Origin of the sequence: Vasconcelosia minhoensis LEGE 07310 (genome assembly GCF_015207255.1) — a bacterium.
GTDB classification, from domain to species: domain Bacteria; phylum Cyanobacteriota; class Cyanobacteriia; order Phormidesmidales; family Phormidesmidaceae; genus Vasconcelosia; species Vasconcelosia minhoensis.
Genome location: NZ_JADEXG010000016.1, coordinates 1 through 57,671 on the forward strand (window position 1 = coordinate 1; position 57,671 = coordinate 57,671).

48 protein-coding genes and 2 pseudogenes (1 of these 50 running past the window's edge) are annotated in these 57,671 nt (G+C 57.1%); 30 read left to right on the forward strand and 20 right to left on the reverse strand.

Features of this window, described 5'->3' with window-relative positions; translation table 11 throughout:
• Positions 1-473: pseudogene (locus tag IQ241_RS08620) on the reverse strand (hypothetical protein); the annotation flags it as partial.
• Positions 474-799: 326 nt separating this feature from the next.
• Between IQ241_RS08620 and IQ241_RS08625 the strand changes: the two are divergent.
• The gene (locus IQ241_RS08625) at positions 800-982 is read left to right on the forward strand and encodes a hypothetical protein (RefSeq protein WP_193906047.1); all 183 of its coding nucleotides are present in this window, start codon (positions 800-802) and stop codon (positions 980-982) included.
• Between the two features lie 276 nt (positions 983-1,258).
• Here the strand turns inward: IQ241_RS08625 and IQ241_RS08630 are convergent, their stop codons facing one another.
• Complete coding sequence (locus IQ241_RS08630; protein WP_322743609.1) at positions 1,259-2,590, reverse strand: IS4 family transposase; 1,332 nt, start codon at positions 2,588-2,590, stop codon at positions 1,259-1,261.
• Positions 2,591-2,825: 235 nt separating this feature from the next.
• Complete coding sequence (locus IQ241_RS08635; RefSeq protein ID WP_193906052.1) at positions 2,826-4,445, reverse strand: 2-isopropylmalate synthase; 1,620 nt, start codon at positions 4,443-4,445, stop codon at positions 2,826-2,828.
• 221 nt (positions 4,446-4,666) lie between these two features.
• On the opposite strand from IQ241_RS08635, the gene IQ241_RS08640 reads away from it, so the two are divergent.
• A complete protein-coding gene (locus tag IQ241_RS08640) occupies positions 4,667-7,393 on the forward strand; it encodes an EAL domain-containing protein (RefSeq protein WP_193906054.1) in 2,727 nt (908 codons plus the stop codon).
• 138 nt (positions 7,394-7,531) lie between these two features.
• Positions 7,532-8,944, forward strand: a complete 1,413-nt coding sequence (gene hydA, locus IQ241_RS08645; RefSeq protein ID WP_193906056.1) for a dihydropyrimidinase — start codon at positions 7,532-7,534, stop codon at positions 8,942-8,944.
• Positions 8,945-9,066: 122 nt separating this feature from the next.
• Here the strand turns inward: hydA and IQ241_RS08650 are convergent, their stop codons facing one another.
• The 3 genes from IQ241_RS08650 to IQ241_RS08660 all read right to left on the reverse strand — a co-directional run bounded on the left by IQ241_RS08650 (position 9,067) and on the right by IQ241_RS08660 (position 10,294).
• Positions 9,067-9,426: a low temperature-induced protein gene (locus IQ241_RS08650; RefSeq protein WP_193906058.1), complete on the reverse strand. Its 360-nt coding sequence runs from the start codon at positions 9,424-9,426 to the stop codon at positions 9,067-9,069.
• Positions 9,427-9,493: 67 nt separating this feature from the next.
• Complete coding sequence (locus tag IQ241_RS08655) at positions 9,494-9,781, reverse strand: sll1863 family stress response protein (RefSeq protein WP_193906060.1); 288 nt, start codon at positions 9,779-9,781, stop codon at positions 9,494-9,496.
• 84 nt (positions 9,782-9,865) lie between these two features.
• Entirely contained in the window at positions 9,866-10,294 is a 429-nt protein-coding gene (locus IQ241_RS08660) for a CsbD family protein (RefSeq protein WP_193906062.1), read from the reverse strand.
• Positions 10,295-10,700: 406 nt separating this feature from the next.
• Between IQ241_RS08660 and IQ241_RS08665 the strand changes: the two genes are divergently transcribed.
• The 5 genes from IQ241_RS08665 (at position 10,701) to IQ241_RS08685 (ending at position 14,627) form a co-directional block, all read left to right on the forward strand.
• Positions 10,701-11,174: a DUF2294 domain-containing protein gene (locus IQ241_RS08665; RefSeq protein WP_228021515.1), complete on the forward strand. Its 474-nt coding sequence runs from the start codon at positions 10,701-10,703 to the stop codon at positions 11,172-11,174.
• 255 nt (positions 11,175-11,429) lie between these two features.
• Positions 11,430-12,218, forward strand: a complete 789-nt coding sequence (locus IQ241_RS08670; RefSeq protein WP_193906064.1) for a DUF2267 domain-containing protein — start codon at positions 11,430-11,432, stop codon at positions 12,216-12,218.
• A gap of 83 nt (positions 12,219-12,301) precedes the next feature.
• Positions 12,302-12,610 (forward strand): hypothetical protein, encoded by a 309-nt coding sequence (locus tag IQ241_RS08675; RefSeq protein WP_193906066.1) that lies wholly within the window; start codon positions 12,302-12,304, stop codon positions 12,608-12,610.
• Positions 12,611-12,695: 85 nt separating this feature from the next.
• On the forward strand, positions 12,696-13,586 hold the full coding sequence (locus IQ241_RS08680) for a mechanosensitive ion channel family protein (protein ID WP_193906067.1): 891 nt from the start codon (positions 12,696-12,698) through the stop codon (positions 13,584-13,586).
• A gap of 51 nt (positions 13,587-13,637) precedes the next feature.
• On the forward strand, positions 13,638-14,627 hold the full coding sequence (locus tag IQ241_RS08685; RefSeq protein WP_193906069.1) for a YegS/Rv2252/BmrU family lipid kinase: 990 nt from the start codon (positions 13,638-13,640) through the stop codon (positions 14,625-14,627).
• Between the two features lie 32 nt (positions 14,628-14,659).
• Here the strand turns inward: IQ241_RS08685 and IQ241_RS08695 are convergent.
• The 5 genes and pseudogenes from IQ241_RS08695 to IQ241_RS08715 all read right to left on the reverse strand — a co-directional run bounded on the left by IQ241_RS08695 (position 14,660) and on the right by IQ241_RS08715 (position 19,557).
• Positions 14,660-15,333: pseudogene (locus tag IQ241_RS08695) on the reverse strand (GGDEF domain-containing protein).
• Between the two features lie 312 nt (positions 15,334-15,645).
• A complete protein-coding gene (locus IQ241_RS08700; protein ID WP_193906075.1) occupies positions 15,646-16,311 on the reverse strand; it encodes a CHASE3 domain-containing protein in 666 nt (221 codons plus the stop codon).
• A 69-nt stretch (positions 16,312-16,380) separates the two neighbouring features.
• On the reverse strand, positions 16,381-17,571 hold the full coding sequence (locus tag IQ241_RS08705; RefSeq protein WP_193906077.1) for a SpoIID/LytB domain-containing protein: 1,191 nt from the start codon (positions 17,569-17,571) through the stop codon (positions 16,381-16,383).
• A gap of 120 nt (positions 17,572-17,691) precedes the next feature.
• Positions 17,692-19,056 (reverse strand): hormogonium tapered terminus morphoprotein TftA, encoded by a 1,365-nt coding sequence (gene tftA, locus IQ241_RS08710; RefSeq protein WP_193906079.1) that lies wholly within the window; start codon positions 19,054-19,056, stop codon positions 17,692-17,694.
• 168 nt (positions 19,057-19,224) lie between these two features.
• Positions 19,225-19,557, reverse strand: a complete 333-nt coding sequence (locus tag IQ241_RS08715; protein WP_193906081.1) for a DUF3082 domain-containing protein — start codon at positions 19,555-19,557, stop codon at positions 19,225-19,227.
• 55 nt (positions 19,558-19,612) lie between these two features.
• Here IQ241_RS08715 and IQ241_RS08720 point away from each other — a divergent pair, with 55 nt between their 5' ends.
• The 3 genes from IQ241_RS08720 to IQ241_RS08730 all read left to right on the forward strand — a co-directional run bounded on the left by IQ241_RS08720 (position 19,613) and on the right by IQ241_RS08730 (position 21,462).
• Complete coding sequence (locus IQ241_RS08720) at positions 19,613-20,299, forward strand: queuosine precursor transporter (RefSeq protein ID WP_193906083.1); 687 nt, start codon at positions 19,613-19,615, stop codon at positions 20,297-20,299.
• A 19-nt stretch (positions 20,300-20,318) separates the two neighbouring features.
• On the forward strand, positions 20,319-21,149 hold the full coding sequence (gene rsmA, locus IQ241_RS08725; RefSeq protein WP_193906085.1) for a 16S rRNA (adenine(1518)-N(6)/adenine(1519)-N(6))-dimethyltransferase RsmA: 831 nt from the start codon (positions 20,319-20,321) through the stop codon (positions 21,147-21,149).
• An 82-nt stretch (positions 21,150-21,231) separates the two neighbouring features.
• Entirely contained in the window at positions 21,232-21,462 is a 231-nt protein-coding gene (locus IQ241_RS08730) for a hypothetical protein (RefSeq protein WP_193906086.1), read from the forward strand.
• 59 nt (positions 21,463-21,521) lie between these two features.
• Here IQ241_RS08730 and IQ241_RS08735 read toward each other — a convergent pair whose 3' ends face one another.
• Both IQ241_RS08735 and IQ241_RS08740 read right to left on the reverse strand, forming a co-directional pair.
• Positions 21,522-22,241: a hypothetical protein gene (locus tag IQ241_RS08735; protein ID WP_193906087.1), complete on the reverse strand. Its 720-nt coding sequence runs from the start codon at positions 22,239-22,241 to the stop codon at positions 21,522-21,524.
• Between the two features lie 226 nt (positions 22,242-22,467).
• Positions 22,468-23,427 (reverse strand): metal ABC transporter solute-binding protein, Zn/Mn family, encoded by a 960-nt coding sequence (locus IQ241_RS08740; protein WP_193906088.1) that lies wholly within the window; start codon positions 23,425-23,427, stop codon positions 22,468-22,470.
• A gap of 105 nt (positions 23,428-23,532) precedes the next feature.
• Here IQ241_RS08740 and IQ241_RS08745 point away from each other — a divergent pair, with 105 nt between their 5' ends.
• From IQ241_RS08745 to IQ241_RS08755, 3 genes are all read left to right on the forward strand, one after another.
• Positions 23,533-24,330 (forward strand): metal ABC transporter ATP-binding protein, encoded by a 798-nt coding sequence (locus tag IQ241_RS08745; protein ID WP_193906089.1) that lies wholly within the window; start codon positions 23,533-23,535, stop codon positions 24,328-24,330.
• A complete protein-coding gene (locus IQ241_RS08750; RefSeq protein WP_228021516.1) occupies positions 24,320-25,180 on the forward strand; it encodes a metal ABC transporter permease in 861 nt (286 codons plus the stop codon). The genes IQ241_RS08745 and IQ241_RS08750 overlap by 11 nt, the downstream gene beginning before the upstream one ends.
• A gap of 153 nt (positions 25,181-25,333) precedes the next feature.
• Positions 25,334-28,933, forward strand: a complete 3,600-nt coding sequence (locus IQ241_RS08755; protein WP_193906090.1) for an NB-ARC domain-containing protein — start codon at positions 25,334-25,336, stop codon at positions 28,931-28,933.
• 38 nt (positions 28,934-28,971) lie between these two features.
• Here IQ241_RS08755 and IQ241_RS08760 read toward each other — a convergent pair whose 3' ends face one another.
• A complete protein-coding gene (locus IQ241_RS08760) occupies positions 28,972-31,485 on the reverse strand; it encodes a spondin domain-containing protein (RefSeq protein WP_193906091.1) in 2,514 nt (837 codons plus the stop codon).
• A gap of 499 nt (positions 31,486-31,984) precedes the next feature.
• Here IQ241_RS08760 and IQ241_RS08765 point away from each other — a divergent pair, with 499 nt between their 5' ends.
• Together IQ241_RS08765 and prfC are read left to right on the forward strand one after the other, a co-directional pair.
• Positions 31,985-32,224 (forward strand): hypothetical protein, encoded by a 240-nt coding sequence (locus tag IQ241_RS08765; protein ID WP_193906092.1) that lies wholly within the window; start codon positions 31,985-31,987, stop codon positions 32,222-32,224.
• A gap of 154 nt (positions 32,225-32,378) precedes the next feature.
• The gene (gene prfC, locus IQ241_RS08770; protein WP_193906095.1) at positions 32,379-34,010 is read left to right on the forward strand and encodes a peptide chain release factor 3; all 1,632 of its coding nucleotides are present in this window, start codon (positions 32,379-32,381) and stop codon (positions 34,008-34,010) included.
• 61 nt (positions 34,011-34,071) lie between these two features.
• On the opposite strand, the gene IQ241_RS08775 is transcribed toward prfC, so the two are convergent.
• The 4 genes from IQ241_RS08775 to IQ241_RS08790 form a co-directional block, all read right to left on the reverse strand.
• Complete coding sequence (locus IQ241_RS08775) at positions 34,072-35,607, reverse strand: HlyD family efflux transporter periplasmic adaptor subunit (RefSeq protein ID WP_193906097.1); 1,536 nt, start codon at positions 35,605-35,607, stop codon at positions 34,072-34,074.
• A gap of 6 nt (positions 35,608-35,613) precedes the next feature.
• Positions 35,614-38,655, reverse strand: coding sequence for a type I secretion system permease/ATPase (locus tag IQ241_RS08780; protein WP_193906099.1), 3,042 nt, complete (start codon positions 38,653-38,655; stop codon positions 35,614-35,616).
• An 8-nt stretch (positions 38,656-38,663) separates the two neighbouring features.
• Positions 38,664-39,416 carry a peptidylprolyl isomerase gene (locus tag IQ241_RS08785; protein WP_193906101.1) on the reverse strand — a complete coding sequence of 251 codons (753 nt, stop codon included), beginning with the start codon at positions 39,414-39,416 and terminating at the stop codon, positions 38,664-38,666.
• Positions 39,417-39,687: 271 nt separating this feature from the next.
• On the reverse strand, positions 39,688-40,995 hold the full coding sequence (locus IQ241_RS08790) for an ABC transporter substrate-binding protein (RefSeq protein WP_193906103.1): 1,308 nt from the start codon (positions 40,993-40,995) through the stop codon (positions 39,688-39,690).
• A gap of 826 nt (positions 40,996-41,821) precedes the next feature.
• On the opposite strand from IQ241_RS08790, the gene pilM reads away from it, so the two are divergent.
• From pilM to IQ241_RS08825, 7 genes are all read left to right on the forward strand, one after another.
• Complete coding sequence (pilM, locus tag IQ241_RS08795; RefSeq protein WP_193906105.1) at positions 41,822-42,904, forward strand: type IV pilus assembly protein PilM; 1,083 nt, start codon at positions 41,822-41,824, stop codon at positions 42,902-42,904.
• 3 nt (positions 42,905-42,907) lie between these two features.
• A complete protein-coding gene (locus IQ241_RS08800; protein WP_193906107.1) occupies positions 42,908-43,717 on the forward strand; it encodes a PilN domain-containing protein in 810 nt (269 codons plus the stop codon).
• Positions 43,714-44,541, forward strand: a complete 828-nt coding sequence (locus IQ241_RS08805; protein WP_193906108.1) for a hypothetical protein — start codon at positions 43,714-43,716, stop codon at positions 44,539-44,541. Before IQ241_RS08800 ends, IQ241_RS08805 begins: the two co-directional genes overlap by 4 nt.
• Positions 44,542-44,679: 138 nt before the next feature.
• A complete protein-coding gene (locus tag IQ241_RS08810; protein WP_193906202.1) occupies positions 44,680-46,788 on the forward strand; it encodes a type IV pilus secretin family protein in 2,109 nt (702 codons plus the stop codon).
• Between the two features lie 356 nt (positions 46,789-47,144).
• Complete coding sequence (locus tag IQ241_RS08815; RefSeq protein WP_193906109.1) at positions 47,145-47,420, forward strand: HU family DNA-binding protein; 276 nt, start codon at positions 47,145-47,147, stop codon at positions 47,418-47,420.
• 6 nt (positions 47,421-47,426) lie between these two features.
• On the forward strand, positions 47,427-48,539 hold the full coding sequence (gene cobD, locus IQ241_RS08820; protein ID WP_193906111.1) for a threonine-phosphate decarboxylase CobD: 1,113 nt from the start codon (positions 47,427-47,429) through the stop codon (positions 48,537-48,539).
• Positions 48,540-48,572: 33 nt separating this feature from the next.
• Positions 48,573-49,982, forward strand: coding sequence for an FAD-dependent oxidoreductase (locus IQ241_RS08825; RefSeq protein WP_193906113.1), 1,410 nt, complete (start codon positions 48,573-48,575; stop codon positions 49,980-49,982).
• 6 nt (positions 49,983-49,988) lie between these two features.
• Here IQ241_RS08825 and dcd read toward each other — a convergent pair whose 3' ends face one another.
• Together dcd and IQ241_RS08835 are read right to left on the reverse strand one after the other, a co-directional pair.
• On the reverse strand, positions 49,989-50,588 hold the full coding sequence (gene dcd / locus IQ241_RS08830) for a dCTP deaminase (protein ID WP_193906115.1): 600 nt from the start codon (positions 50,586-50,588) through the stop codon (positions 49,989-49,991).
• Positions 50,589-50,647: 59 nt separating this feature from the next.
• Positions 50,648-51,205, reverse strand: coding sequence for a P-loop NTPase family protein (locus IQ241_RS08835; RefSeq protein WP_193906117.1), 558 nt, complete (start codon positions 51,203-51,205; stop codon positions 50,648-50,650).
• 190 nt (positions 51,206-51,395) lie between these two features.
• On the opposite strand from IQ241_RS08835, the gene rph reads away from it, so the two are divergent.
• The 7 genes from rph to IQ241_RS08870 form a co-directional block, all read left to right on the forward strand.
• Positions 51,396-52,124 (forward strand): ribonuclease PH, encoded by a 729-nt coding sequence (gene rph / locus IQ241_RS08840; RefSeq protein ID WP_193906119.1) that lies wholly within the window; start codon positions 51,396-51,398, stop codon positions 52,122-52,124.
• 129 nt (positions 52,125-52,253) lie between these two features.
• A complete protein-coding gene (locus tag IQ241_RS08845; RefSeq protein WP_193906121.1) occupies positions 52,254-52,820 on the forward strand; it encodes a type 1 glutamine amidotransferase domain-containing protein in 567 nt (188 codons plus the stop codon).
• Positions 52,821-52,996: 176 nt separating this feature from the next.
• Complete coding sequence (locus IQ241_RS08850; RefSeq protein ID WP_193906123.1) at positions 52,997-53,698, forward strand: Uma2 family endonuclease; 702 nt, start codon at positions 52,997-52,999, stop codon at positions 53,696-53,698.
• Between the two features lie 193 nt (positions 53,699-53,891).
• A complete protein-coding gene (bchB, locus tag IQ241_RS08855; RefSeq protein WP_193906125.1) occupies positions 53,892-55,418 on the forward strand; it encodes a ferredoxin:protochlorophyllide reductase (ATP-dependent) subunit B in 1,527 nt (508 codons plus the stop codon).
• Positions 55,419-55,530: 112 nt separating this feature from the next.
• On the forward strand, positions 55,531-56,439 hold the full coding sequence (locus tag IQ241_RS08860; RefSeq protein WP_193906127.1) for a UbiA family prenyltransferase: 909 nt from the start codon (positions 55,531-55,533) through the stop codon (positions 56,437-56,439).
• Positions 56,439-57,173 (forward strand): TIGR04283 family arsenosugar biosynthesis glycosyltransferase, encoded by a 735-nt coding sequence (locus tag IQ241_RS08865; protein WP_193906129.1) that lies wholly within the window; start codon positions 56,439-56,441, stop codon positions 57,171-57,173. Before IQ241_RS08860 ends, IQ241_RS08865 begins: the two co-directional genes overlap by 1 nt.
• 221 nt (positions 57,174-57,394) lie before the next feature.
• Positions 57,395-57,671, forward strand: the start of a protein-coding gene (locus IQ241_RS08870) for a phycobilisome rod-core linker polypeptide (RefSeq protein ID WP_193906131.1). 464 nt of this gene lie beyond the right edge of the window; 277 of the gene's 741 nt are visible here — the first part of the coding sequence; it begins with the start codon at positions 57,395-57,397; its stop codon lies beyond the right edge, outside the window.

Here is a 57,671-nt window from a genome sequence, read left to right on the forward strand (position 1 = left end):
GGAGCGGGCCGGCCAACCGGGGGGCTGACAGGGAGGTTGGACGCCGGTTGGGGGCGGGCCGGCAAGTCCGACTTGGGCGGACGCGGCGGAATCACCAGCCGCTGCGGCTGAGCAGGCACAAACGCTTCTGGAGCGGCGGCTTCAAAATCTTCGTCAAAGTCATCAAGGCTATCTCTGAAGTCGGGATTTAGGGCCTGTTCGACGTCTGAGGCGGGCTCTGGATCTGAGCACCAGGGTGAAGGCAGCGGTTCAAACGGCGGTGCCGATCGGCCTGAGCTAGCCTGGTCTGAAGCCGCCGAGTCGGGGCCGCGGTCGCTAACCCAGCGCTTTTGATGGAGCATCCGTAGGTCTAGCTCTCTGCTGGGTTTGGGTGGAATCAATAATGTCTTTTTGAGCTTCTGTTTATCAAAAGACGTATCGGCAAAAGCAGCGAAGAACTGATCGAGGTCGACTTTTTCACTTTTTTCCTGCATGAGAGATATACCTCAATAGCAAAACCGGAGACCGTTGAGCAATCTGTTATGATGCCCAATTTCGCCTGAGATTCAGCTGAGGTCAATAAGGGAGAAAGCCTCTATTGAACAGGTGTTCGGCCCGCTCAATCGGGTCGCTCGCCCGCCGATCGGGGGTGACGTCCCTGATCGGCGGGGTGACGTCCCTGATCGGCGGAGGGCTAAATTATTTCCCTGAATTTAACCCATGGATCGGGTTTGTCAAGGGGTTATTTTTCCGGACGGGGCCAATTTTGACTGTAAAGAGGAATAGCCCTCATAAGTACCTAAATTTAGACACCACACCCATGCCACAGCCATCCCCCAGCGCATCCAAAACCGTACTGAATTTTCCCAAGCGGCGGAGTTCTCCCCAGCCCGTAGAAGACTTCTGCAAGGTCCAGCCGCAGCTGCTCAGGATTTTGCATTCGCTCAGTCAGCTTGAGCAAAGCCGGTGCGGTGCGCTCCGAGGTCGGGCTTCAGGGCGGTAGCGCCAGTTTATCAGGCCCAGTTGTCAAATCCGGTTGTCAAATCCGGTCCTTAGGCTCAGCGGCCAGACCAGCGACCCGGCTAAGCTGACCCGGCCTCGGGCCGGTTAGGGACGTGCATGTTAATAACGTACCAGCCATCCGCGCCGGAGCCCACTCTTCGAGAAGAGCAAGCTCTACATCCCCAGCCCTTCTCCCGAGGGGAGAAGGGAGCCGGGTTCAAAGTCCCTCTCCCCCCGGGCTATCCATTACGCAAAAGTCGCTGTGATGGGGACAGGACTAGCGTTTGGCGGCGAGTTGCGCGCCTTCGAGCAGATGATGGAGCACCCCCAAGCCGCGCCAAAGCGTCTTCAAGCCCGGTTCCCCATCTCCCTTGCGAGCTAAGAAGCCACCGAGTTGGGCAATCCAGCGCACCGCCTGACGGATAGTAGGCGGCTTTTTGGAACGGTTTTTGGGCTCGAACCGACGCCTGAGCAATCGCCATTCGGCGGTTTGCAGGATGGCGTCACAAGCGTCATCTGGGGCAACTCTGGCGTGGTAAGTCAGCCACATCAGACGCCAAGCCACAATCGAGTAAGTCGCCAAGGCATTGCACAACCGCTCCGCTGTTTCGAGCTGGAGCTGCTCAATCCGGCAGCCGCTTTTGAGCGTAAAGTGAAAGCGCTCAATTAGCCAGCGCCGACTGTACCAGCGCACACACTGACAGGCTTGCTCAAAGGTCTCAACCGGCAGGGTGGTCAGCAACATCCAGCGAATCGGTTGGCTGCCATCGGCGGGGGGCTGAGTTTCTTCTGCGAGCACCGCATTGAGCTGAACGGGCTGGGCGGCTGGGGCTTGCTTGCCATTGCGAGGCACCGCAATGGTCAGCGTCATCGCCCGCAGGGTCAAGGTGGCCTGACGAGCCGGGCGCTGCGGATTCCTGGCGACTTCAACGCTCAGCTGTCCCTGGATGGGCGCTTGCGCCAGGGTGGGGATAAGATAACCCAGTTCACCCTCGACTTTCCGATTGTGGGCTGCCCGAATCAGCAGTTCGCTGTGCGCGCGCCGGGGTTGGACAAACAGGTCATAGATATCGGCCTCTCGGTCTCCCACATGCACCAGACAAACGCTATCGTCAACCCCCGGCTCGGCTGCCGTCAGCGTATCTAGCCAGCGCTGACTCTCTTTCTCACCGGTCGGCCTTTGTCGCCGAGACTGCCGTTTACCCGCCCGTTCCGCTCGGCTCCAAGTGTGCTGATGCAGCACGCCTAACGGCTCACCGTCTCCACTGACCGCAAAGCAGCTATGCACTTTGATGCCCTGCTGCTGGGTCTGGCAGATGAACCCTAAGCCGCTGGTCTGCTGCAAACTGCTAAAGTCTAAGTCTGTCGTATCTTGAATCGCCAGCACAACGCGCTCGGCATTGACTCGGGCGACGACGCTGGGACGATGACTGGCCAAAATTTGTCTGGCTTGGATGCGCGGGTTGGACCAAAAGCGATAGATGCTCTGGCTTTTGGAAGCCTGCTGCGTCGCTTGCGGCACGCTATCGTTGGGATGTTCGCTCAATGCCCGCAAGGTCTCTCGCAGCCGCTTGGCGTGGCGAAAGTCCTCGAAGGAAAAACGATGGATTTCTTAGCTGACCCAATCGCGCATCTCAATTACCCTCGATAAAAACGGGAACGCTTTCTGCTAAACTCGCACAATCGCTGCCTCAAGTCTATGCCCTGCAACTCTTCTACATACTTCTGCGTAATGGATAGCCCCCCGGGAGAGGGATTTAGGGTGAGGGCGAACCGGTACGCTATTTAATTGCCAGTCCCTTAGCCTAATCGGCCCGCCAAAGGCCGGCCGTCAGACCTATCCATCAAAGGCTGCTACCGACGGTCGCTTGCGCCCGCTGAGGGTGCAGAGACTGGCCTTGCTGAAGAGCGCTGTAGAGTCGGTTGAGGGCATTCACATAGGCATCGGCAGAGGCGACGACGATATCGGTGTTGGCGGCATGGCCCGCATAAATGCGGTCTTTGTGGCGCAGCCGGATAGTGACCTCACCCATGGCATCAATGCCGGCGGTGACTGACTGAACGGAGAACTCAATCAGGTCGTTGGGAATATCGACGACGCGGTTGATCGCTTTGTAGACCGCATCGACGGGGCCGGTACCGATGGCCGCATCCATCAGTTCTTCGCCGTCTGGAGTGCGCAGCGTGACGGTGGCGGTAGGACTGGCACTGCTGCCGCAGGAGACCTGCACCAGGGCTAGCTTAAAGTGCTCGGCGACTTGGAGGGTCTCGTCGTTGACGATCGCTTCCAGATCGCGATCGCTGATCTCCTTCTTCTTGTCGGCAATCTCCTTGAACCGCAGAAAGGCCCGATTCAGCTCTTGCTCGCTTAGCTCAAAGCCTAGCTCCTTCAGTCGCGAGCGAAAGGCATTGCGGCCCGAGAGCTTGCCCAAGACGATCTGATTTTGGTTCAGGCCGATCAGCTGCGCATCCATAATTTCATAGGTCAGCCGATTTTTCAGCACCCCGTCCTGGTGGATGCCCGACTCGTGGGCAAAGGCATTGGCGCCGACGATGGCCTTGTTGGGCTGCACCAACATTCCCGTTAGGTTAGAGACCAGTCGGGAAGACTTATAGATTTCCTGCGTATTGATCTGGGTCAGCGGCGCTTCCGACTCGGCGGGGCGGCCGAGGAAGGGATTGTAGTATTGCCGCCGCACGTGCAGCGCCATCACCAGCTCCTCCAGGGCAGCGTTACCGGCTCGCTCGCCGATGCCGTTGACGGTACATTCCAGCTGCCGAGCGCCGTTTTCCACCGCGGCTAGAAAATTGGCGACCGCCAGGCCCAGGTCATTGTGGCCATGGACGGAGATCACCGCCTGGTCAATATTCGGCACGTTTTCGCGGATGCCGTGAATTAAATGGCCAAATTCGCGCGGGGTGAGGTAGCCAACCGTATCGGGAATATTCACCGTGGTCGCACCGGCCGCGATCGCGGCCTCCAGCACCTGGTAGAGGAATTCGGGCTGCGACCGGCCCGCATCCTCAGGGGAAAACTCAACGTCCTCTACGAAGCTTTTGGCCAGGGCGACCATTTCCTGGGTAATGGCCAGTACCTCATCCCGCGACTTTTTGAGCTTGTAGCGCAGGTGAATATCGGAGGTGGCAATGAAGGTATGGATGCGCCCTTTGGCGGCTGGGGCGAGCGATCGGGCCGCCGCTTCGATATCTGGTCGGGTGGCCCGGGCCAGGCCGCAGATGACCGGCCCCTCCGGCGTGCCCACCTCTGCTGCAATCCGCTGCACTGCCTCAAAGTCGCCTGGGCTGGCAAAGGGGAACCCCGCCTCGATGATATCCACCCGCAGCCGGGCCAGCTGCCGGGCCACTGCCAGCTTTTCATCAACGTTCATGGTCGCCCCGGGCGACTGTTCGCCGTCCCGCAGCGTAGTGTCAAAAATTAAGACCCGATCTGGCTGTGTGCTCATGGTGTTCTCGGTATGTAATCGCTACCTTCTATTTTAAGGCCGTCTTTGATCAACCTTGATTATCCTTAGCATCAGGGGCTATCCGTAGAATTGCGATGGGGCTGATACGATTTTCAGCGCCGCTGGGCACCCTTATATATGTATAGGGGCAAAAATAGCGATGTAGCTTCTACGACTGAGCCGTCTGTCCCTATATCAGTCGCCCACACACCTAAAAGCCTATGAGCGCCTGGTCTCGAATCGCTAACTTTCTACCCCGCACGGCGGCAGGTCAGCAGCGCGGGCAACAAGCTAACCCCACCGCTGACCCAGCCATGTCCTCGCTCGACTGGGCTTCGTGCCGATCGCAGGCGGCCCAGTTCCAGCTGCTGAGGACGTTGGTCTTGAGAATTGGTGCAGCAGCCGACTTAGGAACGGCTTTGGGCAATGTGATTGAGGCGGTGTCTCAGGCTCAGGGCTGGCAGTATGGGGAAGCCTGGATGCCCGTTCAAAACCAGGGTATTCTCACTTTGATGACGGCTTTGTCCAACCTGACCGGTCCGGCTTCAGCTCACTTTGACTCGGCTCAGTTTGGCGAGCGCAGCCAGCAGTTGACCCTTCCGCTAAATGTCGGGATTCCAGGTCGGGTTTGGGCTAGCCAGCAGCCCGAATGGCAGGAAGATGTTTCCGCGGTTTCAGAGAGTCTTTCCCGCCGACGCCAGCTGGCAATTGACTGCGGCGTCAGAGCTGCGTTGGGGGTACCGCTGGTAGACGGCGATCGCACCCTAGCCGTGCTCGTTTTCTTTAGCACAGCGGCCATGCCCGAAGATCGCCAAGCGATCGAGACCATTACCGCCATTTCGCCCCAGCTGGGCCAGCTGATTCAGCAAAAGCAGGCACAGGTTTCCCTGCGCCAGAGCGAAGAGCGGTTCGAAGCGTTTATGAACAACAGCCCGACAATCGCCTTTATGAAGGATGAAGCCGGGCGCTATGTCTACGCTAACCAGACCTGGAAGTCTCAGTTTCTACTTGAGCCCAAAGAGCTGCTGCACAAGACTGACTTTGAGCTTCTACCGCTCGAGATTGCTCAGCAGATTTATGAAAACGACCGCACCGTTCTCGCCCAAGACCACCCCCAGCAGCTGATTGAGTCTGTCCCCATGCCAGACAGCACGATGCACGACTGGCTGACCGTCAAGTTTCCTTTCACCGATCAGCAGGGCCAGCGGTTTATTGGTGGCGTCACCTTTGATATTACCCAGCGCAAGCAGCTTGAGCAGGCTCTGATGAGAGAAAAGGAGCTGGCCCAGGTGACGCTCCGCTGCATTGGCGAAGCGGTAATCACAACCGATGCCCAGGGGCATATTCAATATCTCAACCCGGTCGCCGAGAAGCTGACCGGCTGGTCTCAGGTTGCGGCTCAGAAGCGGCGGATTACCGATGTCTTGCACATTTTGCATGAAACCAGCCGAGCGCCGGTGGCTAATCCAGTGCTGAGGTCTCTACAGACCGGCCAAACTGCTGCCCTCGACCCGGAAACGGTACTGATCTCCCGTGATCATCAGGAATTGGCCATTCAGGATTCGACCGCGCTGATTAAGGCAGAGGATGGCGAGATTTTAGGCGCTGTGATGGTCTTTTATGACGCCAGCCAAACCCGTCATCTATCCCGCCGCCTGTCCTGGCAGACCAGCCACGATGGGCTCACCGGCCTGATTAACCGACAGGAATTTGAAGCCCGTTTGGAACAGGCTGTCCTCGGGGCACAGCATCAGCGTCAAAACCATACGCTGTGCTATTTAGACTTAGATAATTTCAAAATTGTCAATGACACCTGCGGTCGGATAGCGGGCGACCAGCTATTGCAGGACGTGGCAACCTTACTGCTGGCTCAGATCCGCTCTAGCGACATCCTAGCTCGGCTGGGGGGAGATGAGTTTGGTCTCCTATTGCGTCACTGCTCACCCGAGCAGGCCGCCCAGATTGCCCAAAATCTCAAATCGAAGCTTCAAGCCCATCGCTTTACCTGGCTGGAAAGAACGTTTGCCGCCAGCGTTAGTATTGGCATGACCGCGGTGACAGCTGAGGCGGAGAACGCTGCCAGCTTGCTGAGTGACGCCGATGCAGCCTGCTTTACGGCTAAGCAAAAGGGACGCGATCGCATTCATCTCCACTGCTCCCAGGATAGCGACCTCTGCCAGCATCGCGGCGAAGTCCGGTGGGCAGCGAGGATTGTCGAAGCCCTGGAGGCCGATCAGTTTTGCCTTTACTATCAGCCGATAGTGGCGGTTACGCCGGCAGTCGCAGGCGGCGAGCATTACGAGGTCTTGCTGCGGCTACGAGACCCCAGCGGCCAGATTATTTTACCTAGCGAATTTATCCCAGCCGCCGAGCGCTATCACCTGATGCATCGGATCGACCGCTGGGTGATTCAAACCCTATTCGCCACTCAAAGAGACCATTATCAAAGCGTCTGGGCAGCTTCCCAGACCCAGCCTAGCAGCTATCTCTACGCGATCAATCTCTCGGGCGCCAGCATCAACGATGAATTTATGGGCTTTCTCACCGAACAGTTTACAGAACATCAGATTCCGCCAGGGCTGATCTGTTTTGAAATTACAGAAACCGCGGCGATTTCAAATCTCTCCCAGGCCGTCCAGCTGATCGACAATCTCAGAGCCCTGGGCTGCCGGTTTGCCCTAGACGATTTTGGCAGCGGCATGTCTTCGCTGGCCTACCTCAAAACGCTGCCGATTGACTACCTCAAAATCGATGGTAGCTTCATCCGCCAGATCGTAGACAGCCCAATCGATGCGGCTATGGTTCAGGCGATTCAACAGATCGGGCAGGAAATGGGAATACAGACCATTGCCGAATTTGTTGAAAATGAGGCGATTTTCGACAAGCTAAAAGCGATTGGTATCGACTATGTCCAGGGCTATGGGATGGGTCATCCCCAAATCCTCTGACAACAGCTGAAGCAGCTCTCTCGTCGAGCTTTTGCTCAATAGAGCAGCGGCCCAGTTTGACAATTGTTCAGTTTGAGCTTGAGCTAAGCCCCCCAATTCACTATTCTCAGGGGAATGCGAACTCAGCGGGAACGGGCCATGTCTCAGGTGCTCATTCAGAACGGACGGGTGGTTACGGCGGTGGACGACTACCGGGCCGATATTCTCATTCAGGACGGCCGGATCGAGGCGATCGCGCGTCATCTGGATGTCCCTGACGCCGTTATTCACGATGCCGCTGGTCTGCTGGTGCTGCCCGGCGGTATCGACGTACACACCCACATGGAAGGTCCCCAAGGCCCCGCCGTCAACTGTGATACCTACGCGACCGGTACTCGCTCAGCGGCCTTTGGCGGCACCACAACGATGATTGACTTCGCCTATCAGAACAAAGGTGACAGCGCTAGACAAACCCTCGATCGGCGGCTGGCTTTGGCTGAGCCTCAGGTCTGCATCGACTACAGCTTTCACCTGATTCTCACCGATGTCACCCCCGCCGTGCTCAGCGAGCTGCCTGGGCTAATCCAAACCGACGGCATCTCCAGCTTTAAGATGTTTATGGCCTATCCCGAAACCCTGATGGTGGATGATGCCGATATTTTCCGCACCATGCACAAGGTCGGCGAGCACGGCGGCATGGTCAACCTGCATGCTGAAAACGGTGGTGTCATCCAGGTGCTGATTGAAGAAGCGCTGGCCCAGGGACACACCTCGCCGAAGTACCACGCCCTAACCCGGCCCCGGCTGATGGAAGCCGAAGCCACCCACCGGGCTATCCGGCTGGCCGAGCTGGCCGAGCTGCCGGTCTATATCGTCCATCTGTCAGCCCCGGAAGCGTTGGAAACGGTGGTACAGGCACGCGATCGCGGCATTCCCGCCTTTGCTGAAACCTGCCCCCACTACCTGTTTTTAGACGAGCAGGAATATGACCGGCCCGGCTTTGAGGGGGCTAAATATGTGATGACGCCGCCGCTGCGGCCGGCCGACTGCCAGCATCATCTCTGGCGCGGTCTGCGGTTTGACGACCTGCAAATTATCGCCACCGACCACTGCCCCTTTTGCTTTAATGAGCAGCCCCTCGGCCTGAAATATTCTAAGCAGCTCGGGGCTGACAGCTTCGCTCAAATTCCCAACGGTGCGCCCGGGGTGGAACTGCGGCTGATGCTGCTCTATGACGGCGGCGTCCGGCCCGGCAAAATTTCGCTCAACCGCTTTGTCCAGCTGACGGCCACCGCCCCGGCCAAGATGTTTGGCCTGTTTCCCCGTAAGGGCACGATTGCCGTCGGCAGCGACGCCGATATCGTGCTGTTTGACCCGGAGCAGCGGCATACTCTCAGCGCTGCGGCCCATCATTCGCAGGTGGACTACAGCCTGTTTGAAGGGCGCCAGATCGTCGGTAAAGTCGCTAAGGTGTTCAGCCGCGGCGAGCTAATTGTAGACGGCGATCGCTGGCTGGGGAAATCCGGCCAGGGCCAATTCCAAAAGCGCGCCGCCTCAGGTCGGATTTTATGAGCGCCCCGGCCTAAACGCTTCTCCTTATAAGCTTCTCCTTAATAAAATAAATAAAATGAGCAGCTCGACTGGAGCTGCCCATTGCTAGAACTGAATTTAGAAGAACCGATTCGGGCTCAGGGTTAGCGTTTGCCGGTGACCGATTCCAGTGCTTCCTGAACCTGTTCTGAGACGGCCTCAGCGGAGGAATTCTCCGGACGATTCATACTTTCAACGTTGGCTTTACCCTGGACTTCGTTCAGGCCCTCGTTGGCTTTTTTCTGGACTTCGCCCATCTTTCGAGGGCCGCCCTTGACCGATTCCTGGGATTCCTTGAAGACTCCCTCGAGGGGCTCTTCGCCACTGGCGGGGTGGCTGGGAGCGCTACCAATCGCCAGCGCTGGCGCCGCACTGACAAAGAATAGCAGCACAAAGGTAAACGCGATCGCCAATACTCGAAGGTTTTTCCAGAGGTTAGAAATAGATAGGTTTAAAGGGGTCATAGGTTTTCTCCAATACATAGAGTTGAAAGAACACAACGGCTAGCGCGATCGCTCGGGCATCAAGCCGCTATTTGAATCGGGCCGCCGCACTGTCAAAAGCGCTTTTCAGTTCGCTGACGGCAGTATCTAGGCCACCCATAATATCTTGCCAGGCGTCGTCGCTAGCGCTTTTGAAGTCTTGTAAATTTTGCTGGATGGCATCTCGCTTTTGGTCCAGCATTTTGAGCTGCTGATCATATTGAGTTTGGGTCTCAGCGGTAGCCTCAGCCGCCTTGGCCTTGAGTTCTGCAAAGCGAGCATCGAGCTGGTCGAGCTGAGCCCTGATTTTTTGCTCACGCGCTTGTTTGGTATCCATATGTCCTCTCCTCCTGAATTGCCGACCGGCGATTGCAGGATTAACAGCGCCTATATTCTACCGGCTGAGGCCGATGGACCGAATCTACTGACCGAAGAAATCTTTGACGGAGTCAGTGAAGTTTTCTACCGCATTCTCAGTCCGATCGCCTGCCTTATCTGCGGCCTCTTTAACGTTGCCGGCTCCCTGGCGCAGTTTACCTTTAGCCTGGTCGGCCGCGCCCTCTAGCTGACCTGACTTATCATCGACGGCGTCGCTCATAGTCCGTTTGGCCGCCCCGGCGCTCTCCTGCATTTGACCTTTGATCTGATCGGCCGCCCCGGCGCTAGTCATGCGGTCAAACTCGGCCTCAGCCCGGGATTGAATCACGTCGGTGGCGTTGTCTGCGGCTATCGCGGGGGCAGACAGGATACCCAATCCCATAATCAGCGCAACCAGACTGAGGCAGGTTGCCCGAAAGACGGTTCGGCTAAAAGCGACTGTAGCTCGCAAAGAAATATAAAGAAATTTCATGGGGTTGATTCCTAAATGGTTTAGAACTTGACTTCAGATATACCGCGCTCCTTCCCCACCTCAAATCAATCTCGCGGCGGATCTTGCCACGAGTGACGGCCTCAAAAATCAGTCAATAGGCAGAAACTTCACTGCCCAGTGAGCGCCGAACGCCACCCGTCCCTCGCTAGCAACGGGCAGATATGCGCCCTGGTCGAACCGTGGGTTCCGCCCAGGGAGTGATGAGCCGTTAGCAGCCAAATGCCATGATTGCTGGATGCATTTAGCTTATCCGGTTCGGTTCGGCTGCGAGTGGACTAAAAAGGCCCGTCAGGTCTGACGGCTGAGATCGCTCGCTTGGCGACGTATCTTCCCGCTTGATGGCCGTCAGTGCTTAAGTCTCAATCGGGGCCAGCCACATATAGACATGACTTCCGCAATGACCTCTTTAGATAATTCACCGCCAGACTACCCGACCGCCGGACAGCTCGAGCGAACGCTGTCGCAGAAAATTCAGGCCCTTTATCGCGACCAGCTGGGGCACCAGCCTAGTAAGGTGACTTGCCAGTTTTTCGGCACCCAGCTAGTCATCGTCTTAGAAAGCTCAATTACGCCGCTCGAGCAGCGCCTCAATCAGGCGGGCCAGGCTGACTTAGCTAGGCAGGTGCGTCACCAGCTCAGCCAGATCATGAAGCCGCTAGTTGGGGCAACTGTAGAAGCGGTGAGCCAGGTTAGCGTGACCGAGGTTTTGAGCGATGCGTCTCTAACGACCGGACGGACTGGCATCATCGCCAGTCTGGAAGACACGCCCTTAGTGCGCAACCCTGAGGCGATTCCTAAAATTAAGCGGAGTCGGCTGAAGTTGGCTGAGCCAAATGCAGACCTAGACCTGAGCTCTTAAGGCCTGAGTCGAGCGACTCAAGCAGCGGTGAGCAATTCCGTCTACAGAACGATGCATCCATCGCCGCCGATACGCTCTAATAGATATCGGTCAAAACTCATTTTTTAACGCTTGGCCACTGCTGCCGCAGCGCTGTGCAAATGAAGCCTTTGGAGCTTTTTGCTGAGCGACTTCTCCAGCGTGAGCCGCTATGTCAGAATCTCTACTGAGAGAAAACTACCGTTTACAGCCATCCATAGGGGTGGTAAAGCCGATATGACTATCGAACTTAAGGAAGATATCGCTTATATCCTGCTTAAAAAATTAGATGAGGGCAAAGCTCAGCCCGACTCAGCCCAGACCCTTACGCTAGATGACTTTGCCGGTCGTGAAACCAGTCCCACCGAGGTGATGGCCCACCTAGACTATCTCAACCAGAAAGGCTATGTAGAAGCTGAATTCAGCGGTGATGCCTACGCGGCCAAGGGGCCCAATCCGGCTCCGGCGATGGTGACAATCCAGTCGGCTCAGCTGACCGATCGGGGCTCCCAACTGCTAGCAAAAATGAATGAGAAGATGCCTGATACTATGCGCAGCGGCCCCAGTACGCCGATCTCGTCTGAGAATATGTCCTTCCTCGAAAAGGTCATGCTCAAGGGCCACATTGCCGACGTTTTTGATGCCAGAGACATCAGCGAAGTGATCTTCCGGACCATGCGCGACCTGATGACGACCGAAGCCTCTAAGCAGGTCGAAAGCGAGCTGCATGAGGAGTCGCTGCCCAGCACCGATGAAAAGACCCTGCAAAACGAGGTAGCCGAGCTCTGGCGCGATACCAATCCGCTGGTTCGCTTCTTGAGCAATGTCCGCCCGCCGCTCAAGTTCGACGCCGATACCTTCATTTTTCGCGTCCAGCAAGAGGCCGGCCTGCCTAAAGATACCGGACCTAAAACGGTGATTACTGCCGTGTTCTCAGCGACCAAAGAAGAGCTTTCTCAAGACAGAATTACCAAAATCGCCGGATTTTTGCCGGGAGAAATTCGCGAAATGTGGGAATCAGCTTAGTCTGAATGCTCAGTTGGAAAAGCTTCAGCCCATTTTACTTATGCCCGATTAGATCCATCACTTAGTAGCCTATAGGAGGTTCCATGGAACAGCCCAATCGTCATTCTGACAGTCGAAAAGTCAACCACGTTAAACCGCAGGAGAAGCCGACCGATACGGTTAATCCTGGCGACCAGATTGACCCGACCGACTCTAAAGAGGAGAAAGACGAGCAGATCGCGGTCGAATACGACGACGCCACCGGCAACCGGGTCGCAGTGCCCACCTATTTTGAGGTAGAGGGCGAAGACGGCCAGAAAAAAGAGCTGCACCACGTCGAAGAAGCCGAAGAAATCTCGGACGTGATTCGTCAGGCTAGAACGGACGAAGACGGCGATCGCACTTGGCGGTAAGCTAGCTAGGGAATCAGTCAAATAGGGTATGGGCTAGCCCATACCCTATTTAGTTATGTTTAGCCTCTAGGAGGTAAAGGTCTCTATGAATGCGCTGATCGAGAAAATTCAGGCGAGTCTGCTAGATCTGGTCGGTGAAGCGGTTAAGATTTTGCCGGGACTGGTGTTGGCACTGGTTATCTTGCTGCTGACTCGATTTGCTGCGAATCTAGCTCGCAGAGCGGCGCGCAAGGTTGGACAAAGAGCCCTCAATAGCCTATCTCTACAGTCTTTAGTGGTGCATACCGCTTTTGTCGCAACCTGGATAGTGGGAATCATTCTAGCCTGCATTTTGGCCTTTCCAGGATTTAACTTAGCCAGCGTCGTGGCGCTGCTGGGACTGGGCTCCGTCGCCGTTGGCTTTGCTTTCCAAGACATCTTCAAAAACTTTCTAGCCGGGGTGCTGCTGCTGCTGCAAGAGCCGTTCTCAATCGGCGATCAGATCATCGTTAGCGACTTTGAAGGTACCGTCGAAGAAATTGCCCTGCGCTCGACCCAGATCCGGACCTATGCCGGGGAGCAGGTGGTGATGCCCAACTCGATCGTGTTTACCAGTCCGGTCCAGGTGCTAACTGCCCGGCCCCAGCGCCGTACTGACCTGGCGATTGGAGTAGACTACAATACGCCCCTGCCCAAGGCGGTAGACGTCCTTTTTCAAGCAGTTCAGACGGTTGATGAAGTGGGCCAGACGCCCTCACCCGAGATTGATATCGTCGGTTTTGGCGACAGCTCTATTGACCTGATGGTGCGCTACTGGACCCAGCCCGAGATGAAGGTGGTGCGGCGGGTTCGCACGCAGGTGATGATTGCGCTCAAGCAGGCCTGCGATGCTGCCGATATCAATATTCCTTACCCCATTCGCACGCTGTATTACTACAATCAAGAGAAGTTTAATGATTACTTAACCAACGACGCTCATTCTGCCAGCGGCGAATAGCCTTTTCCCCAATTTTTATTGCAGCCTTATGCTTGCGCCAATCTGCACCCTATGACCCGCTCTGCCTTTCTCATTTTCAACCCGGCTGCCGGTCAGGGCAATGCTGAAACCGATCTGGCATTCATCAAATCACAGCTTGAGCCCGTCTTCGACCTCGGCGTGCATGAAACCCAGCCCGATACAGACGCCAGCCAGCTGGCGCATCTGGCAATTGAGCAGGGGGCTGAGGTGATCATTGCTTCGGGGGGGGACGGGACGGTCTCCGCGGCGGCCGCCGCGGTGATTGGCTCGGGGATTCCTTTTGGGGTGCTGCCTCGGGGCACAGCCAACGCCTTTGCCAATGCGCTCAAAATTCCGACGGGGCTGGCCCAGGCCTGTGAAACGCTGCTCGACGGCATGGAATATACGGTGGACGTAGCCACCTGCAACGGTAAGCCGATGCTGCTGCTGGCGGGTATCGGGTTTGAAGCCGAGGTGGTGAAGTTGGCCGATCGCCAGTCAAAGGACCGTTTTGGGCTGCTGGCCTACGTCCTAGGTGGCGTCCGCGAGCTGCGCAATCTGGAGAAATTCCATGCTGAAATCGATACCGATGAGAATCTAGTTGAAGTGACCGCCGTTGCCATTACGGTGGCCAATGCCGCGCCGCCCAGCTCTATTTTGGCCCAGGGACCGGCCCAGGTCGTCGCCGATGACGGTTTGCTCGATGTCACCATCGTCTCAGCTGAGGGCATGACCAACGCGATCGCGAGCGCCTATGACCTGTTTCGCTCTGCCCTCAACGGCGATGCGGCTTCCCATCGCGACATTGGCTATCTGCAAAGCCGGTCGATTACGATTCGGACCGAACCGCCCCAGCCGATTGTGCTTGACGGCGAGCTGATTGGCGAAACGCCGGTTGAAATTAAGTGCATTCCCCAGGGGCTGACGGTAATCGTGCCCCAGCAGTCAGGCAAACCGGCGAGCGAAAGGCTGGAGGGCCTGCCTGATTTGAAGGTGACGCCGAAGCTGAAGGCGCCTGAGGCAGAGGAAAATCAGGACTAGGTGCGGGTGAGACGGTAGGATAGCGGCTGACGCTACTCTTGGCTGCTGAGCACCGTACAGTTGCGGCCTGCTGCCTTGGCCTGGAACAAAGCCACATTCGCGGCTTTTAGCACCTCGTCGGCGGTTGTCCCGGCTTCGGGGTAGGAGGCCACACCCAGAGAAATTGTAATGCATTTGCCGCCCGGGGCCGGAAGATGCTGAATCTTTTGACGAATGGTTTCGGCCTTGCGGTAGGTAATCTGCTTGGGCGCACCCGGCATAATCAGCACAAATTCTTCGCCGCCGTAGCGGCAGCCACATCTTCGCCGGCTCGGGTGATATCGGTCAGCAGGCTGCCCAGGGTGCGCAGTACGGTATCGCCGGCCTCGTGACCAAACTCGCTGTTGAACTGCTTGAAGTGATCGACATCCATAAAAATTACGCCTACCGTAGCGGGCGGTTCGCCTTCCGGCAGCTGATGATTTTTGCGCTCGGCACTCGCGATCGCGCGTTCTAGCATTTCATCTAAAAAGCGCCGGTTATAGATGCCGGTATTGGCATCGTGAAAGCTGAGATACTCGAGCTCTGACTGTAGGTGCAGCACCGCCAGCGGCAGCGCAATCTGCGGGGCCAGGGCCGAAATTGTCGCCCGCTGGGCCAGCGGCACCCGGGTGAGGTGAATGACCCCAATCGTCTGCTCGTGGGCCTGTAGGCGTAGACACATCATCTCGGTTGGCACGCCCTGGGGATGGAGCTGCTGGCAGAGCCGACAGGGCAGCCGAAAGGCGCTGCGCCTGCGCCTCGCCCCGGCGCAGCGCCCAGCATTCCCTTGGCGAACAGTTTCCTCTGGCGTTCAGGTCCCCTACCTGGACGGTCGGCGCCATCTGGTCGCGGGAACTGTTGATTTCGTAGAGGACACTGGCACTGCCCGGCAGCAGAAAGGTCAGAAAGGACTGCAAAATTCGTAGGCTTCGTCGGAGGTGCGGCAGGTCAGCAGATGGCTGCTCAGGTCCTGCTCCAGCTCGATGGTTTGCAGCTGCTAGTTGAGCTGGAGCAGGACCTGCCTTTGTTTTTGCTGGTGCCGGTCGGTGCGCCAGGAAAATAGAATGACAATGCCCAACCCGGCAAAAATAATGCCAGACGCCATGGTCCCCTGTCGATTGGCATGGTCGCGGCGTAGCTGCAGCAGCCTTTTTTCCTCCTGCAGAATCGCCCCGAGCCGCCTTTGGACCTCATCACTGAATAAAAGCACCTGCTGTTCGGTCGCTACCGTAGCCGGATTGTTCTGGACTGCGCGAATCAGCGCCTGCTTTTGCGCCAGGTGCCGCTCTAGGCTGGTTTTGAGGTCGTTTATGCGCTGCTGCTGGCTGCGATTATCGACGGTTTGCCGCTGGAGCAGATCGACCTGCACGGTCGCGGCGTCGATGTGCTGAAGGTATCTAGTCAGCGCTTCTGAGTCCTGGTCGGTCAAGAAAATCTGGAACTGGGTCTGGCTGCTGAGCAAGCTGAACTCGATTTGCTGTATCGTCTCCAGCACCTCAAAGGTATGGTTTACCCAAAACCGGGCCTGGCGTACGGTAACTTGGGCAAAAACGGTCAGTATCGAGACCAGCGCCAGCCCTAGCCAGACAGCAGTTTGGCTGTTCAGCCGCGGCGAGAGAAATTTGCGGCATGTCTTGGCAAATTTAAAATGAATTGCACCCATGGTGTTTGGCGATCGCGTTATCCCGGTTCTAGGCTTCCCAACCGCCGAAGCAGGGCGACATCACAGCGGCTACTGCACCTGAAACCGGGCTAGCTCAGTCTGCTGGTAGTAGTGCCGCAGAATCTGGTCATAGCTCCAGCCCTGGTCGGCTAGGCCGCGAGCCCCCCACTGGCTGAGGCCAATACCATGGCCATAGCCGCCGCCGGTGGCGGTAATGAGGTCGGACTCGGGATGATATTCCAAACTGAACCGGGTGCTGCGCAGGCCGAGCTTTTGCCGCAGTTCGCTACCGCGCAGGGTGACTGCGCCATCCTCGCCCTCAATCTCCATCGATACAATCCGGCCCCAGCTGGTGCGGCGGGGGTCACCCAGCTCGGTCACCAGACCAATATCGCCGATTCGCGTGCTAAAGTCTGCTCGCGAAAAGGACTCCAGCCACTGAAACACAGGCGCACCTTGGTCGTAGTCTGGGACTCCCCTTAGGTAGGGCACATCGCTGCTCCAGATTTCACCCGCGTTCTCCGTGTGGCCCCCTGACGAAGAATGAAAAACCGCTTCAATAATTTGGCCGCTGTAGGTCAGCACCTGCCCCGCTGTCGCATCGACCGCCGCCACCGTTGACGGGGCCTCCTGGGCAACGCCGCCATAGACCTGGTAGGCATCGGTGCCGCCCAGGTCATAGAGCGGATTCTTAGCCCGCTGCTGCTTATAAAGGGCATAGGAACGAGCCGCAACCGCCTGCGCCTGGAGGGCCGCCTGGGGCCAGCTGGTGAGCATTTCACTGCCGACCACGCTGTAGAGATAGCGTTCAAGATCGACATAGTTAATTGCCGTCAGACCGTCCGCCGTCGGCACCACCCGCACCCGGCCCCGATACCATTTGCCGCCAATCCAGACCAGGCCGTCAGTCTCCGGCTCTAGCCAAAAGGCACTGGACTCGGCCAGCTCATCTGCACCGGCCTCATCCTCGCGGGCGGTCAGCGCTAGCTCTCCATCGTCTGCGGTCACCGTAATGCTCTGAAGGCCGGGCAGCTGATAAATGGCCTGTCCGGTGCCGTCGCGAATGATCCCAGGCGTGGAGCTGCCAATGTCGATTTGCTCCAGTTCCTGGACAACCGCGACGCGCAGCTCTAGCGCCGCCTGAGCTGGCAGCACCAGCAGCAGCCAAACCGTCAGCGAGCCGAGCCAGCGCCATCCCCAGCGCCATGGGTAGCGATACTCAAGCAGCCAGTGTTTCTGAAACTTTAAAACAGCAGTCATAGGCTCAGGCAGGGACTGTACAGCAGCAGGTTGAACTGTCAAAGACTACCCTAAAAAATGACAAAAGTTGAAGCGATTTCTAGACATTTAGGGCCAGTTTCAAGTTTGGTTTGAGCTGGGTTACAGAATGCTGGCCGACTCATAGAGCCGACGCAGGGTGGCTAGAATCTTCTGACCATATTGGGGGTCGGCAGCCCAGCGCCCGCTCAGCTGTCCGACTAGGGGAGCGACACCCCGGGTGACAAAGTTAAATCGCGGATCGACCAGCTCCTGCACCAGGGGCTCGATGCTGGCATAGGCTTTGAGGTGCTGGATGTGCGCGCGAACGCCAATCCGAGCGCTGGGAAATGAGGCCCCTGCCGAACCGCCACCGACCGCACCGATCCCGGCAAAGTTATTCTGCGTCGCCTTGATGTCGCCGCCAAAGCGGAGAAACCCTGTCTCAACACACATCTGGCAGAAGGCAATATCGTGGTCTACACCCTCGATCGCACCTTCATCCCGGTAGAGCTTGGCAATTTCGGGAAAGAGCTGTAGGGCGCCTTCATGATTGGATTTCAGGAACATAATCAGCTGCACCTCGGAGGTGTTGCCCGGCCCCATAATCCGATCCATTAGGCCGGGGCAGATGCGCAGCTTTGAGAGCGATCGCAGCAGCACCGTTCGGGTGGTACTATCCCACCCCACCGACACATTGAAGTCTCGCAGGTCAATCGCTTTGATATAGACCACGTTGCGATAGCGGATACGGCGAATGTTGGGCTGTTCGGTGAGATCAACCCCCAGCCGGTCGGCCAGGTCAATCGGCACATAGGCATTGTTCTGGACGATGATGGCCTTTTCGTCATAGGCGCCGCCGTTAATGCTGATGCTGACCTCGGGCAGGTCGGACTGCGAGCCTGGGGCGGTAGGCGACTGGCCCGACACGGCCCGGCTCCAGGCAGCCAGACCGTCGGCCAGCCCCAGGGCAACTTCGCGGCGGCGGCCCTGCAGCAGCTTCAGGTCGTCGGGATTAGTCAGGTAGCCCAGCTCGATTAGCAGCGAGGGCGGCGCCACCTGTCGGCAAAAGGCCAGCCGCCCTACGCCCGCCGCCGTGTCGGGCTTGACGCCCCGGTTGGGCAGCTGCGGCACTCGGCGCAGCAGGGCCAGCAGCAGCAGCTCGGCATGGGTACGGCGGGCGTCATTATTGGTGATGTAGTAGACGCTCGCGCCTCGCGCGGCTGAGTTGCCAAATTCGCTGCTGTGAATTTCTAGGGCGACGTCATCGGTGCGGGCTCGACCGTTGATCCAGGCAATACTCTGGGCCAGGCTGAGGTCGTCGGGCACTGAGAGGACTTCAAAGCCGCGCGATCGCAGCTCTGGCACCACCAAATCACGCACCTTGATCATCTCCTGAGCTTCTGTCGTCCCCTGCACCGTAGCGCCCGTATCTCTGACACCATTCTCAAAACCGCCATGGCCGGCTGAGATAAAAATCTTTCCCATCACTGTGCGCCCCAAAAAGCAAGCCGAAACGCAGGTACTATAACCGCTTTCCGCGCGGTTTTACAGAAAACTTGGCTTGCGGGTATTTTCCTGAGTTTTCGTCAGGATACCGTAATTTCTGGCGGAATTTGCCCGGGCTGAGGTCCTGTGCCTGCTGCCTGGGGCCGGCTAGCTTTCAGAGTCGGCAGACTGCCGATCCAGCAGCTTTTTAATCACCAGCTGCAAGCCCAAGGCAAACAGCCCCAGGGCGGCGATGCCGAAAACGCCCGCCCCCAGGGCCACGATGCCCGTCACCAAAGTCCTCACTGCAGCCGATAGGTTAACCACCGTAGGATTGTCCGACGTCACCGGCTTATTCGCAAAGGTTGAGGCTACCGACAGGGTGAGCCGATAGGCCAGGATCGCCAGACTGCCAGCCACCAGGCTGCCGGTAAAGCAGCGCAGGGGCGTGGTGGGCAGGGCCTCAGTCAGGGCCGGATCGGCGGATTCGGGCGGAGCCATAGCAGGTTGACAGCTAGAATAAAACCGTTCCTTCAGAATAACGCTTCAGCTGCCCATGCGAGCCTTTAAGCACCTCGACGCGATTACCGTCCTCTTTGTCACCGTCCTGCTGATCTCCAACGTCGCCTCGACTAAAATTGTCGATTTTGGCTTCTTCACCTTCGACGGGGGGACGCTGCTGTTTCCTCTCAGCTACATCTTCGGCGACATTTTGACCGAGGTCTATGGCTATGGGCGATCGCGCCGGGTGATCTGGATGGGGTTTGCGGCAGCGCTGCTGATGTCAGCTACCTTTATGCTGGTCGGGGCACTGCCGGCGGCGAGCGACTGGCCCAATCAAGAGGCCTATGAGAAGATTTTGGGGCTGACGCCGCGAATTGTGCTGGCCAGCCTGATTGCCTACTTTGCTGGCGAATTTTCTAACTCGCTGATTTTAGCCAAGCTGAAAATTGCCACCCGGGGGCGCTGGCTCTGGCTGCGGACGATTAGCTCCACCCTAGTCGGCCAGGTGCTAGATACGGCATTGTTTATCCTGATTGCCTTCTGGGGCATTTTCCCCGCCGAGCTCATCGCCGTTCTGGTGATTTCGAACTATCTCTTTAAGTGCGGCGTCGAAATTTTGTTCACGCCCTTTACCTACTGGCTTACGGGCTGGCTGAAGCAGCAGGAGCAAGAAGACTACTACGACACCCAGACCGACTTCAACCCGTTTCACCTACCCGGTCGGCGAACGGTGTCTTAGCCGTTTGGCAGGTTGCTAAATGACCCCTCGTCCCCGCAAACGGCTAGGCCAGCACTGGCTACGCAGCGAGCCAGTGCTGGCTCAGATTGTGCAAGCCGCTGAGCTGGATGGGCGCGATCGCGTTTTAGAAATTGGTCCTGGCCAGGGCGTCCTTACCCAGCGGCTGCTGTCTGCCGCAGCAGCCGTCGTCGCCGTCGAGATCGACCCCCAGCTCTGTCAAACGCTGGAAAATCGCTTTGCGGGTCCCCTGTTTCACTTGATCCAGGCCGACTTTTTAGACCTCGACCTGGCCGCCGCTCTGGCCGATTTTCCTAGCTTTCAGCCGCTTAATAAAGTCGTCGCCAATATCCCTTACTACATCACCGGCCCCATTTTAGAAAAGCTGCTGGGTACGATTAAACAGCCGCGCTACCCAGCCTTTGACAGTATCGTTTTGCTGGTGCAAAAAGAAATTGCTGACCGCCTCTGCGCCCGGCCCGGCACCAAAGCCTGCGGCGCGCTAACCGTGCGGCTACAGTACCAGGCCGACTGCGAAGTCATCTGCGCCGTCCCAGCCAAAGCCTTCTACCCACCGCCCCGAGTCGAATCCGCAGTGGTGCGGCTGCGCCCTCGCCCCTTTCCTCTACCGGTGCAAGACCCCGCCCGGCTCGATCAGCTGCTCAAGCTCGGCTTCGGCCAAAAGCGCAAAATGCTGCGCAACACCCTCCAACCCCTAGTAGACCGCGAGCAGCTGATGCAAATTCTCTCAGCCCTCGGCCAAAACCCCCAGGCCCGAGCCGAAAACCTCAGCGTCACCGACTGGGTCAAGCTCACCAACCAGCTTATTCAGAATCCCCAAATAATCGAGTGATGCTCTGACCTGCGGATTATGGGCCAGGGTTCCATAATGAGTAACTGTAGAAAAGTTTCTGCAGGACAATGCGATCGCAAAAATGGCTCCTCTTCGGACTGGCTCCGGTGCTGCTGGCAATTGTCAGCCTAAAAAAGCAGTGAGCGATCGCCATCAGCTGGCCGCTGCCAGCCTTGTACCTGAAACAAAAACAGATTGGTCGCTGGGCGATCGCTATGACCCGACCCAAGCGGTCAAAGACCTCCAGCTGGTTTGGCAAGCGGACTTTGGTGAAGCAGCCCAGACGGGGAAAGTCGTCTACGTAGACGAATAAAAAAAGCAGCCAGTACGGATACTGACTGCCCGAGGAGAACTTTGAGCGTAACGGCTTGCCTAGATCGTTTGCGGAACAGCCGCTCCCTCAGATTTTCGCTTGATTGTGTAGCCCGCCCCGACTGCGAACAGGCCCAGGGCCATTAGCACGGCCGGTTCAGGAACATCAGCCGACGGCTCCTGGGGGTCGAGCAGGGTACCAACAACGCCAGCTAGCTTAGTGCTGCCTTCGCGATTATTTCCAGTGCCGACGCTGGTGGCCCGAATGCCCCAACTCATGCCCGCAAAGTCCTTAAGCGTCAGGGCCTGACCGTCTCTGCGGGTAAAGGTCCAGGACGTAGATTGAATATCGTCTTTGCCAATGCCTTTAGTCCCGATTTCAATCCCACCGTCGCAGCCGCCGGTCGGAGAGCAGGGATTCTGATTTGAATCGCCCCCTACGAGCCTTACGTTTTTACCAACTGTGTCAACGCTGTTGGCTAAAAACTTGGATTCCCCAACACCGGCACCTTTGTTAACCAGACCCAGAGACGGCAGGATGGACTCATTAGCGACGTTAAAAAAGATACCCTGCAGGTCGGCCAGCGCGACGCTCCTATCAACATCAACTTTGACATCGATATTGCTGCCATTTTCTAGAAGCCAGACATCGACTTTGGCATTGTCTCCGGTGAAGGGAGATAGGGAAAAATTCAGCGAAGCGGCCTGGGCCGGTGTAGCCATCAGGGTTGCAAGCCCGGACACTGTGACAGCGGCTAAGAGCTGCAATGGGTGTTTCATTTACACATCCTCCAAAGGTCTTCCAAAACATGGTGAATAGAGGACCCTGAACGTCCTTTGCCAAGCTGAGAATATCGCGCGGCCAGCGATCGGCAAGCCGCACAGACAGTATTCATCTATACCTAAATTAAGGATTGTCTACGGGCAATGGCCTCCGTATCTACACGGTTAATCTCTTAAGGAGTTGGTGAAGCTGAACCGAACGCTTTACCGCTCTTTCATTGACTTATTCAAACGGGGTGACCTCGCCTCCTAACGCCTGCACAATGGTTTGAGTATTGGCCGCCATCATCCGAAGGTAGCTATCGCCGGCGCTGCCAGCCGGGCCGATGGAGTCCGAGTACAGCTGAGCTGGGGCCAGTTCCACATTGGCTTCCTCAGCAACGGTGCGAATCAGCTGGGGGTTAATCGTTGTCTCAGCAAAAATCGCCGGGATTTGGGCAACCTTCACCGCTTCAACCAGCCGCTGCACGGTCTGGGCACTGGGCTGCTCTTCGGTACTGATGCCGATTAGGGTGCCAATGATGTCAAGGTCGTAGGCGCTGGCGTAGTACTGAAAAGCATCGTGGGTGGTGACCAATTTGCGGCGTTCAGCCGGAATCGTCTCAGTCTGCGCGATAATCCAGCCGTCTAGCTCGGTTAGCGCTGCCGTCAGCCGGTCGGCATTTTCGCGGTAGGTGGCCTCAGAGTCCGGGTCGAGGGCGATCAGGGCATCGCGAATCGCGGCAACCATCGCGATCGCGTTTTCCACATCGCCCCAAACGTGAGGGTCTGGCTCGGTCTGGCCCTGGTATTCATAGTCCAGCGGGGTGACCACCTCACCGACAGCCAGCTTCTCGGCGTCAACTCCCGCTCCGTCAATTAGCCGAATCAGGCCAGGCTCCAGGTTGAACCCGTTATAGAAAATCAGGTCAGCCTGCTCTAGGGCGACCGTATCCTGAGGGACTGGCTCATAAATGTGGGGATCGTCGCCGGGCTGGAGCAGGCCGGTGAGCTGAATTTCTTCGCCCCCGACGGACTGAGCAAGGTCAGCCAAAATCGTGCTGGTGGCGACGACCTGCGGCAGATTGGCAGATAAATCCTGAGCAGCCTGAGGGTTGCAGCCGGTCAGATACAGACCCAGGGAAAGCGCTCCCACCAAACTGAGGCCGCTATAGATAGGTCTGAAGCAATGTTGATAATCCATACAATACAATCGACTGATTTTTTAGATTTTTCATAATTCTTTCATTTTTAAACCGTATACTGTTTTCATAATCCTTTCATTTTTCTTTTCATTTTTAATTTCGATATGGATATTCAACCCGCCTACTGCTCCCTTCCCAGACCTGGACTACGGCTCGTCAACAGCCAATTTCCGACGCTGAAACCCGTTTCAATTAGCGGCCTCAGCGTTTACTATCAGCAGCTGCTGGCGCTCGATCAGATTTCGGCGGAGTTTTATCCAGGGCGGGTTACCGGCATTATCGGCCCTAACGGTGCAGGCAAAAGCACGCTGCTTCAGGCCATGCTGGGTCTGATTCCCACTGCCAGCGGCACGGTTCGGTTTGGCTCTCAAACCCTGGCAGACCAGCGCCATCAGGTGGCCTACGTACCGCAGCGAAGTCAGATTGACTGGCTCTACCCGGCTACGGTTTGGGATGTGGTGCTCATGGGTCGAGTGCAGAAGACGGGCTGGTTCCGGCGGTTTTCCGCTGCCAGCCGACAGCAGGCTAGGGCAGCGCTAGAGCGGGTTGGCATGGCCGAGCTGCGCAATCGCCCCATCGGTCAGCTATCCGGGGGGCAGCAGCAGCGAGTGTTTTTAGCCCGCTCTCTGGCTCAGGAAGCCGATGTTTTCTGCTTTGATGAACCGTTTGTTGGGGTCGATCAGAAAACCGAAACGGTTCTATTCGAGATTTTTCATGAGCTGGCCGATGCGGGCAAGACTGTGATTGTGGTCAACCATGACCTGGGCGAGGCGATTACGAACTTTGACGACCTCCTCTTACTGAACCGTAGCCTGATTGCCAGTGGCCCCCGGCAGCAGGTGCTGAATCAGGAGAATTTGCGCCACGCCTATGGCGGTACGGTGAGTTTCTATGCGGCCTGATCGGGTGATGGAGCTAGTTCGGGCTTTGGTGGAGCCGTTGCAGTATGGGTTTATGCAGCGATCGCTGATGACCGCTGTCTTAGTCGGGCTGATCTGTGCGGTGGTGGGCAGCTACCTGATGGTGCAGCGGCTGGCGCTGCTGGGGGATGCAATTAGCCATTCGGTGCTGCCGGGGCTAGCGGTGGCCTTTGTGCTGGGGATTAACCTCAGCCTGGGTGCCTTTATCGCGGGAATTTTGAGTACGCTGGCGATTGCCTGGATTCGGACGCGATCGCCTCTTAAGGAAGATGCTGCGATGGGAATTGTCCTATCGGCCTTTTTTGCCCTGGGCGTCACCTTAATTACGCTGATTCAGAAGAATAACAAGATCGACCTCAACCATTTTTTATTCGGCAATATTTTGGGGGTAACCGCAGCCGACGTCCGCGATACGGTCGTTATTGCCGGAATTGTTGTGCTGGTCGTCTTTGCACTTTATAAGGAGCTGCTGTTCTACACCTTTGACCCTTTGGGGGCTCAGGCGGTGGGGCTGCCGGTGAACCGACTCAACTTTGGCCTGATGGCGCTGATTGCCCTAACGGTGGTCGCCAGCCTCAAAGTGGTGGGCGTGGTGCTGGTGCTCTCACTACTGATTACGCCGGGGGCGACGGCCTACCTGCTAGTACCACGACTGCATCAGGTGATGCTTTTAGGCGCGGCAATCGGAATTGTTTCCAGTATTAGCGGCATGTATTTGAGCTACTGGTTTAACCTGCCCTCTGGTCCAGCCATTGTCCTAGTCACCTCTGGACTGTTTTTCCTCTCGCTGCTGCTGCGCCCACAGTCTGGTCTATGGCAGCTCAAGCCCTGATAGTTGTCAGACCAGTATGGATCGAGGCGCCGCCAGGCACTCGATATTGCACGCCCGATATACTGTCAGATCGATCGAGTTGAAGCGATTTCCAGCGATTCTGTATGATGGCCTGAGTACCTTGCTCGCAGCGCTATAACGCCTGGCATCATCATGGATACGCGCAGAGCTTCCGAATCTGGCCTGATCCTGATTGACAGAGCCAGACGCCGCCTCGGCTGGAATAAGTCTGGGGAAGCTTGGTGCCAGGCGGCCTATACCTCGCGCTCTACCCTGAACCGCTTCTGGAGTAGGCAACCGATTCGTCAGGATGCTTTTGTCGCGATCTGTAGCGCAGTCGGCGTGAGCTGGGAGCAGGTGGTGGCGACTGCCGCTGAGGCGCCAACCCCAGACCTCGCGCCGCCTGGGCCTGCGGGACGACAGGATTGGGGTGAAGCCCCGGACATTCCGCTATTTTGCGGACGGCACCCGGAGTTAGCCACCCTGGAGCAGTGGGCCGGGCGAGATCGCTGCCGTCTAATCCTAATTTCAGGCATGGGCGGCATGGGTAAAACGGCGCTAGCGATCAAATCAGCGCAGCAGCTCACCTGCCAAACCACCATCCCCATATTTGACCAGATGATCTGGCGCAGCCTCCGCAATGGCCCCCCCTTAGACAGGCTTCTGACCGAACTCATTCAAATTCTGGCTGAGCAGCAGGCGGCAGACCTAGCGACTAGCCTGAGCGGTAAACTGGCGCGGCTGCTGGACGACCTCCGCCGGTACCGCTGCCTGCTGATCTTAGACAATGCCGAAGCGATTTTACAGAGCCGCGATCGCCAGGGCAGCTACCGACCGGGCTACGAAGGCTACGAACAGCTATTTCAAGCCATCGGCGATACTGACCACAGCAGCTGCCTCTATCTGACGTCGCGCGAAAAGCCCAAAGGGCTAGCCGCCTTGGAAGGAGATACCCTGCCCGTTCGCTGTTTGCAGCTCAGCGGCCTGCCAGAAACTGCGGTGCAGACCCTCTTTAAAGCCAAAGGGACTTTCACGGGCACCGAGACGGCCTGGAGCCGGATTGGCCAACGCTATGGCGGCAACCCCCTAGCACTGAAAATCGCCGCCTCCGCGGTCAAAGACCTATTCGAGGGTAACCTTAATCATTTCCTAGCTTTCCTGGCCGAGCACGCCTTTATTTTTGACGATATACGCGACCTGCTAGCGCAGCAGTTCTCGCGGCTGCCGCCTTTGGAACAGACGCTGATGTACTGGCTGGCAATCAGCCGCGAGCCGATTACGCTGGCCACCCTTCAGGCTAAGTTACTGATTCCGGTAGCCCCAAGCGAACTGCTAAAGGCCCTGGCCGCTTTACAAAATCGGTCGCTGATCGAGAAGAAACGCGATCGCTACACCCAGCAGCCTGTCATCATGGAGTTTGTCTCAGCGGTGCTGATTGAGCAGGTCTGCACAGAGCTTGAGTCGGGACAGATTGCCCTGCTCAAAAGCCATGCCCTGATCGAGGCCCGAGCCAAAGACTATGTTCGCGAGACGCAGAGCCGCTTTATTCTTCAGAGGGTTGTGGACGGCCTGACCGTCAGGCTGGGTTCTCTACGTCAGCTAGAAGCAAAAATACAGGCTGTTCTAACGCAGCTGAGGACGACCCGAGACCGGAATGCGGCCAAGCCTCACTTCTGCTCTCAAGAGATAGGCTACGCCTGTGGCAATTTGATTAATCTGCTCAGCCAAATGCAGGCCGACCTGAACGGCTACGACTTTTCTGGAATGCCCGTGTTCGAGGCTAATCTACAGGGGATAAATCTCCACCAGGTCAATTTCTCCAGGGCTGAGCTGGGCCGGGCTGTCTTTACCGAAACCTTGGGGAATGTGCTCTCCGCTGCTTTCAGTCCAGACGGGCAGCTGCTGGCCACCTGTGACACAGACTGTCAGATTCGGCTTTGGCAAGTGCAAACGGGCCAGCTGCGGCTGATCTGCCGGGGGCATTCAAACTGGGTGCGCTCGGTGGCGTTTAGTCCAGACGGTCAAACCCTCGTTAGCGGCGGGGCGGACCAAACCGTCCGCTGCTGGGAGGTCGCAACCGGGCGCTGTTTGAGCCTGGGCCGGGGTCACAGGGGGGAAGTTTATGCTGTGGCCTTCAGCCCTCAAGGGCATCAGCTCGCTAGCAGCAGTGGGGATGGCACGCTGAGGCTCTGGAATCGAGACAGTGGACAATGCGGTCGGATCTTTAGCGGCCACAGCAGCTGGGTGCGCTCGGTCGTCTTTAGCCCGGACGGTCGGACCTTAGCCAGCGGCAGTGACGACCAGACGCTGAAGCTGTGGGACTGTCAGACCGGGCACTGTTTACAGACGCTGACCGGCCATGGCAGCTGGGTGCGTTCGGTGGCCTTTAGCCCAGAAGGCCAAACGCTTGCCAGTGGCAGTGGCGATCGCACCCTCAAGCTGTGGGACTACCAGACTGGTCGCTGCCTGAAGACCTACAGCGGGCACAGCGATGGCGTCTATTCGATTGCCTTTAGCCGAGACGGGGCGCAGCTGGTTAGCGGCAGCGGTGACCATACGGCCAAGCTCTGGGATCGGGCCACCGGACAATGTCTGAAAACCCTCAGTGGCCATTGCAATCAGATTAACGCGGTGGCCCTCAGCCCGGATGGCCAGACCCTTGCCTGCGTTAGCCTAGACCAAACGGTGAAGCTCTGGGACGCCCAAAGCGGGAACTGCTTTAAAACCTGGCAGAGTCACACGGATTGGGCTTTTCCGGTTGCGATCGCGCCTGCCGCTCAGCTGTCAGCTGCCGCTCACCTAGAATCTGCCGATAACCTACTGATTACCGGCAGCAGCGATCGCAGTATTCGCCTCTGGAATATTGAAACCGGCAAAAACTTCAGCACCTTACAGGGACACACCGACCAGGTATTTTCCCTCTCCGTCAGCGCGGCTAGTCAGCGGCTGGCCAGTGGCGGCACCGACCGCACTGTGCGGCTATGGTCGCTCAGCAGCGGGCAATGCCTCAGAACTTTACAGGGCCACCGCGACTGGGTGCGCACGGTTGCTCTGAGCTCGGATGGCAGCTTTCTAGTCAGCGGTAGCGATGACCAAACCATCCGGTTTTGGGACGTCAACACCGGGCAATGCCTGAAAACGTTAAACGACGGCGGACAGGTCTACTCGATTGCCCTCAGCCGCGATGCCACCACCCTGGCCAGCGGCAGTACCGATCCAACCGTCAGGCTGTGGGATGTCGAGACCGGCTGCTGTATTAAAACTTTTGTGGGGCATACCAATCGCGTTTTCTCAGTCGCGCTTAGCCCAGATGGCCAGACCCTGGCCAGCGGTAGCACTGACTGCACTATTCGGCTGTGGAATACTGCCACCGGGCAGTGCCTACGCACCCTGGCCGGACATGAGAACTGGGTCTTTTCGGTGGCTATCAGTCCAAATGGGAAACGGCTCGCTAGCGCCGCCCACGACCAAACCATGAGAGTTTGGAATCTGACGACGGGTGAATGCCTTCATGTTTGTCGGGGCCATACTCATCTGGTTAGCTTTGTCCGGTTTAGCTCTAGCGGCAAACGCATAGCCAGCGGCTCTCAGGATCAGACCGCTCGTCTCTGGGATGCCGAAACCGGGCATTGCCTGCAAGTATTCCGGGCAAACCGGCTCTACGAGGGCATGAACATTACTGGAGCTCAGGGTTTGACCCAGGCCCAGCGGGATACGTTGGCGGCGCTGGGCGCAGTGGACTATCAGCTTTAGCGGGTTCACTGCGCCGGACATCAGCCTGGTGACTCGCCCTAGACGGCCACAAAGCTACTCTCTGTCAGCGACGTTGCCTGAACGCCATTGAGCACAGCCAAGGTTTCATCCCCAAAGCGGATTTGATTATCCAAGAACGAAAGCTGACCAAAGCTAAGGCCATCGGCCAGGCCGATCAGGTCAATACCCTGCTCAAAGTCTACGATTGTGTCTGTTCCTTCTCCAGCTGCGAGGACAAAGGTGTCACGGCCCGCACCGCCCGAAAAGTCATCGCCCTGGAGCCGGTCATGGCCCAGACCGCCGCGCAGCAGATCGTCGCCATCGTCGCCAAAGAGCTGGTCATCGCCGTCGTCGCCAAAGAGCTGGTCATTGCCGCCCTTGCCACCAATCCGGTCGTTCCCAGCACCGCCATAGAGAATGTCATCGCCGCCAACGCCCACCTGCGGATTGCGATTATTCAGGTCGCCTCGGAGCACGTCATCGCCCGCTCCACCGTAGACCGTATCATTGCCCAGGCCGCCGGCGAGAATATCATTGCCGCCGCCGCCTTCGATAGTGTCGTCACCTAAGCCGCCGTCAATCACGTCCTCACCGCCCAAGTCAGCCAGCTGATTGACCGTAATCCGCAGCAGCGGCTCGTTGCCCCCATTGCGGGTGAAGTCGCCCAGCACCGGGTCGATGACTGCGCCAGAGGCTGTGATGCCGCCCAGGATATTCACAGGCGTTCCATTGGGATTGCCCTCAGACCCGTTGAAGCCGGGGTGCTGAACCACCACGCCATTCTCAGGTGTCCCTTCATCCAGCATGGTTTGGTTGAGGAAGGCAGCACCTAGCTCGGTATTGGCTTCAGTCCCAGCATCCAGGACCTCGTTGCCAAACCGCTCAATCGTAATCGGCCCGAGAAAATTGCCGTCTGCATCAAAGATCGGCTCTCCCAGCGGGTCGCCCGTCGTCGCTAAAAACGCATCGTTGGACGGAATCACCATCGTCCCCCAGGTAAAGAACTGGGTGGCCGCAGGATCATCCACATCCAGGATAATCTGAGCCGTCTCGCCTGGGTCAATCGGTCCGGGCACGCCCTCATTGCCAAAAATGGTGCCATCGATGCCACCAACGCCGAGCTGCTCAGCCACAAACTCGGCTGAAATTGCTGCAACGGTGCCGTCTTCTGCCAGGCGCTCCAGTCCTTGACGAGCGGGGCCATTGCGATCGTAGAGGTCGAAGGTGCCGTCATGGACGCCTAGCCAGAGTGGCGTATAGAAGGTCCCGCCTTCCGGCTGTAGATTTTCTACGGTGAAGACTAGGGCCGTTCCGCCGCCTATCTCATCGCCGCGCAGCACGTCATCGCCGTCGCCGCCGAAGATAGTATCATCCCCGCTCGCGCCAGCAATCAGGTTAGCGGCTGCGTCACCCGTAAGCTTGTCATCGCTACCGGAACCGGTGAGATTTTCAATATTGCTCAAGCTGTCCGTCATTTTGCCTGCCGGGGTGTTGTAGCTGGCGGTACCCTGGGTCAGGTCTGCCGTGACGGCAAAGGGAATGTCGCTAAAGTCGGCGGTGTCTATACCATTACCGCCGTTGAGCACATCGCTACCGCCGCCGCCGCGCAGGGTATCGTCGCCTTCATTGCCGTTCAGCACGTCGTCACCGCCGCCGCCGGCTAGCAGGTCATCACCGTCACCGCCGTCGAGTACGTTGTCATTGCCATCGCCAAACAGCTGATCGTCATTGGGGCTGCCGGTCAGGTTTTCGATATCAATCAGGCTATCGATGACGGTGACGCCGGGCGCGGGCGAGTAGCTGGCCTGTCCCTGACCTAAAACGGCCGTCACCGGGGCACCAATATTGCTAAAGCTAGCAGTGTCGATGCCGGGGCCGCCATCGTTGATATCAGAACCGCCGCCGCCAATCAGCAGGTCGTCTCCCTCTAAGCCTCGTAGGGCATCATCACCGCCTAAGCCATCGAGGATGTCATCGCCGGGTGTTCCCAGTAGCTCTTCCGGATTATCTGTGCCCACAATCGGCGGATTCCCACCTAAAAACTGGCCGCGAATGGCCCCAGCTGGGAAATCGTTGGTGTGAACATTCCAGTAGAGCGGAATATCGGTACCGGGTGCAGCGTTCTGAATGCCGTCGGCAAACTGACTGATTGGCAGACTGGCTGGGTCGCTTTCGTCCCAAACCCCGCGAATCGTAGTGGAGCCGTCAGGATGAGTTATGAAGGTAATGTCGTCGGCATCCTGGCCGTTAAACTCGGGACCGGCCAGGTTAATATCGATCAGGCCCAGAGCAATGGGGCCGTTTTCGCCCCGATCGCCATTGTGAATATGCAAACCGATGACGTCGTCTCCAGTATCGGGCGTTTGCGGCGTGCCGTCGCCAATAAAGGCACCAAAGTCCGCTCCAGAAACGGTTAGCCTATAGCCCAGACTCTCTCCGCCATCGCCCAAAATGGCACGGTCGGTCCCCGTGGCTTGAGGATCGCCTTCGGCAACTTCTTGAGCACCGTCTAAGACAGATACGGCTTGAGCAAAAGGGTCAACTACAGACATGGAATTTCTCCTAAGTTGTTAAATAAACAGAATTGAAACAAACTGCACTGCTCCGCCGGATCTGCCAACCCCCGATCCCTTGAGAAAATTTCTCGCTGTTTTCTAGACAGACGAACTTCTCTAGCTGCCATGCCTATTGCAATAGCAGCAGTCAAAACCACTGAATCCAGTGATCTAGAACTCGAGTTATTTGAGTAATCTGGTCAGATTAAAGCGGGCATGCGCTCAATGGATTGCGATGCCTAAACATCTCATTCCCAACTTAGCGGGTCTAGCAAGCCTGGCTGCCCCAGTTTTTGTCTCAGTTTTTACTCAATGCACAAAATGAGGCAAAAATTTTCTCTCTTTTTGTCTCATTATTTCAGCTTTTAGCGAAGCCGTCGGCAAATTTTAAGGTCTTTCTCAGGATAATCTCACTTTACTATAGCATTCTCTTCGAAAGTGCGATCGCACTTTTATCCCGGCCTCCATGGAGCTGACTGCCTCAACTTGAGGACTTATGAGGACTTATCAAGAGGCTGATTGTGAATGCGACTTCTATGCTGTTGAAGTCTTTGAAAGCACCTTGCATAAGGTAGGACGTGACTTTTTTGAATTCGTTCAAGGGTTTTATGTCGGCACCCAAATGGACGAATTTCCAGAGCTGTTGCGCATCATGATGGCTGACGACCGGCAAGCCCGTGAGGATTGGGAAAAGGAGCGACATCCGGGCGTCTTCTCGCCGATGCGGTCGTACTAAAAAGGGAGTGGATCGGGACTGACGATTTGGGCAGCGTGAGTTCTTCAAAGCGGTAGCCATAGCCAAACTCTGCAAGGATTTCTCGGGTGGGATAGTTGAGTTCGGATTACAATTACAGGCAGTATTAAACCGCGATCCTGCCCTCCCAACCGCCATGACTACCACCGTCTCCAAAACTGAAATTAAGCAGGCCGTCGAGCATCGTCGCAATTTTGCGATTATTTCTCACCCCGACGCGGGTAAGACGACGCTGACCGAAAAGCTGCTACTGTACGGCGGGGCAATTCACGAGGCGGGAGCCGTCAAGGCGCGACGGGCGCAGCGCCATGCCGTGTCGGACTGGATGGAACTAGAGCAGCAGCGGGGCATTTCGATTACCTCAACCGTGCTCCAGTTTCTCTATCGGGACTACTGGATCAACCTGCTGGATACCCCTGGTCACCAGGACTTTAGCGAAGATACCTACCGCACGCTGGCGGCGGCGGATAACGCGGTGATGCTCGAAGACGCGGCCAAGGGGCTGGAGCCGCAGACGCGCAAGCTGTTTGAGGTTTGCCGGATGCGGGATATGCCAATTTTTACCTTCTTTAATAAGCTAGACCGGCCCGGTCGCGAACCGCTAGAGCTGCTGGATGAGATTGAGCAGGAACTGGGTCTGATGACCTACGCGGTGAACTGGCCGGTGGGGATGGGCGATCGGTTTAAGGGCGTCTTTGACCGGCGCCAGCGGCAGTTTCATCTGTTTGAGCGGTCGGCCCACGGCAGCAAGGAAGCCCGCGATACGGTGATTGATCTGGGTGACCCGCAGATTGAGCAGCTGATTGGCCCAGAGCTGTACTATCAGTTCAAAGAGGAACTGGAGGTGCTGGATGAAGTCGGCCCCGAGCTAGACCTCGACGCGGTCCATGCCGGACAGATGACGCCGGTTTTCTTTGGCAGCGCCATGACTAACTTTGGCGTCGAGCTCTTTTTGGAAGCGTTTTTAGACTATGCCCTCAAGCCCAACCCGCGAGAAAGCACCCTTGGCCCCGTGCCGCCGACGCGAGAAGACTTTTCCGGCTTTGTGTTTAAGCTCCAGGCAAATATGGATCCTCGGCATCGCGATCGCGTTGCCTTCATCCGGGTCTGCTCAGGCAAATTTGAGAAAGATATGGTGGTCAGCCACGCCCGCACGGGGAAGCAGGTGCGCCTATCCCATCCCCAAAAGCTGTTTGGCCAGGGACGCGAGTCTTTGGATGATGCCTACCCAGGCGACGTGATCGGCCTGAATAACCCCGGCGTCTTTGCGATTGGCGACACCATTTATCAAGGCGAAAAGCTGGAGTACGAAGGTATCCCTTTCTTCTCACCAGAGATGTTTGCCTACCTGAAGAATCCCAATCCCTCCAAATTTAAGCAGTTTCGTAAGGGCGTAGCCGAGCTGCGCGAGGAAGGCGCCGTCCAGATTATGTATTCGGCTGACGAGTCTCGCCGCGACCCGATCCTAGCGGCGGTGGGCCAGCTCCAGTTCGAAGTGGTCCAGTTTCGCCTGCAGCAAGAGTACAACGTCGAGACCCTGCTAGAAATGCTGCCCTATAGCGTTGCCCGCTGGGTGGGGGGCGGCTGGGATGCGCTCAAGCAGGCGAGCCGACTGTTCAATACGGTGACGGTTAAGGACAGCTACGGTCGCCCGGTGCTGCTCTTTAAAAACGAATGGAACTGTCAGCAGGTGGAAAGTGAGCATCCCAAGCTTAAGCTGAGCTCGACTGCCCCGGTGGTATCCGGGATGGAGCCCGAGGACGTTTGAGCTCGCAATCCCTGAAGCTCGCGGCAGTCAGGTAGCGGACCATAGGCCCGAGCTAATCTCCTTAACCACCCGAGGTAAAGTTGTCCCGCTTGCGCACAAACAGATCGGTAAAGAAGGTAATCACCCGCCGCTTGCGTAGCTTAATGCTGGCGCTGACCGACATGCCCGAACGCAGCTCCAGATCTTGGCCATTCGTCAGCAGGGTCTGATCGTTCAGGTCAATCTCGGCTGGAAAGCGATAAAACTGAAAAACCTCATCCGGCGGCAGCGCATCAGAGCCGATGCTGACAATCTCGCCGTCCACATCGCCAAATTCGCTGTAGGGAAAAGCGTCAATGCGCACATCCACTTCTTGACCTATCTTGACAAAGCCGATGTCTTTGTTGGGAATATAAACCCGGGCGACCAGTGAATCCAGCGGCACAATCTCGAGAATCGGTTCCGTGGTGTTCGCGACATAGCCGGGGCGATTGGCTTTGAGGTTGAAGACCGTGCCATCGACTGGAGACTTCAGTACCTGATATTTCAGGGTTTGCTCCAGCTGGCTGATCTGGCTATTCAGCTCTTCCACCTGCTGGTCGTTTTGGATAATCCGCTGGGTTAGCTGGCTGTCAATTTCAGCAATTTTCTGGTTATTGACTGCAATCCGCTCCTGTAGCGTCTCCGCCGACTCAAAGCCGGTGCGAGTGACCTCCTGCTCTGCCTGAGCAATTTGAAATCGGAGTCGGTCTAGCTCTTCCCGCAGCGTATTCACCCGAGTGCGGCTATTGCTGACCTCCTGCTGCTGCTGGAGATAAGCGAGCTCTTCCACCGCGCCTTCCTCATTCAGCCGCCGGTAGCGGCCTAAGATATCCTGATTGATCGCCAGCTCGCTATTGGCATTCTCTAGCTGAGCCTGGGTTTGAGCCAGCTGTTCGCGGTACTGACTGGCCTGCAGCGCATTGATATTCTGCTGCGAACCTAACCTCGACTGAGCTGCCCTAAAGCGCTCCACCTGTTCTGGACTCAGGCCCTCGGTGTTGCCGCTAATTTGAGCGCGGTAAACCCGATTGCTCGCCTGAAGCTCAGCGCGATCGCGCCCGCCCTGGAGCAAATCGACCGAGATTGAGCTGGGCACGCTGCCCGGCGTCTGACCCGCTAAGATCGCTCGGTAGTAGTCATTTTCTGCCGTCAGCCGCTGCCGAATTTCTCGATTAGCCTGGAGCTCGGCCTGAGCTGCTGTCTGGTCTAGCGTCGCCACCGGCTGACCCGCCTCAACCACTTCGCCCTCCTCAACCAAGATTTCTTCAATCACGCCGCCAACGGGCGCCTGCACCTGCTGCACGACGCCCTCGGGCTCCAGCTTGCCTTGGGCCGGCACGGTTTCCTCGACCTGGGCGACAAAAGCCCAGGTTACCGACGCCACCGTTACCCCAATTAGGGTATAGACAATCGCCCGGGACCACTTGGGCGACTGGCGCAGGATCACCGGTTGCTCAAACGGCTGCTGGGCTGGAATTGGGCTGACCACGTTGGGCGTAGGAGAATCGGCCTGAGCTGAGCCGCTGGCCCCATTCGTCCCATGGGTTGAATGGCCGTTACGAAAAGTCTGAGTCATGGCAAATTATTCTCCCTGCTGTTGATAGAGACAGTAGTAGCGGCCCTTGAGGTCGAGCAGCTCTTGGTGAGTGCCGGACTCCACCACGCCGCCGCGATCCATCACTAGGATGCGTTCGGCTTTACGAATGGTGCTGAGCCGGTGAGTAATAAAGAAAACGGTGCGCCCCTGGGCCCAATGCATCAGGTTCTGGCAGACCTGGGCCTCGGTGTCATAGTCGAGAGCGCTGGTGGCCTCGTCGAGAATGAGCAGGCGGGGATTTTGCAGGATGGTGCGCGCGATCGCGATTCGCTGCCGCTGGCCGCCCGAAAGCGACGAGCCACGCTCACCCACCCGAGTATTGTAGCCCACCGGCAAATCCATAATAAACTCGTGGGCGCAGGCAATCTTCGCCGCTTCCAGAATCGACTCGGTATCGGCGTCGGGATGGGTCAAGGCAATGTTGTCCTGAATTGTGCCCTCAAACAGCAGGCTGTCCTGCGGCACAATCCCCACCTGCCGCCGCAGCGAATAGAGCTCTACCTTACTGATGTCGTACTGGTCGATCAGGATCCGCCCCGACTCGGGATTGTACAGCCGCGGCAGCAGCTTCATCAGCGTACTCTTACCCGAGCCGCTCTGCCCCACCACGCCGGTAAACTGCCCCGCCGGAAACTCCAGGTTGATGTTTACCAGCTGCATTGGGCCAGAGGGCGCGAACCGGAAGGAGATATTTTCGTAGCGTACGGTGCCTTTAATATCCGGCATCGGAATCTGGCTGCGGTTTTCGGCCTCCTGCTCCTGGGGATGGTCCAGAATGTCGCTCAGCCGCTCCAGCGAGAGCCCCGTTTCCTGAAAGTTTTGCCAGAGCTGGGTCAGCCGCAGCAGCGGCGCGGTGACGTAACCGGCAATGATCCGAAAGGCAATCAGCGCCCCCAGGGTCATCTTGCCGTCGAGGACTAGGTAGGCTCCGACCCACAGCACCAGCAGCCCCGAGAGCTTATTCAAAAAGCTGCTCGCCGACCCTGCCGTTGTTGAAGTGAGCACCGTCTTAAACCCGTCGCTGACGTAGCGGGCGTAGCGCTCCTGCCATTTCCAGCGGGTTTTGAGCTCGATGTTCTGCGCCTTGACGGTCTGGATTCCTGACAGCGCCTCGACTAAAAATGACTGGGTTTCAGCATTGCGCTCCGCCTTGGCCCGCAGCTGCCGCCGCACGATTGGCGAAACCCCCAGCGTCAGCACCACAAACAGCGGGATCGTCGCCAGCGCCACCACCGTCAGCTTGACGCTGTAAACCAGCATCACCACGATATAGACGACGGAGAACATGGCGTCCAGTACCACCGTCAGCGCTGTGCCGGTGAGAAACTGGCGAATATTCTCCAGCTCGTTCACCCGGCTAGACAGTTCCCCCACCGGGCGACGGTCAAAATAGCGCAGCGGCAGCCGCAGCAGGTGGTCAATAATTTCCGAGCCGAGGGCCATGTCGATGCGATTGGTCGTATCGACAAACAGATAGGTGCGCAGGCTGGTTAAAATGGCTTCAAAAATTGCCACAATCACCAGAAAAATGCCTAGCACATGCAGCGTATCGGCGCTGTTCTGAACAATGACCCGGTCGATGATCACCTGCACCATCAGCGGGTTTGCCAGGCCAAATACCTGTACAAACAGCGAAGCTATCAGCACCTCGGTTAGCACCCAGCGGTACTTTTTCAGCGACGGCAAAAACCAGCTCAGGCCAAAGCGCTGCTGCGGCGTTTGCTCCGTTGCTTCGAGCAGCAGGATCTCGCCCTCTGCGCCCCAAATTTCTTCAAAGGCCTGGGGCGAATGGCGAATGATACCGCGCTCTGAAGGTACGCCCAGAATGTACTCCCGGGGCGTCGCCTTATAGATCACCGCAAAGCTATCGCGCCATTTAATCAGCGCTAGCTTCGGCAGCCGCCCAATCGACGACGCCGGAATCATTGCCAGCTGCGGCTTTAGCCCTTGCAGGTCGGCTACCGCCCCACAAGCTCCCAGAGAAAGCTGGCCCAGCCGCGCTTTCTGATTGGTCAATACCTTCCGCACCACGTCCCGCTTAAACGGCATGTTGAAATGCTTGGCCAGCATATTGAAGCAGGCCAGAGCCGCATCAACTTCACCGCGACCGCGGACATGGGGATAGCTGACGGTGGTGTCAGAGCGTAAGGCCGTCTCGGCGTAGGGCGGCGTTTCGGCCGTTACTTCAGGTGCGTAGGGAATGTCTTCCGACGCCGGGGCGTCGCTCCCAGCCGGGTCTGAGACTTCGACCCCGGTGAGACTTCCACCCGAACTGGCGGGCTGAGTCCGCCGCCGGTCTAGTTCCGCTTCGGCGTCCTGCAGCGTCCGCAGCCTGATCCCTACCATCCTGACGGCCGTCTGGCAGTTAAAGGACTCGGGTAGCGCTGCCGGATCGAGCCAGCTGCCGACCGGGTAGCCCGCTACGTCACCACCGCTCACCCCCCAAACCCAACCGCGGACTAACCGGGTGGCCGGTACCGTCCCGCGCTCTAGCTGACAGACCTGGGCCTCCGCGGTCGCCTGGCGGGCGCGCTCGAGCAAATTTTCGACGCTGCGAGCCTGGTTTTTGAAATACTGGCCCATCAGCTCATAGAGCTCAGGCAGATGGGCTGAGGCGAAAATGGCCTCGGCAAACTCGGGATAGGCAGCGATCAGCTGATTGACCGTGCTCACTGGCACCGTGATCGCAGTCACCTCAGAAGAGGCGATCGCGCTTTCGCAGGCCACCCCGCGCACCATTCCGGCCAGCCCCAGGATCGCCCCCGGCGCCAGCAGGGTCAGCGTCACCGGGTTCTGGGTGTAGGGATCGTAGCCGAGCAGTCGCGCCTGTCCCTCGATTAGCACAATGAGCTGGTAGGGCAGGGTTTCTCGGCGCAAAATGGGCTGACCAATCCGGTAGCGCAGCCGCTGGCTATTGGCCGCGAGCTGTTCTAGGGCTTCGACCGGCAGCCGGTCGAAGGGTGCGATCGCGCCCAGACCCTGCGCAATTGAAAGATCGGCAATCTCTGAAAAGTCGGTGTAAGTCATCGTGCAAACTATGTAACGGGCATAGGAGAGGGGTCGGGGGTAGAGGTCATGACCTCCATGGGCGTTTCCTGGAGCTGCTGCCGCAGCCATTCTTGAAAGAGCTCATCGAGCAGCCGCTGCCGCGTCGCCTCGTCCATCTGGGCGGGAACAAACTTTTCCAGTCGGGCAATCACCAGCCATTCGCCAATTGGGGTCGGTGCCCAGAGCTGGCCCGGCTGACTGACGGAGAGCATCTGCGCTAGGACGGGATGCGGCACACTGAGTTCCACCGGGCCAATCAGCCCGCCGGTTTGCGCCTCCTGCCCCTCAGCATACTGCCGCGCCAGTTCGGCGAACGAGTCGCCGTCATCGCTAATCCGGAAGTAGAGCTCCTGAGCCAGGCTGGCATCCTGTGTCCGAATCAGGGAATAGAGCACCCGGTCCAGGCTGGCTTTTCGCTGCAGGAAATAGGATTCGAGCTGCGACCCCCAGTTTTCTTCCTTGAAATGGCTGAGCCGCTCTTCATAGACCAGCTGGTCTAGCAGCTGATCTAACGTCAGCTGTTGCTGCTGCAGCCACTCCTGCTGGTCCGCCTCGGTCAGGAGCTGATGATTTTGGCAAAATGACCGATAGACCTGCTCCGGGTCGCATTCAACGGGCGCGATCGCGGTTTCTATAATCAGCCGCTGTGCCAGCTGCGGAATCATCTGATACTGCGTCAGCTTCTCCAGCAGTGCTGGTGCATCTAGCTGTGTTTGCCCAATTCGAAGTACTGGCCCCATGTCCTAACTTTTTTTGATGATTGCTAACGTTCAGCGTTCCCGGATTGGAATACAAATCAACTTTACATAGTGCTGGGTGAATTGGCCATTCTAGAATGGCCAATTCACCCAGCACTATCCCTGCTCCCTAGCAGCACTGGCAGCACTCAAAGGGGCCCATAATCTCTATCTGAGTTTTCTTAGAAAAGTCCGCTCAGATTATCTCAAAAAGGTGAAATTCTAGGGTTAACACAGGGATAAAGATTCAGAATCGTTGAAAGTTTAACGATCCTCAGCGGGCATCCCACTCCGCTGCTGCGTCCTCAACCGCCTGATCGACCGTCTTTTCCGCTAGCATGGCAGCCTGCAGGTTGTCATAGACAATTTTTTGCAATTCCTTAATATCTTCCATCGCGGGAATCAGCACTTCGGCATTAGCGAGCTGGTTGGCACTGACCGAGCGAGCCAGCTCAACCGGTGAGGCATCGGCGGGCAGATCGGTAAAATAGCTATCTTCCGTCGCGGCAATGGTAGAAGGCAGCACGTTCGCCGCTTTGGCAAAAGCCAGCTGATTTTCGTCATTGGTAACGTAGAGGGCAAACTTCAGCGCTGCCTCCGGCACGTCAGTCGAGCGCGGAATCACCAAATTCATCACCGCTACGTTGGTCTTGCCCGTGCTGCCGCTGATCTGGGGCGCTACCGCTGTCGCCTCCGCAATGTCGGGTGCATTTTTGGCGATCGCGTCCAAAAACTCAGCCCCCGATGCCAGAATCGCCGTTTCTCCAGCCTGATAGAGCTCAATGGCGCGGCGATGTCCCTGAGTCAAAACTTCCCGCGGCAGCAGCTCCTGCTGATATAGATCTGTCCAGTATTGAAAAACGGCCCGGCCGGCCGGCGTATTAAACGCCGCATTGCCTTCCTGATCGACCAGGGGTACGCCCATCTGGACAAAGGACTGCATCACATCCGCGGCGTCATCGGGCACAAAGCTGATAAAAAAGGCATGCTTACCCGTCTCCGCTTTAATCTGCTTTGCCACTTCAGCAAGTTCTGCAAAAGTCGCTGGCGGGTCACTGATGCCCGCTGCCTGAAAAATATTTTGGTTGTAAAGCGTCACTCGGGCGGTTAAATACCAGGGCAGCCCAAAGCTTTCATTGGCCAGCGTGCTGGCCTGCCAAATCTTCGGCAGGTAAACTGCCTTTTGCTCTGCTGAAACGGCCTCATTGAGCGGCAGCCAAGCGTTGCGGCTAGCCAGCTGGGAGGCAAAATCTGGGTTGAGATTGACGACGTCTGGCGCCGTATTCGCTGACACTGCCGTCAGCACCTTGCTCTGCATATCAGCCCAGGGGACATCGACCCAGTTCACCGTAATATCAGCATTCTCAGCCTCAAAGTCGGCAATCAGCTGATTGAAGTAGTCGGTAAACTTAGGCTGAAGCTGCATCGTCCAGAACTCGACCGTCTGGGTGCCGGACTGCTCATCCCCTGCGGCTGTTTCATTAGCCGATCGAGAACCGCTGCTACAGCTTGCCAAAATGGCGATCAGGCTGCCGACTAGCACCAGCGCCAAAAATTTTCTCCAGTGGCGAAACGGATTCATAGCAAGACTTTAGGGTGAAGGGCAGTCAGGTTCGCGAAAGCGGGCCGCGAACCCCGCCCGACGGCCGCCGGGCGAAGCCCATTATAGGCAATTGTCGCGCCGACCTCAATTATCCCAACTTGACTGAGGCTTGCGTTAGTTTGTTTCAGCTCATGGGCAGGTTATATCACCGGCATAGCTAAGCAGCGTCAACCGCAATGTCCCGGAAAAGCTGACTCGTTTTCCCGGCGTTTTCGATGAAGTTTTGAAATCGCATTGGGGATGACGGGGGATATAGGCTTTGTCGCAGGTAAGAATGACGACTCCGTAATTCTACCGAACTTTATCCCTTGCCCCTCCCAATCTTTCCTAGATCGGGTAATATCGCTCGTAAAAAAGTACACCCCCAGTTCACACCTTTTGCGAGGGCTTTTTGCAGATATTTATGGGCTTTTACCCATTCCTGTTTCCTTCTTCATCGAGAATGAGGAAAATCCGTAAAAAACCGTTGTTTAAACCTAATTTTGGGCAAAATACTCTCGGTTCCAATTCTGGCGGTCTCAACTCTGGCGGTTCTGGCTCGGGCCGGTTCTGACGCTATGCCAAAACGTCGTGGGCCAGATCCAAGCCAAAGCTGAATCCGTAGTTTAAGGGCTCGGGTTTTGCCGCGATCGCAACTGGCTGACTTCTCTGGCTGACTTCTCTGGCTGACTTCTCTGGCTGACTTCTCTGGCTGACTTCTCTGGCTGACTTCTCTGGCTGACTTCTCTGGCTGACTTCTCTGGCTGACTTCTCTGGCTGACTTCTCTGGCCAAATTCCCAAATCTTCCGTGGGCGGACAATTACTGTGAACAATTTAAAGTCTTTATTTTCTAGAAAACCGCCTGGGGTCGGGGTAGAGCTGACGCCTGAGCGAGTCAATATTGCCCGCCTGCGTCGGCAGGGACAAAAGCTCCAGCTAGAGACGCTCTACTCGGCAGAAATTCCTGAAGGCATTTTTGAAGAGGGTCAGATTGTCGATAGTAGTGAGATGGCCGCGGTAATCCAGTCTGCCCTGAGTGAAAGCAAGCTCAAGGCCAAGCGAGTGACCTCAGCTATTCCCGGCCGGGCGATTACCCGCGTGATTCCAGTGCCTTCAGAGCTAGACGATGCTGAATTGCGGGAAATGGTGCTCAACCAAGAGGCCAGCCTGTACCTGCCCTTTCCCCGCGAAGAAGCAGACGTGGACTACCAAAAGCTGGGCTTTTTTGTCGATGAGGATGGGATAGAAAAGGTTCAGGTGCTGCTAGTCGCTGTTAAGAAAGGCATCACCGATACCTATGCCGAAACCTTTGCCCAGGCCGGGCTGACGCTAGATATTTTAGAAACCTCTAACTTTGCCCTGATTCGGACGATTCGCGAGCAGCTGAGGCAGTTTACCTCGCAAGAATCGGCGGCGATTGTCGATATCCAATTTGAAAGTACTGAAATTTCAATTGTGGTAGACGGCATTCCCCATTTTTCTCGCACCGTGCCGATTGGTACCTTCCAAATTCAAAGCGCCCTGAGTCGGGCCATGAACTTACCGCCCAATCGTAACACCGACCTGATCCAAGGTATGGCCGTACCTGCCGCCGCTGCTCGGGCGGGCGGCGGCAACCCCGGCACCACCGCGATGCTGCGAATCCTGGGCGAGCTGTCAGATGAGCTGCGGCGCTCGATCGACTTTTATCTGAATCAAAGCGCAAATATCGAGGTGACGCAGCTGCTGCTGGCAGGGCCGGGTGGCGCCATCGGTCAGCTTGACGAATTTTTTACCCAGCGGCTCAACCTGCCGGCTAGCCTAATTGACCCGATTACGGCGCTATCGCTGGAGGTCAGTGAAGATATTTCCCCGGCCCAGCGGCCGGGACTGGCTACTGTACTGGGTTTAGGCCTTCGAGAGGTATAGAACATGTACGGCGTTGATATCAATTTTCTAAACGATCGCGGCGTTCGACCGGTCGAGGTACGCTCCAGTAAGCTGGCGGCTCCCCGTCCGACCAGCGATCGCAAGCCCCTGATGCTCGGCCTAGTCGTTGCCATGGCTGCCCTGGGGGCGCTTGGCGGCGCTTGGCTGGTCTTGCAACAGCAGCAGCGCGGCCTGCTGGCTCAGCAGGCTGACCTGACGGCACAGCTTCAGGCACTCGAGGCCGAGATTGGCCAGATCGAAACGATTCGACAGCAGACCCAGGCCATCCGAGACGAAAGCCAGGCGCTGGCTTCAGTTTTTGAACGGATTCGACCCTGGTCAGCGATCGTGCAGGATATCCAGAATCGGATTCCAACTCGCACGCAGATTACTTCAATTACTCAGACAGCGCCGCCAGCAGCAACAGCGGCACCGGCAGAAGCGACAGCGGCACCGGCAGAAGGACAAGTGATTGCCCCAGCTGCCTCACCCGCGGGCGGGTTGGAAATTTCCGGCAACGCCTGCTCCTTTGACGATGTCAATGACTTTCTGCTAACGCTGCAAAACTCTCCGTTCCTGGTTGGACCCACCGTCCAGATTACGGAAGCAACGCTCAGTGAACCCATCCCGGGTCGCTGCCCCGGCGATCCGGTCAACGGTCAGCCCCTAGCCCTGGCCGAATATACGATTACCGGCGACATCCAGAGCATTCCGGCGGCTGAACTACTGGCAGAACTCAATAAGCAGCAGGAGCCGACCGGCCTAGCTGCCCGCATTCAAGCCCTTCAAGAAACAGGAATAGTCGCGCAATGAGCAGCATCAGCGGAGATTATATTAACGACGATTTCGATGCCGGTCCGGTCTATCCAGAAGTCTTTGGCGTCGAGATGACACCCCAGATCTTAGGCGCTTTAGCCGCAGTCGCGGGCGTTGCCCTGGCGGGGTTTGCCTTTGTGCGATTTGTTCTCCCCGTCTACCAGACGAATCAGACCATTCGCGCTGATATCAATGATAAAAACAGCCAGCTCGCGAGTCAGGCCGAGCAGATTGCCGCAGCCGAGCAGGCCAACGCCGAGCTAGAGCAAGCCCTGGAACAGCGCCGCACAGTCTATTCGCTGTTTGCCAGTGAGAGCACGATGGATACGCTGCTGCTAGACCTCAACCAGCGGGTCAAGAGCAGCAATGCCGCCCTCGGTAGCGTTCGCAATCAGGTCAGCAGTCGCGGTATTCCACCGCTGCTGCTAGAAGCCCAGCTGCAAAATTTCAGTCCCGAAGGTGAAACCGTCATCAGCGACGGCTCTCTGGGCGATGGCGTCAACGGCAAGCTCAAGCGCGATACCTACACGATTGAGTTTCGCGGTGACTTTGCCCAAACCGAAGCCATTCTCAGAAATATTGAGCGGCTAGAGCCGCTGCTGCTGTTTCGTGAATTCACGATTGAAAGTGAAGAACCCATTGCTGAAACGGTGATTGGCGCCAATGGCCAGGTCGTTGCTCAGCCCAAGATTCCCATCGTCACCAGCTTCCAAATTGATGCCCTGATTCCCACCACGGCCCCCGACGAGCTGCCGACCATTGCTCCGCCCCCCGATCCCGCTGCCCCGGTTGATGGAGCAGTCCCGGCTGAGGGCGGCTAGTTAACCCATCCGCCCCCAATCAAGCCGATTTCAACACCTATTCTTGGCGCCCGGTGTCATCCCCCGGCGTCCATCCAATATCCTGCCTAGATTGTGAAGGAGTGAACTGTGAAACGTCGTTTTAAATTTGGTAGCTTAATGGCTGGTGGGGCGCTGATGGCCCTGATGTCGCAGCCCGCATCGGCCGCAACTGTGATTAAGGGCATTGCCCTCGACCAGACTGAGAAAGGGCTTGAGCTGTCTTTAAAGACTGCTGGTGACGACGCCGAAATCTTTTCAGCTCGCCAGGGTAAAACCCTTCAGGCTGACATTACTAACGCCCGGCTAGATCTGCCCTGGGGCAAGCGCTATCAGCGGGCCAACCCCGCCCCTGGCATTGCCGCCATTCAGCTAGAGGCGCTGGAGGGCGATCGCGTCCGCCTGACCGTAACCGGCACCCAAACCGCGCCGATCAGCGATTTCCAGAAAAGCGCCGACAAGGGCCTGCAGGTGAGCTTGGATACCCGTCCCAACGCCACCGCTCGCCGGACTACGCTACCGGCCCGGCTGCAAACTGTCCCCGCCCAGGAGCTGGCCCAGGCGAACCCCGAAGCCGATCGGGAAGAAGACGCAGCGCCCGAAGTGCTAATTCCCAATCCGCCAGTGACCATCGATGGAGCCCCGGCAACGCCTCCCATTCTAAATGCGCCGCCGCCTTTCCTACCCCGAGCCGTTGCTCCCCCCGTTGGCGACATCTCGATTTCCGAAATCGATTCCAGCCTAGACCTGATTAATCTGGGCACCACTGAGCGCGTCCCTCGGCTAGTCCTACGGGATGCTTCCGCCCGCGAAGTGCTTTCCCTGCTGGCTCGGGCGGCTAACCTCAACCTGGCCTTCACGAATACCAATGCCGAAGAAGAAAGTACTGAAGTGCGGGTTTCGCTCGATATCCAGGACGAGCCGGTACAGGACGTCTTCAACTATGTACTGCAAATTTCTGGCTTAGAGGCTAACCGAGTTGGCAGGACCATTTTTGTCGGCACGAGACTTCCCAATGCGGCTCGCAACGTCATGACGCGGAGTATTCGACTAAATCAGGTTGATGTAGCCACTGCGCTCAACTTTCTAGTTGCTATGGGCGCAGAGAGTGCAGTTTCTCGGGAGCGATTGGTCACCAGCGTTAATGCGGTCGAGGTTGGTGACGGGGTTGCGACTACCGACACCCAAACGACGACTGAGGCCAGACTTGAGAATCAGCGCATCGACTATGCAGACTCTATCCCGCTGCTGAGGGGCCTGCAGGTGATTGGCGATGAGCGCACCAACTCAGTAACACTGGTTGGGACACCTAGGCAGGTGCAAATTGCTACAGCTCAGCTGACTCAGATCGATCTGCGGCGGCGGCAGGTGGCGATTAACGTGCGGGTTATTGACGTTGATTTGAGCGCGATCGACGCATTGGGGACTAGCTTTTCCTTTGGCGTAGACGATGCTAGCTTCCTCAGTACAAACGGGGTAGGTGTATTCAACTTTGGCGATAGGACTCCAGCTAACAGTGGCGTTTCAGCGTCTCAGGTCGGACGAGGGGTTGCCAACTTATTCGGACTCACTAATCCAGTAAGCTTTGTTACCGATTTTCTGCTCCAGCTTCAGGCGGTAGTAACCAACGGTCAGGCTAAAATTGTCACTGACCCGACTTTGGTAGTTCAGGAAGGTCAAACAGCCGCAGTTCAACTAACCCAAGAAGTTGTCACCAATGTCACTGAGACAGTAGAAACCACTGATGCAGGCATCATTAGAACTACGACATTTGAAAAAGAAGCCGCTGGTCTCAATCTCCAGATTCAGGTCGAGCGAGTGGATGATAATGGATTCGTTGCCCTATCTGTTGCTCCCTCCATTTCGGCTCCGACCGATACCTTTAATACCGGGACCGGGACGACAGCCGTTCTGCTGGCTGAGCGGCAGCTTTCTTCAGGACTAATTCGCGTTCGGGACGGTCAGACTCTGATTTTATCAGGCATCATTCAGGAAAGCGATCGCGTCACGACCTCGAAAGTCCCCATTTTGGGAGATATTCCGCTGCTGGGGGCGCTATTTAGAAGCACCAATCGTACTAACGAGCGGCAGGAGCTAATCGTCTTGCTGACGCCACAGATCATCGACGACTCTGACCAGAGTGCGTTTGGCTATAGCTATACGCCTGGCGAAGACGTGCAGCAGCTTCTAGATCGACGCCAGAACCCTGGGCAGCAGCCGAATCGGTAGAGCCTAGACTGCTGCAATCGCAACCAGGTTCCGGTTATATTGCCTTTGGGCTGGACCAAAAAATCCTGAAATCCTTATCTCAAAGGGATTTCAGGATTTTTTTATGTCGCAAAATCGGAGCAAAATGGCGATTTGCGTACGTGAAGTTTCCTAAAAATCCCTGAAATCCATAGAAAATCAAGGTTTTATCGATCAATATGTGCTGAGTACCCCTTAGAATAAGTCAGTAAAAATATGAGGTTTCAAGGGTTTCAGCCATTCGCTGACCATTGGCCTTGTGCAGTCTAGAGGTTTACCTTAGCTGAGTAGACCTCCCCTTGCTGATTTACTGAATACCATCCCAAGAGGAGATAAGTATGAATAAAGGTGAGCTTGTCGATACGGTAGCTGAAAAGGCTGCTGTCACTAAAAAGCAGGCTGACGCTGTGATCACAGCGGCCGTCGAAGCGATTATGGAAGCGGTCTCCAATGGCCAGAAAGTAACCCTGGTTGGATTTGGTTCATTTGAGCCGCGCGATCGCAAACAGCGTGAAGGCCGCAATCCCAAAACGGGTGACACCATGATGATTCCGGCCACCACCGTGCCCGCTTTCTCAGCCGGAAAGCAGTTCAAAGAGATGGTTGCCAAATAAAGCCACTTGTCACGTTCACCCTTTGAACCCGCTCATGGGGGCAACCTAGTTTGGGCCGCTCGGCTTGCGCGCTGTGCTCCCCATGAGCTACTCGATTTTTCTGCTAGCATCAGTCCGCTTGGGCCGCCGCCATCCGTCTTGGCAGCAATCCAGGCGGCTTTTTCATCTTTGACGGCCTACCCTGACCCCAGGTATCAGGCCCTTTGCCAGCAGCTCGCCCGGGTGCATGAAATCGACGCCGACTGGGTTCTACCCGGGAATGGCGCGGCAGCGCTGCTGACCTGGGCCGGTCGCGAGCTCGCCCAGCATCCTTGCTGGCTGCTGACTCCCGCCTTTAGCGACTATGCTCGGGCCGTCGCTGCCTTTGCCGGGCAAGTGATTGAAGTTCCCCTTCAGCAGCAGCATTGGCCGACCGACCCGGACTGGGCCGCCGCGCTCACGGCCGCTATCCCAGCGGGGACAGACCTGAGCCAATGTAGTCTGCTGCTGAATAATCCCCACAATCCAACCGGCGCACTGCTCAGCCGGGAAGCGATTCGACCTTTTTTAGAGACCTTTGGCCTGGTCGTGGTCGATGAAGCCTTTATGGACTTTCTGCCCCCCTCCCAGCAGCAAAGCCTGATTGCTTGGGTCGAAAGCTTCCCCAATTTAGTCGTCCTGAGATCGCTGACCAAGTTCTACAGCCTGCCGGGCCTACGGATGGGCTATGCCGTTGCCCATCCCCACCGGCTGCGACGCTGGCAGCAATGGCGCGATCCCTGGTCCGTCAATACATTGGCCGCCGCCGCCGCGATCGCGGCCCTCCAGGACACCGACTTCCAGCAGCAGACCTGGGACTGGCTGGGAGTGGCAAAACCAGACCTATACGCTGGGCTCGCAGCGCTGCCGGGCCTATCCCCACGACCCGGCAGCGCTAATTTTCTGCTGGTAGACTGCGACTGCCCTAGCCCTAAGCTGCAAAAGCAGCTGCTGATCCGGCATAGAATCTATATTCGGGACTGTAGCAGCTTTGCTGAAATCGGCGATCGCGCCTTCCGGGTTGCGGTTAAGACCGGTGCCGACCATCAGCGGCTGCTCGCAGGGCTGGCTGATGTTTTGAGTGATGGAGTGATGGAGTGATGGAGTGATGGAGTGGGGAGTCGGGAAAACTGAATGGTGGACTATGACCTGGTGATTTTGGGAGGGGCTCCAGAGGGGCGCATTGCTGCCCTGACGGCCACTGCTATGGGGGCAAGGGTTGCCCTGGTCGAGCCGCCCGGCCGCTGGCAGCAGCAGCGCCAGACCGACTATTTACTCCAGGGGCTGCGGCAGGTGGGTCAGCAGCGGCAGTCAGCGGCAGCTGCGTTTTGGAGTCAGTCCGGCGGTGGGTCACTGGACTGGTCTCGGCTGCTGCGGTGGAGCGCGATCGCGGCAGAATCGGAGGCATCTATCGTCTCTGCCGCTGTCCTGGGCGCGCGGGGCGTAGACCTGATTCTAGCGCCACCCGTCCAACTTGCCAGCAGCCCGTCAGTGCGAGTCGCCACCCAGCAGCGACGACTGTTGGGTCGCGGCCTGCTGATTGCAACCGGCACCGTCCCTGATTATCCCAACCCCAACCGTCAGGCAGCGCTCAGCGGTGCTCCCGACTGCCTCTATCAGCATTCGGCCCTACCCCAGCGGATCGCTATCTTTGGCGGTTCTCTAACCGCCTTAGCCTGGGCTCAGGCGCTTCGTGCGGCAGGGGCTGAGGTCTCGCTCATTGCACCGCGACTGCTGCCCGGTGAAGACAGCGATATTCGTCGGCTGCTGCTGGGTCAGCTGACGGCGGAAGGCATCGGCGTAACGCCGTCCAGCAGCGCAGAGAAAGCTGAGAGACAGCTCTCGCTGCACATTCAAAAGCCACCTCCGGACTGCTGTCTGGTCCTATCCCCTCAGCAGGTCGCCTGGTCCCAGCAGCTCGCCGCCGCTGGCATCCCATTGCAGACCGGCAGACTATGTGTCAACCGCTATCTGCAGACGGCCCAGTCCCGAGTCTTCGCCTGCGGCTCTGTACTCGGCGGCCTCGACCATTCCGCCCTGGCCGCTTTGGAAGCCGAAACCGCAGTCCACAATGCCCTCTTTTGGCCTCGCCGGACCATCCAATACCAAACCTTTCCCTACAGCAGCCAAACCCAGCCAACCGTGGGTCGCGTCGGTCTGACAGAAGTCCAGGCCCGCCAGCGGTATGGCGGCGAAGTCCAGGTTTTGACCGCCAGCGCCGCCAATGCCGCTAGCCTGAACGCAGAAATTCCCCATCCGTCCTTTTGTAAACTGATCTGCTTAGAGAATGGCCGACTGCTCGGGGCGCACCTGCTCGGGGTCGGGGCTGGGGAAGTCGCCTACGGCCTGGCTTTGTGGCTGAAGTCCGGGACCAGCGTCGATCGCCTGCCTAGCCGCTGGGCTCACTTCGAGGCGCTATCTCCGACGCTAACCAGCCTGCTTCAGCGGGCCGTCAGCCAGCGCCGTCAGGCCCGTTGGCAAATCGGCAGCTGGCGCCGAGACAGCGCCGAGAATTGGTTTAACTGGCGTCGCAGCCGGCTGTAAGCGAGCTTAGATTCTGGCTAGGGTCACCGCTTCCGGCTGGTCCTGGTATTTCCCCCGGCGGGTGTCGTAGCAGACCTGGCAGGGCTCGCCTTCTAAAAAGAGCAGCTGCACTACGCCCTCATTGGCATAAATCCGGCAGTCGGCGCTAGAGGAATTGGAAAATTCTAGGGTCAGATAGCCGCGCCAGCCCGCTTCCGCCGGCGTCAGGTTAGCGATAATGCCGCAGCGGGCATAGGTGCTCTTACCGATGCAGATCGTCGTAATGTTATTGGGAATTTGCAGTCGCTCTAACGCGACACCTAAGCCGTAGGAGTGGGCAGGGAGAATGAAGTAGCTGCCGTTCTCATCCTGCTTCAGCTCGGTGGGCTCAAGATTACCAGGATTAAAGTTTTTGGGGTCAATCACCGTGCCGGGGACATGGCGAAAAATCCGAAACTCCCGTGGCGAGAGGCGAATATCGTAGCCGTAGGAGGAAAGCCCGTAGCTGATCACAGGCGTTTCAGCGGGACCGCTAGATAGCTGCACGCGGCGAATTAGGCTGGGCTCGAACGGCTGAATCATGCCCTTCGCAGCTGAGGTCTGAATCCAGGCATCGTTTTTAATCATGGCGAGGTCTCTACTAGGTGTATGGGGCTGGGCTGGACAGGCTGCTTCGCAAAATGGCGCTACAGCAGATAGTTACGGCGAAACTCGGTGACTTGGTCTGCGATCGCAATCAGCGAATCGGGCATCTGCGGACCGGTCAGCACCACTTCAATCTGAGGCGGTCGTTCCTTCAGAAAAATCAGCACTTCATTTTCTGTCAGCAGGCCAAACTCGAGCGCCAGGCTCAGCTCGTCTAGCACCACCAGGCCGTATTTTCCCTGCTCAACGGCGGTTTGGGTGTGCTGCCAGAGGTCTAGCAGGGCGACCTCAGCCTCGGCGGGCACCTCAGGCCCGCTGATACAGCCGGGATAGTCGCAGCGCAGCCAGGTTAGATTTTGCCCCATCTGCGTCGGCTGCGTCGGCCCTTGACCAATGCCGCCTTTAAGAAACTGTACAATCAGCACGGGTAGCCCCTGCTCGGCAGCCCGCAGCGCCTGCACCATCACGTTTGTAAAAAAGCTGCGGTGGGGCGAAGTAAAGACCTGAACCGTGCCCTCGATGGTGTGCAACAGCGGATGCCGACGAATCTTAGTGGGCGGTGAGCTGGCTCCAGACAAGGCCCTAAGCTGTGAGACCATAGCGGCTTGTGGCGAATAACGCCCTAAATATAGCGTATTTTTGCCTTAGAAAATCATGATTGCGCTAGATATCGAAATGTAATACAAATGTTTTATTAACTTAGTCTAACCCTAAAAGCTCATCCTTTGCTTGCGTAATGCCGTTAGCGTCTGCCTGTATGGTGAATGTAAACTTTATCCCTGAACTCCCATGACCTGGCAGCGTCCCGATGGTCGTCAACCCGACGAACTGCGACCGTTTCGATTTGAGCGGCAGTTTACCCGATATGCAGCGGGCTCAGTCCTGACCCACTGCGGCAATACCCAAGTGCTCTGCACCGTATCGGTAGAGTCCGGCGTCCCCCCGTTCCTGGAAGGCAAGGGCCGGGGCTGGCTGACGGCAGAATATCGGATGCTGCCCAGCGCCACCCAGTCGCGTAAAGAGCGAGAATTCACGCGGCTTTCGGGGCGAACCCAGGAAATTCAGCGGCTGATTGGCCGCAGCCTGCGCGCGGCTTTGAACATGAAAGCCCTAGGCGAACGCACCCTGACCGTCGATGCCGATGTCCTCCAGGCCGATGGCGGCACAAGGACGGCGGCGATTACCGGTGGATATGTGGCTTTGGAGGACGCGATCGCGGCTCTCCTAAAAGCAGGCGACCTCGTCACCTCACCCATACAGCATCAGATCGGCGCCATCTCTGTCGGTCTGCTGGAGGGCCAGCCGCTGCTCGATCTCAACTACCCCGAAGACCTGGCCGCCGACATTGACTTTAACGTCGTGATGACCGGTCAGCGCCAGTTCATCGAAGTTCAGGGTACCGCCGAGGCCAACAGCTTTAGCCGCGAGCAGCTGAATCAGATGCTAGACTGCGCCGAAAAAGGTATCGGAGACCTGCTTAAGCTCCAGCAAGCGGCTTTGGCTGACGGCAGTTCATAGACCCAAAGGAAAACCCGGATTAAACAGCGTCTTTATGTCTTTAGGAAGAGGGAAGGATTGACCGTTTGTGGGAATAAAGCCGCTTTACTTTCGTTTATATTGGTAATTGCAGACATCGACAAGGAGTTAATGGATAACCAACTCAATAACAAAAAGATTGCAATTCTCACTACCAATGGATTTGAACAGGTAGAGCTGACGAGTCCACGTGAAGCATTACAAAGTGCCGGTGCCCAAGTGCATATCGTCTCCCCTCAAAGCGATCGGGTACAGGGCTGGAACCACTACGATAAGGCCGACATATTCGAAGTAGACGTGCCGCTCAGTCAGGCAAATGCTGGAAACTATGATGCATTGCTCTTGCCCGGTGGAGTCGCCAACCCCGACCAGCTGCGAGTAGATCAGCAGGCGGTTCAATTCATTCGAGCCTTTGCCGACGCAGGCAAGCCGATTGCGGCCATTTGCCACGGCCCCTGGACGCTGATTGAAGCAGGCATTGTCAAGGGTCGCCAGGTTACTTCCTACCAGTCGATCAAGACTGATTTGCAGAATGCGGGTGCTCACTGGGTTGACCAGGAAGTTGTCATTGATAACAATTTGATTACTAGCCGCAATCCGGGCGACCTATCTGCCTTCAACCGCGCGATTGTTGATGGCTTTGCTGCCGGTCGGAAGCGAGAGTTGCAGATGGCATAGTGCCTCAATAACAATCTGGCTTGAGAAGCAGGGATGGATATATCCATCCCTGCTTTTTGTTGTTTGCAGATAGAAGAATCGAGCCCTATAGCTGCTAACTCTTCTCCAGCGGTGACGCGGCCGCTATGTTAGATTGAATCTATTGGATTATTCCTGCCGCTATGCTGGAGAGCGCCATGACGAGCGCAGCTGATCTCAACCTCGATGTCGATTATCCCGAATCGGATGGTAAGCCGATGGCCGAGAGCGACTATCAGCGACCCTACATCGCCTACGGCACCGAAATACTCAACATCTTCTTTGCCGACCAGCCTCAGGTCTATGTCTCTGGAAATCTGCTGATCTACTACGAAGAAGGGAATCCCAAAGCCTGCGTCGCTCCCGATGTCTTCGTTGTCCTGAATCGGCCCAAGGGCAAGCGCAAGTCCTACAGGACCTGGCAGGAAAACAACCAGTACCCTAGCTTCATTTTAGAGATCACCTCAAAATCTACCATCAGCGAAGACCAGGGCACCAAGCGAGGGCTCTACGCCTTTTGGGGCGTGCCTGAATACTTCCAGTACGACCCCAGCGCCGACTATCTAGAGCCGCCGCTCCAGGGCCACCGGCTGGTAGAGGGCAACTATCTACCCATACCCGCTACGCCGCTACCCCAAGGCGGTCTATCTATCACCAGCAGCGTTTTGGGGCTAGAGCTGCGTTTAGAGCAGGGAGAGCTCCGCTTCTACAACCCGGCGACGGGAAAGAAGCTGCTCAGCCATGCCGAGTCTGAAGCCGCCCGGCAAACTGCTGAAGCCGCTCGGCAGGTAGCTCAGGACCGAGCAGAGCAGTTGGCAGCCCGGTTACGGAGTTTAGGGATTGACCCTGATTCGGTGTAGCCGGTTCAGCAGACTTCCTTTACTTTAGTGGGGGCACCCCTGTCAGCGCCTTTGAAAGTCCAGATCTGGCAGACGACAAGAGGGGTTCTGCCAGCCTTGCGATATGTGAACAGAGCCGCTTGACCACGCTGCATCTTTGCAAGAATGAAAAGCAGTGAATTGACCATGCTCTGAACTCAAGGAAGACTGCGCTATGAAACTGGCCTATTGGATGTATGCAGGTCCCGCCCATATTGGCACCCTCCGCATTGCCAGTTCCTTTAAGAACGTTCACGCCATCATGCACGCGCCGCTGGGAGATGACTACTTCAACGTGATGCGTTCGATGCTGTCTCGCGAACGTAACTTTACCCCAGTCACCACCAGCGTCGTCGATCGCAACGTGCTCGCTCGAGGATCGCAGGAAAAGGTAATCGATAATATCACCCGCAAGGATACCGAAGAGGCTCCCGACCTAATCGTGCTGACGCCGACCTGCACTTCCAGCATTTTGCAAGAGGACCTGCAAAATTTCGTCGAGCGGGCCCAGCTCGATGCCCAGGGCGATGTCATGCTGGCAGATGTCAACCACTACCGGGTGAACGAGCTCCAGGCTGCTGACCGTACGCTCCAGCAGATTGTGCAGTACTACCTGGCAAAGGCGCAGAAGAAAGGCGAGCTGCCCGGGGATAAGACTGAGCAGCCCTCGGTCAATATCATCGGCATGACGACGCTGGGCTTCCACAACAACCATGATGCGACCGAACTGAAGCGCCTGATGGCAGAGCTGGGCATTCAGGTGAATCAAGTGATGCCGGAAGGGGCGTCGGTCAAAAATCTGAAAAACCTGACCCGGGCCTGGTTTAACCTGGTGCCCTACCGCGAGATTGGGCCGCTGACGGCGCAGTACCTCCAGTCAGAATTCGACATGCCCTACGTGGACATTACGCCGATGGGCATCATCGACACCGCTCGCTGTATTCGGGCCATCCAGAAGGTGCTCAACCAGCAGGGCGCTAGCGCCGACTACGAGCAGTACATCGACAACCAAACCCAGTTTGTTTCCCAGGCGGCCTGGTTCTCACGCTCGATTGACTGCCAAAACCTCACTGGCAAGCGGGCAGTTGTCTTTGGCGACAGCACCCACGCTGCTGCTATTACCAAGATTTTGGCTCGCGAGATGGGCATTAAGGTGGTGCTGGCGGGCTCCTACTGCAAGTATGATACCGACTGGTTTACGCAGGAAGTAGGCGAATACTGCGATGAAGTGCTGATCAGCGAAGACCACGGCGCGATCGCGGATAAGATTGCCCAGCTCGAACCGGCGGCGATCTTTGGCACTCAAATGGAGCGGCATGTGGGCAAGCGGTTGGATATTCCCTGCGGCGTCATCGCCGCGCCGATTCACGTCCAGAATTTTCCCGTGGGCTATCGGCCTTTCCTGGGCTATGAGGGGGCCAACCAGGTGGTGGACCTGATCTACAACTCCTTTACGCTGGGGATGGAAGACCATCTGCTGGAGATCTTCGGCGGCCATGATACCAAGGAAGTCATCACCAAGACGGTCTCTGCCGAGTCTGACCTGAGCTGGAGCAAGGATGGGCTAGCCGAGCTGAATAAGATTCCAGGCTTTGTGCGGGGCAAGGTAAAGCGGAATACGGAGAAATTTGCCCGCGATCGCGGCTTCTCAGAAATCACCGCTGAAGTCCTCTACGCCGCTAAAGAAGCCGTCGGCGCATAGGCCCGGAATCTTCCTTAAGACAGTTAACCTTTCTTAATATTTTTCATAGCTTGGGAAATGACGTTTCGACTTGCTTTGCGGTAGGCCAATCGCCCACCGGCAAGCCAGCCGCATGACCCAAGCTTTCTACCAGCGACTTTTACCGCCGCCGCAAAACTGGCTTTACCAAAAATTTCTTCAGGCCGTTATCTATCCCAGCGTTTGGGTGGCAGGTGCGATCGCGTCTCTGGTTCCCTTCGTCCAAACGACGTTGGGGCTGCCGTTTAGCTGGGCCGCGGTCGCCCTGATCTTTGCTGCCGCGCTGCTGCCCTACAACCTCGACCGGGTGGCCGATTCCTTTGTTCAGAAAATTCCTGACCGACAGGCACAGTCCTTTTTTCGTCAGCCAGGGGTCCTGCTGATTTTGCTGGCCGCCGCGATCGCGACCGGAATTTTGCTGTACCAGGCTCCCATAGCGGTGCGCTGGGTCAGCCTGGCCGGGCTGCTGCCGCTGCTGTACGGACTGCCATTGCTGCCCCTACGTCTGGGAGAACAGTGGCGCTGGTATCGGGTCAAGGATATTCCCGGGGCGAAGGCTTGGATCGTCTGCGGTACGATTGCCTACGCCGTTGTCGCGGTGCCGCTGGCCTACGCGGGTCAGCCGCTGAGCGGGTCTGCTGTAATAACCGCCATGTTCTTGCTGATATTTGTCGGTTCTAATTCCCACGCCTTCGACATTCGGGATATTGAGTCTGACCGCGAGAAAGGCGTATCGACGCTGCCGGTAATGGTCGGGGTCGGTGGTACCCGGATCACGCTGACGGTGCTAAATCTAGCGGCTTTGGCGCTATTGGCCAGCGGCTGGATTCTAGGCTGGGCCGGGCCGGGCGCTGCGATCGCAATTCCCCTTACCCTGATTACCCTGACCTATATCTGGACGCTCAACCCCCAAACACCTCGCCATGCCTACAACATTTGGATTGACGGCGTCTTATATCTGCCGGCTCTGCTAACCTGGATGATCTCTGGGCTGGGAAGCTAATGGCCAATGTTTCCATCATCATTCCAGCGCTGAACGAAGCAGGCTGTTTGGAGCGGACCCTGAGGCAGCTCAGCATTCTCAATCCCGCCGCCCAAGAAATTATTCTGGTCGATGGGGGCAGTCAGGATCAGACGGTCGCCATCGCTGAAGCGGCGGGGATTCAAGTCGCTCATTGTGACTGGGCATCGCGATCGCGCCAGATGAATTTAGGCGCTGCCCAGGCGACTGGCGACTACCTATGTTTTCTACATGCCGATACGCTGGTTCCCGATGACCTGGTAGATATTATTGACAAAACGTTGGCTGAATCCGCGATCGCCTGCGCTGGCCTGATTTCTCTGATGACCGGCCCGACTCAAACCCGCTGGGGTATCTCGCTCCATAATCTCTTAAAAACCCACTATGCACCGCTGCTGTTTCGGCCGCATCTCTATTTCTACCAGGGCCTGCGGCTCCTGTTCGGCGACCAGGCCATGTTCTGCCGTCGTCAGGATTTCTTAGACTGCGGTGGCTTTAACGCTGCCCTACCGATTATGGAAGAAGCCGACCTCTGCCTGCGCCTGAATAGCTACGGTCACATTCGTCAGGTGAATCGTACTGTCCGTTCTTCAGACCGACGGGTAGCCCAATGGGGATCGCTCAAAGCTCACCTGACCTATCTAAAAATTGGCTTACTCTGGGGGCTAGGCGTCCCTGCTACACAGCTTAAGCCGTTTTACCCAGACATTCGCTAAAAGAAATTCGGTCTTGGTCGAAAGAACCACACAGTATTGCGGAATCTTTTACATCGTCACAATTTCTTAAGCTGTTTTGTGAGTTGTCAAGCTCAGCCCGTATGGTTAATTATATGCTGAGTATTTATACGCAACCGAGTCAGTGAGCCTTTGCCTTTAGTGGTTCCAAGCGGCTCCAACGGCTCAGCATGAGTCCCATTTTTCTGTAAGGATAATAAAACATGGCGCTACCGCTCCTAAGCTATCCCACGACTAGCCAAAACCAGCGCGTCAACGGCTTTGAAATTCCCGGCGACGAGCAGCCCTGGCAGTACTGCACCGAGACTGGACGAGACCGATTAGAGATGGATGCCCTGATTATGGCGGCCTACCGTCGGATTTTCAACGAGCAGCAGGTGCTTGATAACAATCGCGAACCGATACTGGAATCTCAGCTCCGCTCAGGGCAGCTGACGGTACGCGACTTTATCCGCGGGCTGCTGCTATCGGAGACCTTTC

Excerpts from the sequence above, each read along its gene's own strand:
- IQ241_RS08810 (WP_193906202.1), top strand. The coding sequence starts at position 44,680 with ATGGCTGGTGGGGCGCTGATGGCCCTGATGTCGCAGCCCGCATCGGCC.
- IQ241_RS08800 (WP_193906107.1), top strand. The coding sequence starts at position 42,908 with ATGTACGGCGTTGATATCAATTTTCTAAACGATCGCGGCGTTCGACCG.
- dcd (WP_193906115.1), bottom strand. The coding sequence starts at position 50,588 with ATGATTAAAAACGATGCCTGGATTCAGACCTCAGCTGCGAAGGGCATG.
- IQ241_RS08805 (WP_193906108.1), top strand. The coding sequence starts at position 43,714 with ATGAGCAGCATCAGCGGAGATTATATTAACGACGATTTCGATGCCGGT.
- rsmA (WP_193906085.1), top strand. The coding sequence starts at position 20,319 with ATGACCCCTCGTCCCCGCAAACGGCTAGGCCAGCACTGGCTACGCAGC.
- IQ241_RS08680 (WP_193906067.1), top strand. The coding sequence starts at position 12,696 with ATGAATGCGCTGATCGAGAAAATTCAGGCGAGTCTGCTAGATCTGGTC.
- rph (WP_193906119.1), top strand. The coding sequence starts at position 51,396 with ATGACCTGGCAGCGTCCCGATGGTCGTCAACCCGACGAACTGCGACCG.
- IQ241_RS08655 (WP_193906060.1), bottom strand. The coding sequence starts at position 9,781 with ATGGATACCAAACAAGCGCGTGAGCAAAAAATCAGGGCTCAGCTCGAC.
- IQ241_RS08660 (WP_193906062.1), bottom strand. The coding sequence starts at position 10,294 with ATGAAATTTCTTTATATTTCTTTGCGAGCTACAGTCGCTTTTAGCCGA.
- IQ241_RS08715 (WP_193906081.1), bottom strand. The coding sequence starts at position 19,557 with ATGGCTCCGCCCGAATCCGCCGATCCGGCCCTGACTGAGGCCCTGCCC.
- IQ241_RS08755 (WP_193906090.1), top strand. The coding sequence starts at position 25,334 with ATGGATACGCGCAGAGCTTCCGAATCTGGCCTGATCCTGATTGACAGA.
- IQ241_RS08685 (WP_193906069.1), top strand. The coding sequence starts at position 13,638 with ATGACCCGCTCTGCCTTTCTCATTTTCAACCCGGCTGCCGGTCAGGGC.
- IQ241_RS08775 (WP_193906097.1), bottom strand. The coding sequence starts at position 35,607 with ATGACTCAGACTTTTCGTAACGGCCATTCAACCCATGGGACGAATGGG.
- IQ241_RS08745 (WP_193906089.1), top strand. The coding sequence starts at position 23,533 with ATGGATATTCAACCCGCCTACTGCTCCCTTCCCAGACCTGGACTACGG.
- IQ241_RS08850 (WP_193906123.1), top strand. The coding sequence starts at position 52,997 with ATGACGAGCGCAGCTGATCTCAACCTCGATGTCGATTATCCCGAATCG.
- IQ241_RS08705 (WP_193906077.1), bottom strand. The coding sequence starts at position 17,571 with ATGACTGCTGTTTTAAAGTTTCAGAAACACTGGCTGCTTGAGTATCGC.
- IQ241_RS08785 (WP_193906101.1), bottom strand. The coding sequence starts at position 39,416 with ATGGGGCCAGTACTTCGAATTGGGCAAACACAGCTAGATGCACCAGCA.
- IQ241_RS08675 (WP_193906066.1), top strand. The coding sequence starts at position 12,302 with ATGGAACAGCCCAATCGTCATTCTGACAGTCGAAAAGTCAACCACGTT.
- IQ241_RS08765 (WP_193906092.1), top strand. The coding sequence starts at position 31,985 with ATGAGGACTTATCAAGAGGCTGATTGTGAATGCGACTTCTATGCTGTT.
- IQ241_RS08825 (WP_193906113.1), top strand. The coding sequence starts at position 48,573 with ATGGTGGACTATGACCTGGTGATTTTGGGAGGGGCTCCAGAGGGGCGC.
- IQ241_RS08780 (WP_193906099.1), bottom strand. The coding sequence starts at position 38,655 with ATGACTTACACCGACTTTTCAGAGATTGCCGATCTTTCAATTGCGCAG.
- prfC (WP_193906095.1), top strand. The coding sequence starts at position 32,379 with ATGACTACCACCGTCTCCAAAACTGAAATTAAGCAGGCCGTCGAGCAT.
- IQ241_RS08835 (WP_193906117.1), bottom strand. The coding sequence starts at position 51,205 with ATGGTCTCACAGCTTAGGGCCTTGTCTGGAGCCAGCTCACCGCCCACT.
- IQ241_RS08720 (WP_193906083.1), top strand. The coding sequence starts at position 19,613 with ATGCGAGCCTTTAAGCACCTCGACGCGATTACCGTCCTCTTTGTCACC.
- IQ241_RS08650 (WP_193906058.1), bottom strand. The coding sequence starts at position 9,426 with ATGACCCCTTTAAACCTATCTATTTCTAACCTCTGGAAAAACCTTCGA.
- IQ241_RS08790 (WP_193906103.1), bottom strand. The coding sequence starts at position 40,995 with ATGAATCCGTTTCGCCACTGGAGAAAATTTTTGGCGCTGGTGCTAGTC.
- IQ241_RS08760 (WP_193906091.1), bottom strand. The coding sequence starts at position 31,485 with ATGTCTGTAGTTGACCCTTTTGCTCAAGCCGTATCTGTCTTAGACGGT.
- IQ241_RS08625 (WP_193906047.1), top strand. The coding sequence starts at position 800 with ATGCCACAGCCATCCCCCAGCGCATCCAAAACCGTACTGAATTTTCCC.
- bchB (WP_193906125.1), top strand. The coding sequence starts at position 53,892 with ATGAAACTGGCCTATTGGATGTATGCAGGTCCCGCCCATATTGGCACC.
- IQ241_RS08860 (WP_193906127.1), top strand. The coding sequence starts at position 55,531 with ATGACCCAAGCTTTCTACCAGCGACTTTTACCGCCGCCGCAAAACTGG.
- IQ241_RS08700 (WP_193906075.1), bottom strand. The coding sequence starts at position 16,311 with ATGGGTGCAATTCATTTTAAATTTGCCAAGACATGCCGCAAATTTCTC.
- IQ241_RS08640 (WP_193906054.1), top strand. The coding sequence starts at position 4,667 with ATGAGCGCCTGGTCTCGAATCGCTAACTTTCTACCCCGCACGGCGGCA.
- IQ241_RS08665 (WP_228021515.1), top strand. The coding sequence starts at position 10,701 with ATGACTTCCGCAATGACCTCTTTAGATAATTCACCGCCAGACTACCCG.
- IQ241_RS08635 (WP_193906052.1), bottom strand. The coding sequence starts at position 4,445 with ATGAGCACACAGCCAGATCGGGTCTTAATTTTTGACACTACGCTGCGG.
- IQ241_RS08735 (WP_193906087.1), bottom strand. The coding sequence starts at position 22,241 with ATGAAACACCCATTGCAGCTCTTAGCCGCTGTCACAGTGTCCGGGCTT.
- IQ241_RS08670 (WP_193906064.1), top strand. The coding sequence starts at position 11,430 with ATGACTATCGAACTTAAGGAAGATATCGCTTATATCCTGCTTAAAAAA.
- IQ241_RS08815 (WP_193906109.1), top strand. The coding sequence starts at position 47,145 with ATGAATAAAGGTGAGCTTGTCGATACGGTAGCTGAAAAGGCTGCTGTC.
- IQ241_RS08750 (WP_228021516.1), top strand. The coding sequence starts at position 24,320 with ATGCGGCCTGATCGGGTGATGGAGCTAGTTCGGGCTTTGGTGGAGCCG.
- hydA (WP_193906056.1), top strand. The coding sequence starts at position 7,532 with ATGTCTCAGGTGCTCATTCAGAACGGACGGGTGGTTACGGCGGTGGAC.
- IQ241_RS08865 (WP_193906129.1), top strand. The coding sequence starts at position 56,439 with ATGGCCAATGTTTCCATCATCATTCCAGCGCTGAACGAAGCAGGCTGT.
- tftA (WP_193906079.1), bottom strand. The coding sequence starts at position 19,056 with ATGGGAAAGATTTTTATCTCAGCCGGCCATGGCGGTTTTGAGAATGGT.
- IQ241_RS08730 (WP_193906086.1), top strand. The coding sequence starts at position 21,232 with ATGGCTCCTCTTCGGACTGGCTCCGGTGCTGCTGGCAATTGTCAGCCT.
- IQ241_RS08845 (WP_193906121.1), top strand. The coding sequence starts at position 52,254 with ATGGATAACCAACTCAATAACAAAAAGATTGCAATTCTCACTACCAAT.
- IQ241_RS08740 (WP_193906088.1), bottom strand. The coding sequence starts at position 23,427 with ATGGATTATCAACATTGCTTCAGACCTATCTATAGCGGCCTCAGTTTG.